The organism is Shewanella vaxholmensis (assembly GCF_031932135.1).
Taxonomy (GTDB): domain Bacteria; phylum Pseudomonadota; class Gammaproteobacteria; order Enterobacterales; family Shewanellaceae; genus Shewanella; species Shewanella hafniensis.
This window is the reverse complement of the sequence record NZ_JAUOEV010000003.1, coordinates 1-57,671: the sequence shown is the minus strand read 5'-3', so window position 1 is coordinate 57,671 and position 57,671 is coordinate 1. Positions and strand designations below refer to the sequence as shown.

The window sequence follows — 57,671 nt, the reverse complement described above, 5'->3', positions numbered from 1 at the left end:
CAGGTGCTGGTGTTACCCGTAATCGCGGTCTTAAAGAAGCTTTGGCTGAGAAAATTGCGTTCCTTGATGCTGACGATATTTGGTTACCTACAAAGTTATCAATACAAATAGCACATATGACCATGAATAATAGTGCAATAATTCATACAAGTTATGCATTTATCGATGAGGCAGGTAATCGTATCGCAGGGAAAATGAACGTAAGCCCTATTGTTGATTTGGGATCTTACATGCGCAACACTGAAATTGGCATGTCTACGTCTTTGATTAACCGAAGACTTGTCGGTAATATTCAGTTTAACTCTATGAGAACGAGACAAGATACTAAGCTTTGGTTGACCCTTTTAGAACGAGGTTTTTTTTCTGAGGGAATTGATGAGATTTTAGTATATTATCGTATAAGAAATGGCCAGATCAGTGGCAATAAATTCAAGATCGCTTGGCGTACTTTCAAGCTGTATTGGAGTGTAGATTCTATCTCTTGGTATAATCGACTTATTAATTTTATGTATTATGCATTTAATGGCGTACTTAAAAGACTAAATAAATAGGAAATAGAGGTTTATGATGGATTTTTTACCTTTTGCTTTGCCGGAAATTGGTGATGAAGAGATCAACGAAGTTGTCGATTCATTACGTTCTGGCTGGGTTACAACAGGGCCTAAAGCTAAGCGTTTTGAAGAAGCTTTTACTTCATTTTTGGGTGGTAATGGAATTGAGTCTATTTCAGTTAATTCTGCTACTTCAGGATTGCATTTAGCACTTGAAGCTGTAGGTGTTGGTCCTGGTGATGAAGTTATTGTTCCGACCTATACATTTACTGCAACCGCTGAGATTGTGCGTTATTTGGGGGCGACTCCTGTAATGGTTGATGTAGATGAACACACTTTCAATATGACTGCAGCACATTTTGAAAGAGCAATAACACATAAAACAAAGGCCGTTGTGCCTGTTCATTTTGCTGGTTTAGCGTGTGATATGGATCCAATTATTCAGGTTGCAAAAAAGCATGGGATTAGAGTAATTGAAGATGCTGCACATGCATTGCCAACTATTTACAAAGGTAAACTTATTGGGACTTTGGATAGTGATGTGGTTGTGTTTAGTTTTTACGCAAATAAAACAATGACAACAGGTGAAGGTGGTATGGTTGTTACCACAAATCAAGAAATTGCCAAACGTTGTAAGGTAATGCGTTTGCACGGTATTAGTCGTGACGCATTTGACCGTTATACTTCAACTAAACCAGCATGGTCTTATGAGGTTATTGCACCAGGTTATAAGTATAATATGCCGGATATTTCAGCGGCAATTGGTATACATCAGCTTTTGAAGCTTCCAGTTTTTCAGGTTAAACGGCAGAGAATGGCTGAGTACTATTATGAAGCGCTTAAAGATTTACCAATAGATTTGCCAGCATTGCCAATACAAGGTTGCTCTCATGCCTGGCATTTGTTCCCTATTAGACTTAAAGATGAAGTCCTAGTATCCAGGGACCACTTTATTGAGAAAATGGCGGAGTTAGGAATTGGCTGTTCTGTGCATTTTATCCCTTTACATCTCCATCCTTATTGGCGCGATACTTATAATTTGACACCCGAGATGTATCCTGTAGCACAGTGTATTTTTGAATCCGAAGTCACTCTGCCTTTATACACAAAGATGACAGATGATGATTTACTACGAGTTGTTGCAGCGGTTAGGCAGGTACTCGTAAATGACTAAGAGATTTTTTGATTTGGTATGTGCATCTTTTGGGCTTTTTTTGCTTCTTCCTTTGTTCTTAATTGTTGCAATATGGATCAAGTTTGATTCAAAGGGGCCTGTGTTTTTTCGCCAGATCAGAGTTGGAAGAAATGAAGTACCATTTCGTATTCATAAATTTAGAACTATGGTGGTGAATTCAGAATCTGTCGGTCGTTTGACGATAGGGAATGATGCGCGAGTGACTCGTTCAGGCATTTTTTTACGAAAGTTTAAAATTGATGAGTTGCCTCAGCTTATCGATGTTATCATTGGGACTATGAGTTTAGTTGGCCCTAGACCTGAGGTCCAAGAGTTTATAGATTGTTATCCTGAAGCAGAAAAAAAAATTATTCTATCTGTAAGACCTGGGATTACAGATAGAGCATCTATTGAAATGGTAGATGAAAATGATATTTTGGCTAGTTATGATGATCCTAAAATTGCATATGTTGAACATATATTGCCTATTAAGCAAAAGTTTTATATTGATTACGTAAATAAAAATGGCATTTTTTCTGATTTCAAAATTATACTTGATACCTTTTTAAAAATTATTAATCGGAAATGAATATGAAAATTGCGGTTGCCGGAACAGGTTATGTCGGTTTATCAAACGCTATGTTATTAGCGCAGTATAATAAAGTTGTAGCTGTTGACATTATTTCTGAAAAAGTTGAGATGCTTAATAACGGGATATCACCAATTGTTGACGTGGAGATTGAGGAGTTCTTAGCTAATAAAAATCTTGATTTTACAGCAACTTTAGATAAAGAATTAGCGTTCAAAGATGCTGATTATGTCGTTATAGCTACACCAACAGACTACGATGTTAAGACCAATTATTTCAATACTTCTTCGGTAGAAGCGGTAATTCGAGAAGTTATGTCGATTAATCCTAATGCTGTAATGGTAATTAAGTCGACTGTTCCAGTTGGTTATACTGACCGTATTAAACGAGAACTAAAAATCGATAATCTAATATTTTCTCCGGAGTTTCTACGTGAAGGTCGAGCGCTGTATGATAATTTGCATCCGTCACGCATTATCGTTGGTGAACGGTCTGAACGTGGTAAAGTATTCGCTAACCTATTAGTTGAAGGTGCAATTAAAAATAACATTGATGTACTATTTACAGATTCAACGGAAGCTGAAGCCGTTAAACTATTTTCTAATACTTATTTAGCTCTGCGAGTATCTTACTTTAATGAGCTAGATTCTTATGCTGAATCTCATGGTTTAGATTCACGTCAAATTATTGAAGGTGTTGGCTTAGACCCCCGTATTGGTAACCACTATAATAACCCTTCATTTGGATATGGTGGTTATTGTTTACCTAAAGATACTAAACAACTGCGAGCTAATTATGCTGATGTACCGAATAATATCATCAATGCGATTGTTGAATCCAATACAACTCGTAAAAATTTTATCGCAGATTCAATTCTTAAGCGCAATCCTAAGTGTGTTGGTGTTTATCGATTAATTATGAAATCGGGTTCAGATAATTTTAGAGCATCGAGTGTTCAAGGTATTATGAAGCGCTTAAAGGCAAAAGGAATTGAGGTAGTTGTATATGAGCCTGTGTTGAAAGAGAATGAGTTTTTTCACTCTAGAGTGATTAGGTCGCTAGATGAGTTTAAATCCAGCTGCGATGTTATTGTGTCCAACAGAATGGTTGATGAAATTCGCGATGTTGCCGATAAAGTTTATACGCGAGATTTGTTTGGGTCAGATTAAAATGAATTCCTTTTACAGATGATTTTATGTGAATAAATTTATCCATTTATCCATTTATCCATTTATCCATTTAAACATCTTACTAGCGCTTTGAGTATTTTATTAGTATTTTGCAGTTCGTTCTCATTAGTTGATTTTCCTGAGAGAATTGTCTTGACGGATTTATCATCATGCTAAGGTTAATGGGTTGATTTTTTACTTATGGAAACGGTCTGTTGGTTACTTGAGTTTGGTTGTTGTTATTGGGATGCTATAATGCTCAAACTTGTGTAATCTTACTTGGGCTAATGAATAGTGATACTGGTAAGTATCCTATTGTGATATTCCGAAAAATCTTTGCACATAGGACGCTTTGGGGTGTTCATTTTTTAGGTTGTCGAAAATTATTTGGGGGAGCGAAAATGGAGTTTTTGCAAGGCTTGTTCCGCTTAAAACGTACTCACAAACGTATGGTAGGTGTTGTTGTTGACTCGGTTTTCTTGTGTTTTGCTTTCTGGGCTGCAATATTGGTCCGAGTAGATGATGTTAGCGTAATTGCTAATGGGTCTTACTGGGCATTGCTAGCAGTCGTTGTTCCTTTGAGTATTATTTGCTTTGTTAAATTAGGTTTATATCGAGCAGTATTACGCTATATGGGGCTGCAAGCCTTAAGTGCAATATTGTTTGGCGTCCTTACCTCTACAATTTGCCTACTGGTAATTGCATATTACTCTGAGGCTAATTTACCCCGTACTGTACCAATTATTTACGCTGCTTTTGCCTTGGTATTTGTTGGTGGAACTCGCGCTATGGTACGCTCGTTAGTGGGGTCTGGCCTAAAGCGCGTTGGTGAACCTGTGATTATTTATGGTGCTGGTGTGAGTGGTCGCCAATTGGTAACTTCACTTGTTCAAAGCCATGAGTATTATCCCTTTGCATTTGTTGATGACGATGCAACCTTGCATGGCACTGTAATTCAAGGAGTGAATGTTCATTCGCCTTCTATTATAAAAAAACTCATCACACAAAAAGCTGCTACAAAGGTATTGCTGGCTATGCCAAGTGCTTCTCGCTCTCGTCGCCAAGAGATTTTAGTCAAGCTTGAACCTTTGGCTGTACAAGTATTAACCTTACCTGCAATGGCTGATCTGGTGAGTGGTAATAAGCTTTATAGCGATATTAAAGAAGTCGAAATCGATGATTTGTTAGGGCGTGATGCAGTTACTCCCCGTTGCGATTTAATGGTTGCCAATATCCGCAATAAAGTAGTGATGGTCACGGGAGCTGGCGGCTCGATTGGCTCTGAGTTATGTCGACAGATATTAAAACAGTCACCTAAAAAATTAGTGCTATTTGAGTTATCTGAGTTTGCCTTGTATACGATTGAGCGCGAACTTTCAGCGACAGCTTTTGAGTTAGGACTTGATGTTAAAATTTTACCGATCATGGGCTCGGTACAACGGGAAAATCGTGTTCAAGCAGTAATGCAATCGTTTAGAGTCCAAACTGTGTATCACGCTGCAGCCTATAAGCATGTGCCATTGGTGGAGCACAATGTCGTTGAAGGTGTGCGTAATAACATCTTTGGTACTTTATATACTGCTCGTGCAGCGATTGCAGCTAAGGTTGAAACTTTTGTATTGATTTCGACGGATAAAGCTGTACGACCAACTAATATCATGGGCACGACTAAGCGTATGGCAGAGTTGGCACTTCAAGCGTTATCTAAAGAAACACATCAAACCCGTTTTTGCATGGTTCGCTTTGGTAATGTATTAGGATCTTCTGGATCTGTGGTGCCCTTATTTCGTAAGCAAATTGCCAATGGGGGACCTGTTACTGTTACTCACCGTGAAATTACCCGTTTCTTTATGACAATTCCGGAAGCTTCACAGTTAGTTATCCAAGCGGGGGCCATGGGTAAAGGTGGTGATGTGTTTGTGCTGGACATGGGGAAATCCGTCAAAATTGTCGATTTAGCGGCAAAAATGATTCGTCTCAGCGGTTTTGAAGTGAAGGATGAACTCAATCCTGATGGTGATATTGCCATTGAGTTTAGTGGATTACGTCCTGGTGAAAAATTATACGAAGAATTACTAATTGGTGATGATGTAACTGGCACTGAGCATGAACGTATTATGACTGCCAATGAAAGCTATCTTTCTTGGAAAGAGCTAGAAGTTATTCTTAATCGCTTAGATAAAGCTTGTCATGAGTTTAACCATGAAGCTATACGAGAAATCTTACTGTCAGCACCAACAGGTTTTAACCCAACAGACGGGATATGTGATTTAGTGTGGCAGCAAAAGAAAAAATTAAGCGCTGCTGATGGGCAAAATAAAGTTGTTCCGCTAGTTTCTTAGTTTTCTTGTGGTATTTGAAAAGCCAAATCAAATTTGATTTGGCTTTTTTCGTTTATAACTGTTTTTAAGGATGCTGTATGTCTAGGAAGTATTTTGGTACTGACGGTGTGCGTGGCAAGGTCGGTGAGTTTCCTATTACGCCTGATTTTGCGATGAAGTTAGGTTGGGCTGCGGGCACTGTGCTGGCGTCTAGTGGCACTAAAGAAGTACTGATTGGTAAAGATACCCGTAGTAGTGGTTATATGCTTGAGTCGGCAATGGAAGCAGGGTTTTCTGCTGCAGGCGTTAATGTTGCGCTTATCGGCCCTATGCCGACCCCCGCGGTGGCGTATTTGGCCTCAACATTTCGTGCTGACGCAGGGGTTGTGATCAGCGCATCGCACAATCCATTTTATGATAATGGCATTAAGTTCTTTTCTAATTCTGGCACTAAGTTAAATGATGCCCAAGAACTTGAAATCGAAGCCTTGTTAGACAAGGCGCTTAACCAGAATGCAATGCAGTGTGTTTCTTCTGAAAAGCTGGGCAAAGTGCGCCGTATTGATGATGCTGCCGGTCGTTATATTGAGTTCTGCAAAGGCACTCTTCCAAATCATTTGTCTTTAGCGGGATTGAAGATTGTCGTCGATAGCGCCCATGGCGCCGCATACCATATCGCGCCCAATGTTTACCGTGAACTTGGTGCTGAAGTGATTAGTATCAATGATAAACCTAACGGCGTGAATATTAATGATCACTGTGGGGCGACGTATTTAGACAGTTTGCAAACTGCGGTTATGGTACATGAAGCTGATTTAGGTATTGCGCTTGATGGTGATGCTGACCGTGTCATATTTGTCGATCACAATGGACATGTGGTTGATGGTGATGAGATTTTATTTATTCTTGCCCAGGCTGCCTACAGCAAAGGTGAAATGACGGGTGGCGTGGTTGGTACCTTAATGTCAAATCTAGGTTTAGAGCTGGCGCTTAAGCAAATGGATATTCCCTTTGTGCGTGCAAAGGTGGGCGACCGTTATGTGGTTGAACAGCTTAAAGCAACTGGTTGGCAACTCGGCGGTGAGGGGTCAGGTCATATATTGAGTTTGCAGCATGCTTCAACGGGTGACGGCATTGTTGCATCCTTACAGGTGCTTAAAGCTGTATTAGAGTCCCAGAAGAGTTTATCTGAGATTAAAGCTGGCATGACTAAATTGCCTCAAGTGTTAATTAATGTACGTTTAGCCACAGCTGATGCTGATAGCATTTTAGCGACAAGTAGCGTTCAGCAAGCTGTGATTAAAGCCGAAGGGATTTTAGGTGACCAAGGGCGTGTGTTGCTGCGCAAATCGGGTACAGAGCCGCTTATTCGGGTAATGGTCGAATCGACTGATACTATAATGACGCAGACTCAAGCAGAATATATTGCAGATGTGGTTCGAGCAGCTTAACTCAGGACTCTGTGAAGCCTAACGGCGCTAAATGTCCTTTCGAATATTATTATGCTGATTTTTTCAAGCCAGAAAGTTGTATACTTTCTGGCTTTTTTATTTTAATGCTTTTTATTTTTGGGGTAGGCGATATGCGAGTGCTCGTTACCGGTGGTGCAGGCTTTATCGGTTCTGCTTTGGTCCGGATGCTGATTGAGCAAACGGCGTGTGTTGTGATCAATTTCGATAAGTTGACCTATGCCAGTGATCTCGAGTCCTTAGCATCTATTGCCAATAGTGAGCGCTATCATTTTATTCAAGCAGATATTGGCGATAGGGCGAAATTAGATCAAGTGTTTCAGGATTATCTGCCTGATGTGGTGATGCATTTGGCGGCCGAAAGCCATGTTGATCGCTCAATTAATGGTCCTGCTGAATTTATCCAAACCAATATAGTGGGTACTTATACATTGCTTGAGGCGTGCCGTAGTTACTTTCAAAGCTTGACTGACGACAAGCAAAAAGTGTTTCGATTCCATCATATTTCTACTGATGAGGTTTATGGTTCACTTGGTGATACTGGGCTCTTTTCTGAGACGACAGCTTATGCTCCCAGCTCTCCTTATTCGGCGAGCAAGGCATCGGCGGACCATCTAGTTCGGGCTTGGTATCGTACCTATGGTTTACCGATAGTCATTACTAACTGCTCCAACAATTATGGACCTTTTCAATATCCTGAGAAATTGATCCCGTTAATGGTGTTGAATGCATTAGCTGGCAAGCCGTTACCTGTATATGGTAATGGCCAACAAGTTCGTGATTGGTTGTATGTTGATGACCATGTACGGGCGTTGTTTCTCGTGGTGACCCAGGGTAAGGTGGGGGAGACTTATAATATTGGTGGTACTAATGAGCGGAGTAATCTTGAAGTCGTACATCAAATATGCGATTTACTTGAGGAGTTAGTACCCACTCATGCACAAGCACTTGCGGCTGATGGTGTTGGTTTTCGTGGCTTGATACAACACGTGACAGACAGACCCGGGCATGATATGCGTTATGCCATTGATGCGAGTAAGATCCTGCGGGAGCTTGGTTGGCAACCACTTGAATCCTTTGATTCAGGCCTGAGAAAAACGATTGAGTGGATAGTGGCTCGCTATTATAAAGCGTAAATTGATTAATATTACTGAATTTAAGCGTCAGTACCGTAACGAGCGTAGGTAAAATTTAGGCTGATTTTTGATTGACGTAGAAGCAAGAACTGCTTTTTATAGTTTACAGGCCGTAATGGTGACGCTAAGTAATTGACTTGGCGCTGTCGTGACTAATTTTATATCTTGGTCTGGTTTAATGATAAGTATGTCGTATGGCATGATCTTGATGCTCTCCCCATTATGCTCCCATGTCATTGTATCTAAAAAGCAGAGTAGTTGAACGATAGGCGCTTCTGTCTTGTTATGGTGTGCATCGATGGCGGTGTTCGATATGACCGCATGTTTTTCGATAAATATGCCATTAACGTTGAGCCTTTGAGTCAGCGCTTTAAATGCTGCGCGTTTGGTCATCACATTAAAATCAATAACATCACTACCTAATAGTTTGCTTGTTATTGAGGTTTCACCTGCAAAGCAGAATGGGTTATCTGCGGGTGTAAGCCTCTTATATTCAGTTGTATCTGCGTCTCCCAGTATTCTTTCTTCTCTCCCAAGGTCATTTAGCTGTTTTGCCTCTTCACGACTATTGATGTTGAGTTCAACACCATCGCCTTCAAGGATAACCAGTTGTCTGTCTATGCCAATAAATGAGGAAAAGGGTCCGTTGCTACTAATGCTGGCTATGCTTATTCGATAATCAAAGTTGGATAAATCCGCATTACTTGGGGAAATAAGTAACTGTTTGGTACTGCCGCCGCCATTTTTCCACGGCGTTGATGGGCAATCTTGGTAGCGGATCAGTTGCGTGTGTTTATCTGAAGTCATTCCTTCGTCTCTGTATTTACCTTGAGGTTGATTAATGATGCTCGCTCATCCTTGAGCGTATATTTGTTCTGCTATTGTTTCTTTTTCAATACATAATTAGCGGCCAGATCACCGGTAATTCTTTTGCCTTCAGTATCTAACATGATCAGTTGATTCTCGCCGACCAGATATTGTGTGCCATCATCCAAGGTGATTTTTTGGCCTTTCTCATCCCACACCGCTTTGCCTATCAATTTAAAAATCTTCTCATCTTTACCCAAATAAACTGTTTCTTGAACAAAGCGATTATCAGATTGTAATGTGATCAGGGTTTGAATACCTTCGCAACTGGCGCAAGGCAACACACCTTCATAGCTGCCTGCCCAATCGAGTGAATTTTGACTAGTATCGCCGACAGGGACGGTTTTAGCGGCTTCTGTTTGAACTTGGGTTGTATCGACTGCTGTTTCTTCTTTTGGGGCTTCAGAGCAAGCCGTGGTAAATAAGGCCAGAAGTGCGATGCAACATAGTGATTTGTTCATAGTGGCTCCAATAGAATTTCGGGGTGTTACGGGTTAAGTGCACTCATCATACCCGTCAAGGCTGGCTTAGCCTAACTTTGGCTATTTCTATTTTATAACAATATCTTAAGTTGTATCTGTGTGAGCGTTCAGTGGCGAGAGTGTTAGTTATTAGCCTAAAGTCTGTGACTAATAAGATGATAATTTATCCTTTGAAACTAGTCACTTTCGAGATTGAATCTATACTAAAGCTTAACTATTCATCGTAGACGGTGGTTCTGTGGCGTTATTTAAGAAAAGTGCTGATGTTATCGAGGATAAATCCCATAAGCCTAAACAAGGCATTTGGAAAGTTGCCATTATTGATGATGAGCCTGGGATCCATGAGGTGACTCGATTTGCTCTAAAAAATCTGACCTTAGATAATCGGGTATTACAGTTCTATTCCTGTTACAGCGCCGCTGAAGGTTTAGCATTACTTCAAACCGAAACGGATATTGCATTGGCTTTTATTGATGTGGTCATGGAAACCGACCATGCCGGATTAGAGCTCGTTCAAAAAATCCGTACTGAATTAAATAATCACAGCACCCGCATCATTTTACGCACAGGCCAGCCGGGACAAGCGCCTGAAGATCAAGTTATTCGTGACTTTGATATTAACGACTACAAGGCCAAAACAGAGCTTACCGCGGCTCGGCTTAAGTCTTGTGTCTACACTTCACTGCGTTCCTATCGCGATATTAAAATCATCGAGCAAAGCCAGAAGGGGATGGAGAAAGTCATTGCCGCCTCCACCTCGGTACTTAAAAGCCATACATTACATAATTTTGGCAGTGCGGTGCTTGAACAGACTTTACAGTTACTTAATCTTGAAAGCTCAGCCCTTTATCTCACCAGCTATCATCAAGACCTTTACCTCGATACCCAAATGAATCTTCTGGCCGCTACGGGTGAGATGATCAGTTACTGCGAAGGTGGCAGCGTTGAGACGCTACCAGGGGATGTACGTGAGTATATTATCGAGGCTATCGCGCTAAAAACCTCGCTCGTTCGTGACAATATTTACGTTGGTTTTTATGAGCTGAGTGGCCATGTCACCAGTATTTTATATTTGCAACACGACACTAAGTTAACGGATTTTCAAGTCAATATTCTTGAGCTATTTGCGGCCAATGTGAGCTTAACTTTCGAGAATTTGTCGGGCCGTGAAAATGTGCAGCAAACTCAAAGGGAGCTGATTTTAATCATAGGTGACGCCATTGAGCAGCGTAGTAAAGAGACCGGAGCCCATGTACGTCGGGTTGCGCGCATGACTGAAATGCTCGCGATTGCCATCGGCATGCACGCGGACTTTATCGAAACGATTCGATATGCTGCGCCGCTGCACGATGTGGGTAAAATAGGTATCCCTGAGAGTATTTTGCATAAGCCGGGCAAGCTTGATGCCGAGGAATGGGCGATCATGCAAACCCATGCGGAGAAAGGCTATAACTTGCTCGCCGGCTCAAATCGTATTATTGCCAAAATGGGCGCCAGAATTGCTTATACCCACCATGAGCGTTGGGATGGGAAAGGGTATCCCCGTGGAATTGCTAAGGAAGAAATCCCCATTGAAGGCCGACTCATGGCGATTGTCGATGTGATTGATGCGTTGCTTTCCAAGCGCAGTTATAAAGAGGCGTGGTCAGTCGATGCGGTACGAGAGTATATTTTGGCGCAATCGGGTAAGCAGTTTGACCCCGTATTGTGTGAAGCGAGTTTAAAATTGTTAGATGCGTTTGCCTCCCTACATATCCATATTCCGGACGAACCGCTATGACCCGAATGCTTGATCGAATCCTATTTGATGTCAGTAAATCTCAGGTTATTGATGAGGGCGATCTCATTCAAGCATCACAACTTATAGTGAGTTCAATCTGTAAGGGATTACAGATCACGCGGGCGGGTATTTGGTTGTTTGGTCAAGATAATCAGACTATTGCTTGTTATTATTTACTCGACCACCAACAGCCGCAAGAAGCGTTAGTGCTCACTCGTGCGCAGTTTCCCCATTACTTCAGCTTACTCGACAATGAGCGCACCATTGTCGCTAATAATGCCCAAACCGATCCCACCACCAAAGAGTTTGTCGACAGCTACCTGAAACCGAATCAGATCACCTCTATGCTGGATAGCCCCATTCGTCACCACGGCAAAATGGTGGGGATTATTTGCTCTGAGCATCAAGGCGAGGCGAGGGAATGGACGCGGGATGAAAAGGCGTTTGCTTCGGCACTGGCCGATCTCTTTGGCCGAGCCATGAGTGCTAAAGAGATCCTCGAATACCAACAACAGCTCAAACTCATCAATACCGATTTGGAGCATCAAGTTGAACTGCGAACAACAGAACTTGAGACGGCACTATCGACCTTAAAATCGACCCAAAAGCACTTAATTGAAAATGAAAAAATGGCCGCATTAGGCAGTTTAGTCGCCGGTGTTGCTCACGAGGTGAATACGCCACTGGGTATCGCGGTAACATCCGTGACCCATTGTTTGGATGAGTTATCGCTACTAAAAGGGTCATTCGAGAAAAACGATCTCGATGAAGATAAGTTTGTCAGTTTTATCAATACAATGCAGGATGGTTTATGTTTAATTGAGCGTAATCTTTCCCGCGCCGCAGAACTTGTTCATAACTTTAAACGCACTGCCGCAGATCAATCGATATTGGAACGTGAGCGCTTTAATTTAAAGAATTATATCTTCCAAATATTTAGTTCGTTAAAGCCCTTAATGCGTAAGAAAAACATCACCTTAAAAGTCGAACTCGATGACAATATTTTCATTGATTCCTATCCCGGCGCCATCGCTCAGATTTTTACCAATTTAGTCGCTAACAGTTTTCGCCACGCTTTCCCTGATGATTTTGTCGGAGATAAACAAATTGATATTGTGGTTGAAAAGGAGGGATCACAGATCAAGATGACGTATCAAGACAATGGCATCGGCATGTCTGATGAAGTGAAAGCCAAAGCATTCGAGCCATTTTTCACCACGGCGCGCCAAAGTGGTGGCACAGGGTTAGGGATGTCGATTATTTATAATCTGGTCACCCAAAAGCTCAATGGTCATGTTTCACTCTTCTCGGCACCAAATCAAGGGTTACGTATTGAGATGCTGATCCCCGAAAGTAGTAAGGGCGTAGATTAGTCAACACTCAGTTCAGCAAAGGCGTTTGTCTTGATTGAATGGCTCATGTCCTGTCATCCGTTCTTCCGGCTCGTCGTCTTTTATATGCTACAATCTTGGCACTTCACATGGCTTATCAATCTTAAATATTTCAATGAGAAAAGGCATTTTACTGGCGGGCGGTACTGGCTCGCGTCTTTATCCTATGACGCAGGTTGTCTGTAAGCAATTACTGCCCATTTACGATAAACCTATGATTTATTATCCACTTGTCACCCTGATGCAGGCTGGTATTCGAGACATCTTGATCATTTGTACTCCCCACGATTTACCGCTATTCAAGGCATTACTCGGTGATGGCTGTTATTGGGGACTTAAGCTGCAATATGCCGTACAAGCCTCTCCGAAGGGATTGGCGCAAGCGCTTATCATCGCCGAGCCATTTTTAGCGGGTGAAGCCTGTGCGCTGATTCTTGGGGATAATCTATTTTATGGTCAGCACTTAACGGCAAATTTGCAACATGCTTGGCAAACCCAAGCTGGGGCGACCGTTTTTGGTTACCATGTGGCGAATCCTAAGGCTTACGGTGTTGTTGAGTTTGATAATGTGGGTAAAGTGCTTTCTATTGAAGAAAAACCTCAACATCCACGCTCACGTTATGCTATGCCTGGGTTGTACTTTTTTGACGGTCGGGCGGCCGCATTTGCAAAAACGGTTTTACCTTCGGCAAGGGGCGAGTTAGAGATTGTCGATGTTATCACTCGTTATTTAGCCTTGGGAGAATTGCGCGTTGATATTCTTGGGCGGGGGACAGCTTGGTTAGATACTGGCACGCCGGATGCGATGGCCGAGGCGACACAATTTGTTGCTGCCATTGAGAAACGACAAGGTCTGAAGATCAATTGCCCAGAAGAGACTGCATTTCGCAGCGGTTGGATCAATGCGCAGCAATTAGTTGAATTAGCTCAGCCTTTACTCAAAAGTGGTTATGGTGAGTATTTGCTCGGCTTACTCGATAAGCAGGTATTTGATGAAATGTAGCGCAACTGAGTTAGCCGAAGTACTGGTGTTTGAACCGCAAGTCTTTGGGGATGAACGCGGTTTCTTTATGGAGACGTTTAGGCAATCCTATTTTGATGCCTGCTTTGCACAGCGGGGATTAGAGTCATGTGTGTTCGTGCAGGAGAATCACAGCCGTTCGCAACGTAATGTCCTGCGAGGCTTGCATTTTCAACGGCGTAAACCGCAGGGTAAGTTAGTGCGTGTCTGTGCAGGGAGCATTTTTGATGTGGCCGTCGATATAAGGCCCGACTCGGCCACCTATGGGAAATGGGTTGGGCGAGTGCTATCGGCAGAGAATCATCTGCAAATGTGGATCCCACCGGGCTTTGCTCACGGTTTTTATGTTCTCAGCGATTATGCTGAAGTTATTTATCAATGTACCCAATATTATGATCCTGAAGATGAAAGTGTTATCGCGTGGAACAGTGCTGAATTTGCTATTGATTGGCCATTAATTGCCGCACCGATTTTATCCGCGCGAGATAGTCTCGCCAGTACAGCATCATAAAGCCAATCACGGTTTGTATTAAAAGGAATGACAGGGCTGTGATATCGCCTAAAATGGCACTCGGTGTGCGGATTTCGGCAACCGATTGGGCCGAGGGTTGGGATTTTATTCATGTGAGTACTGGTGGGTTAAGTTCACTGCAACACATCCCTGTCGCTGAGCACTTTCAAGTGCCTTTTGCCGCAGCCATTACAGCTGAAGTCAACACACCTAAGTCACCGATAGAGTAGAGCGCCGGGTATTACTTAGGGCGACCTAGCATGATTTTAGAATGTTAAGGTACCGAATACCCATTGGGAAGTTCAGTTATGTCCTTAAGATGAGGGATTCTGGTCTAAACCAAAAAAGGCCTTAAGTTCGTCGATTTGCTCCATGGCATCTTTGTAGCCTAGGTCGATTAATGCGCTGGTGTAGGTTTTTTCGAATAGCAGGTAGGACACGATACTCGAGTCGGATTGCCTATCAATGCCGATAAAACCGAGTAAGGTTTTTACTGCCCATGGCATATCATCGTAGAAACGGGCGGCAATTTTGCTGAGGTCTTCGCTGGGCTTGATGACTAAGGTTTTAATTGGATGCAAGGCGAGTTTGTTGCGGCTTGACTCAGGAATCAGGCTTAAGGTGTTATTGATCCTTTCAAGTCGCTCAAGGTCGCTATTTAAAGTGTCGGAAAAGATCGTATCGAGCAGATGGCCCGCTATGGATGCCGTTTTCGGGTGATATTCCAGTTCCATTGGGAAATGCTTGTGAGGACTCTCTAAGTTAATGACTAAGAGTTTTTCAGCGCCTAAATGGATAGGGCTTGAGAGCGGAGCCAGCTGGTGGACCGAGCCATCGCCATAATAGGCTTGGTTGAGTTTAATCGAGGGGAACACCATAGGAATGGCCGAACTAGCGAGAAGGTGTTCAGTGTTGAGCATCATACGTTCGCCACTGCGTCTAGCGCGTGTCCAGTTTTCGATATCCCGTGATGCTTGGAAAAAACTTACTGAGCGTGAGTTGTTGTAGCAAGAGGCATCGACGCTGAGTGCGGTGAGGGCGCCGCTGCGAATATTACGATCGATACGTTTAAAATCGATTAATTCATTGAGCAGTTTTCGAAGAGGATCGTTATCGAGCAGACTGCCTGCATCGGTATTAACCTTATCATCCTGCATGCCTTTGAGTGCCATTTTTCCTAGGTGGCCAAGCACGCCCGTGATGGATGCGCGATACACTTTGCGAGTCTCAAAATGGCGCCACACCCATTCAAGCTTTTTGACGCCAAGATGAAAACAGGAAGCATGGGTGGCTATAGAGGTGCCATTAATGGCGCCTGCCGAGGTGCCACAAATGATTTTAAAGGGAATGCCATGATTACGCGGATAAAGCTGAACCAGTGCTTTTAGCACGCCGACTTGATAGGCGGCTCTTGCGCCGCCGCCGCCTAAGACTAATGCAGTTGATGTAGGCAATCTTCAGACTCAATTTATTGTTTTAATAGTTTTATTAAAGCAACGCCCCCCTATAAAAAGCAAGTCGATAGACTCAATTAGTTGTAAATTTCGATTTATAGTTTATTCGATTGCTGGATCATTCCGTTTTAGACAATTAATCCGCTGTAATCTTGGTTGTTTGGCTGAGGCCAAAACAATGCTCTGCTGTTGGAAACTCAGCAGTTCTTACTTCTCTGGCGTATTCGGCGCAGGCGTGAGTGATTAAGGAGCTTAAGTCGATGTAGCGTTTGGCAAATTTAGGCGTGTAGTCAGAAAATAAGCCTAAAATATCCTCAGTCACGAGCACTTGACCATCGCAGGCGGGTGAGGCGCCAATGCCTATCACGGGGATTGAGACTTCTGCCGTTACTGTGCGCGCTGCGAGTTCGGATGTGCCTTCAATCAGTATGCTAAAAGCGCCTGCTTGCTCAAAGTCTTTTGCTAAACGAACGAGTGCTTCGATTGCTGTTGCATCCCTTGCTTGGGTTTTAAATCCACCCAATTGATTGACGTGTTGCGGCATCAATCCTATGTGTGGCATCACAGGGATCCCTCGCTGGGTTAAAAAACGAGTGGTGTCGAGCATCTCTGCGCCACCCTCAAGTTTTACCGCCTGCGCGCCTGTACGTATCAATACTTGGCTGGCATGTCTAAAGGCTTGCTGAGGCGATTCTTGATAACTCCCAAAGGGCATATCGATAATCACGCAGGCATGTGCTGCGCCGCGAGCGACAGCAAGACCATGGTTAATCATCATTTCTAAGGTAACCCCTAGTGTAGAGTCTTGCCCATAAACCACCATACCGACGGAGTCGCCGACGATAATCATATCAACATGGAGATCGATAAGTTCCGCCATCGGTTTTTCATAGGCGGTGAGGGCAACTATTGGCGTTTTACCTTTCATTTTTTGTAAGGTGACGGGCGTTACGCGGTTTTTATTCATGTGGATGCTCATGTCATCTCCAATTTGTTAAATCTGAGAGGGCATGTTAGCGCTTGCCGCTTTGGCTTTAGCTCGATAGATTGACTTAATGTCTAGATAAAAAGACACTTCTATACATAAAAGTGCTTTTATACAAAGAGGCACTTCTATACGGAAGAGGCTCGATAATACGAAAAGAAGCTTCGATATAAAAATCACCTTGGGCGATAACACCTTGAATCAAGCCAGCGACACGCATTTATCCCAGCAGCATATCACTCTGCATACTCAAGTGGCGCCATCACGTTTAGCCGCCGCAGGGCTAAGCGCGTCCATCATGTTGCTTAAGCGAGCGCTCAAACCGTTTGAACATGTGCAGCGCCATCGTCATTCTTGGGGGCAAGTCATTTATGCCAGCCAAGGCGTGTTGAGTGTGATTACGCCTGCGGGGCGTTACATAGTGCCACCTGAACAAGCGGTGTGGGTGCCGCCCTTTGTCGAACATGAGGTTATCGCGCTAAGTCAGGTGCAATTGAGCAGTCTGTATTTGGATGACACCCAGATAGGCGGGTTTCCACCCGACTGCACTTGTCTGACTGTGAAGCCTGTTTTGCAGTTGCTACTGCAAGAGGCTAATGCCTTGATGAAGAGTGAGGCTGGGGTGATTGATCCCGATTTTAAGAATAGCGTTATGCGCCTCTTGATGGTGATCAGTGACTTTATGGTGCTCGCGCCTAAGGTCGCATTAGATTTACCTTATCCTAAGGATAAAAAATTACTGCGCATTACCGAGGCTTTGCTTGCGGATCCGAGCGAGCAACGTACTTTGGTGGATTGGCAGCGGGAGGTCGGCGCCTCGGCTCGCACGTTAGCGAGATTATTTAAACAGCAAACTGGGCTAAGTTATAGCCAATGGCTGCAAAGGCTTAGATTGCAGGTGGCGATTCAAATGCTCAGTCGAGGTGAATCTGTGCTCACTACAGCGTTATCTTTAGGTTATGCCTCGGGTTCAGCCTTTGGTTATATGTTTAGGCAGTTGATGGGCGTCGCTCCGAGTCAGTACCTTTTAGCGCAAAGTACCTTGCCAAAAGTACAGTGCCAAAAATAAAAAGATAAACAGCCACAGATAAAAAGTATTGTCGCGAGTGATCGACGAAGGTCAATAAAAGTCCAATAAAAAGACAAGAAAAAACGCACTTAAGCTGGGCTTAGGTGCGTTTCGTTTTGATCGTTAAGCTTATCTATATTTCGCGTTGAGGCTTAGCCTTTCACTGCGTTTTTCAGGAAGTCGAGCAATTGATCAAATGGAATATCTTGCTTTTCACCGGTGCGGCGGTTTTTGTATTCAAATACGCCAGCATCGATATTGCGATCACCAATCACCACTGTGTGTGGGATACCAATCAGTTCCATATCGGCGAACATTACGCCTGGACGCTCTTTACGATCGTCCAGTAATACGTCAATACCCGCTTCGTTTAAGTCTTTGTATAACTGCTCGGCGATATCGGTTACGCGGTGCGACTTGTGCATGTTCATTGGCAGAATGCCCACGCTAAATGGTGCAATCGCTTCTGGCCAAATGATGCCACGGTCATCGAAGTTTTGCTCGATGGCTGCGGCCACAATACGGCTCACGCCGACGCCGTAACAACCCATCAATAGCACCTGTGACTTGCCGTTTTCGTCAAGTACAGTCGCGTTCATCGATTTAGAGTAGTTAGTACCCAGTTGGAAAATATGACCCACTTCGATACCGCGTGCCATAGCATAAGTGCCTGAACCATCTGGTGTTGGCTCGCCTTCGACTACGTTACGGATGTCGGCAACTTGTGCTGTCGGCAGATCGCGTTCCCAGTTGATACCAAAATAATGTTTGTCATCCACATTCGCACCAGCAGCAAAATCGTTCATTACGCTAACGCTGTGATCGATAACTATAGGGATGTTAAGACCGATAGGGCCAAGTGAACCAGGACCTGCGCCAATGGCGTCACGGATCAGCGCTTCTGATGCCATTTCTACTGGTGATGCCACTAAGTCTAACTTGTCAGCTTTGACTTCGTTGAGTTCATGGTCACCGCGAACAATCAGTGCCACTAACGGCGTCGCTTCTGATGCGCCCACGACGATCAAGGTTTTGACGGTTTTAGTGATATCCAGATCAAACTGCTCAACCAATTCAGCAATGGTCTTTGCATTTGGGGTATCGACTAAACGCAATTCTTCAGTGGCAGCGCCGCGAGGCTCTGTGGGTACTGGTGATTCAGCTTTCTCGATGTTAGCCGCGTAATCGCTACCCGTTGAGTAAGCAATTAAATCTTCACCGCTTTGCGCTAGCACGTGGAACTCGTGTGACATGCTGCCACCGATAGAACCTGTGTCAGCTAATACTGGACGGAAGGCTAAACCCATGCGCGTTAGAATGTTGCTATAGGCGTTGTACATGGCCTCATAGGTTTCATTCATAGTATCGACGTCAAGGTGGAAAGAGTAGGCGTCTTTCATCAAGAATTCGCGTGAGCGCATCATGCCAAAACGTGGGCGAACTTCGTCACGGAATTTAGTTTGGATTTGGTAAAGGTTCAGCGGTAATTGCTTGTATGAGCTGACTTCTTTACGGATCAGGTCGGTGATTACTTCTTCGTGGGTTGGGCCCAGTACGAAGTCGCGATTGTGACGATCTTTAAAGCGCAGCAGCTCGGGACCAAACTTTTCCCAACGACCTGTTTCTACCCACAAGTCTGCCGGTTGCACCATAGGCATTAGAATTTCAATTGCGCCGGCTTTGTTCATTTCTTCACGAACAATGGCTTCGACTTTACGCAGTACGCGTAAGCCCGTGGGGAGATAGCTATAAAGGCCCGACGCATTACGACGGATCATGCCCGCACGTAACATTAATTGATGACTAATGACTTCTGCGTTGGCAGGAGTTTCTTTCTGTGTTGATAGCAGGTACTTGCTGACGCGCATTACCGATGTCCAAATTTGAGTTGAATGGTCGCCATTTTATCACCTGCTTTGATGATGTCACCTACGTATTTAGGTTAAATTCAACTAGCTGGGAGACAAATAGCATTTTTGAGAAGATTACTGAGGCAAAGGAAAGCGATTTTATCGGCGATTTGTACCAGCCGATTTAGCTTTTATCACGTCTATCGCCAATCACTCTGGCGGGGTTGCCTGCCACTATCGCCCAGTCGGGCACATCTTTAGTTACTATGCTGCCCATACCCACCACAGCGTGATCGCCAATGGTCACACCATCGACTATGCCGGCCTGAGCGCCAATCCACACATCTTTACCTATAACAATGCCTTTGGAGTTGGCAGCTTGTTGATAGATGGGCGTATCTGGCGCCATGCCATGGTTGAAGGCGTAAAGGGTGACATTATTGGCGATGCGAGTCTGGCTGCCAATCTGAATACCGACCCTGCCACCATCGAAGGAGCAACCATGATTAATCGCCACTTCATCCCCTAGCGTGATGGGCCCGTGTAAAAAACAGTCGGCGGCGATCATGCAACGATTACCCATGCGGATATAACGATTGGGTTCGGCAAATAACTGCGCTTCGGGGGCAATAAAACAGTGCTCGCCGATGTTGACTGTTTCGAGGGCACAAAGCTTTGCTTGGATCTCATCCTGCCAAGGTTTTGCCCAGACTAAATGTTTCTCTTTTAAAGAAAAATACAGCCACGGCATCCAAGAGAGACGCTTTTTATGCTGGCTTTGATAATCAGGCAAAGATGCCGGCTCTGATCTAGGCGTTGGCGCAGACATTTAGCCACATTTCCCCGGTTTGAGTTCTAATACTAAGATGTATTCTTGGTCATTCTCATCGGCCGCCATGTGCCAGAACACATCTAAATCATAGAGGGCGACTTGATATAACTTAGGATCGTCTTTGGCTTTTTTATAGGCGGGGCGCGGATCTTGCCCCAAGACTCCGCGGATAAGTACGGCTAAATCTGTGTAGGTTTCCTGCTGGGCGTAACGCTCAATTTGTGCCTCGGCATTATCGGAATACACCACTGAAATCAGTTTAGGGGCGTCTTGAGCAATGCCGCCGACAGCATCGGTAATCGAATCCGAGAAAGGAATGTAAGGCTTAATATCAATAATCGGCGTGCCATCGACCAGATCCATACCGGAAATTTCGAGGCACACTTTGCCCTTGCGTTGCACTACGCCGTGCAGTTTCACCACTGACTGACCTATGCCATTAGGGCGAAAAGTGGAGCGAGTGGCGAATACGCCGAGTTTTTCATTGCCGCCTAATCGCGGCGGCCGCACTGTGGTTTTCCAACCTTGGGCAAGATTCTCATGGAAGCAAAACAGCAACCAGAGATGGGAATATTGCTCTATGCCACGCACCGCATCGATATGATTTACATGGGGTTCAAGTTCGACATAGCCGCGTGCCTCAACGAGTCCGGGTTGTCTGGGAATGCCAAACTTTTGTTTATACGGCGTGCGGCATGTCGCTACTGCGACAATTTGGTTGGTAAATGTCATGCAAAAATTACCTAAAAAGATAAATATAACAACCGTTTAAGCTCATCATTCTAAGCTCATCATAAGGCCCATCTTTGAGCGCTAATTATGCAGCGTTAGCCATTAAGCGGTTGATACGGGCAATCTCAGATCATCGAATCGCGAACTTTACGCTTGCTCGCGTGGGGCTTACTCTGCAGTAGCCGTTTTGACCGCTTGGCCGACGCACAGGGCGCGGCTGATACAACCTTGGGCGGCTTCATCTAACATCACACATTGTTTGATGATAATGCCGTTAGCGCCTTTATCTGCGGCATTACGGCGGGCTTCGGTTCTGGCATCGGCTAATGACGCAGGTACGCTGTTGACATCGGCCTGACAGGATTCCCCTTGGACCAAACCTTTTAATTCATAATGACCTTTTGGCAAGGTATCGCCTTCATAGAGGGTGACATCGGATGCCTTGAAATAGTCATTAATCGCCTCACCGTCCAAATTACTGTTAAAACTGTAGTCGCTTGCACAGGCACTGAGCAGTAGCACTAATGCACTTGAGAGGATTATTTTCATGGTTTGACCTGAGATTGAGGGGAAAACTGCGCAGCCTTGGTAGGCTGCGCCGATGCGATATTATTATCTGAGTAAATTCTACCGCTTAAGGTACTTTTGATAAAGCTGCTGATGGCGATTATTCAGATCTATCTGCCGTCCTTCAATCCAGATAGCCTCTATCTTATTGGTCATAGGGTCGAGAATGTCCCCCTCGGACAGTACAACACTGCCTTGGTATCCCACGGCAATCGCCCCTAAATCCTCGACACCTAACAGTTTTGCTGCATCTAAGGTGATGGACTTAAGCGCTTGCTCAGGCGTTAAACCATAGGCGGCGCTATAACCTGCCGCATAGGGTAAGTTACGGCTATTCCAGTCCGATGAGAATCCAAGGGCGAAGGGAATCCCTGCATTGGTGAGCAAGGAGGGGATTTTAAAGGGCAAATCCACTGGTTCATCTTTACGCTTAGGCAGACTCAAGGTATGAGGATAAATGACCCCCGCCTTAACTTCCCTCAGGCTTGAGGCCAAGCGCCATGCATCGTATCCGCCGACAATCACCAATTTGAATTGGTATTTTTTCGTCAGGGCAATCACTTGCTCAATTTGGCCAACACTGTCGGCATGGGCAAACAGTGTCGCTTTACCTTGGTATAGCGGCAACATGGCCTGCCAGCGAAGGTTGTTGGTTGCGGACTGTGGATCTTCATCCTTGTTGTTATCTTTGCCCTTGGCTTTATCACTTAAGAAATAGCGATAGCCATCCTCAAAGGCGATATTGAGCTGGTCGATCGCCTGCTGATTTTTCTCGATGGCCTTAGTTTTCTCTTTTTCATCTTCTGGCATGCGTTTGATTTGCGGCCAATAGATATGGAATTGCCCTGCACTGGGGGCCAGCGCATCCTCAATCGTCCACGCATCAAGATTCACCAGCACCGATTGCCCAGCAATAGCATCGCCGCTCGGGACGATTTGTGCGTGGGTAATACCGTTGAAACGTATGGTCGGAATGAGCTCAGAATCTGGATTGTAAGCCGTGGCTGTGCTGATCTGCGGATTGATATAACCCACCTCGGCGTTATCAACCGTGGGGCGGCTCATTTCAATTTCGACCAAACCTAAGCTGGTGTCTAGGGCGATTAAGCCCGGATACAAGTGTTTACCGCTGGCATCGACGACTTGAGTGTCACTGGTTTCTGCGGTTGCACTGTTGATTTGGCTGGTGAGTTGAGGTCCAACGGCCGTGATCTTGCCATTTTCAATCAAGACATCAGTGTTGCTGAGCACGCCTTGACTGACTGTGTGCACTGTGGCGTTTTTAATCAGTACGCTGCGGATTTGTTTAGGTGTAGGCACGATATCGCTGGCCATCGCTGGGGCCAGCGTGGTGCAAATCGCGCCCAGTAGCGCCGCAAACAAAACGGGTTTAGATGAATGTTTCATTATTTGGCTCCCTCATGAGTGTGGCCCCATGCCTGATAGTGGGTGTCGCAGTGCCACTGTGGCTCGTTAAGTGGCGTGACTTTTTCACCCGCTTTGGCTTGATCATCACTGCTGAGAATTTTTTGGATCAGTGCGGCGCGCTCGTTGACTACGGCGAGCTGGGCGGCTTGGTCTTGGTCACGGTCAAAGTAGCGTTTTCCTTCAACCCATGCCTGCGTCACTTTGGCATAAATCGACAGTGGCTCTGCGTTCCACAGCACGACATCGGCCATTTTCCCCGGGGTGAGTGAACCCACAAATTCATCGACTCTTAATTGCTTGGCTGGATTGATGGTGACCATGTTCCAAGCATCTTCCTTCGACATATTACAATACATCATAGACTTCGCCGCTTCTTGGTTGAGTCTGCGCTGCATTTCATAGTCGTCTGAGTTTATGCTGGTGGTCACGCCTTTGTTTTGCATCAGGCAAGCGTTTTGCGGAATCGCGTCGTACACCTCAAACTTATAGGCCCACCAATCGGCAAAGGTCGATGCGCCAGCGCCATGGGCGGCTAGTTCACTCGCTACTTTGTAACCTTCGAGCACATGGGTAAAGGTTTGCACTTTAAAGTGATAAGCCTCGGCTAAGCGGATAAACATCAGGATTTCTGACTGCACATAGGAATGAATGTGCACATCACGCTGCTGATTTAATACTTCGGCCACTGCTTGCAGACGGTAACTTGGGCGCGGTGCAACGGTTTTTTTCTTATCGCTGGAGCGCAGGTCATCATAGGCTTTTAACGCATTTTCATAGGCGATGGCGGCATCGAAGGTCTCTTCAAATAACGCTTTGACTCCCATACGCGTTTGCGGGAAGCGTTGTACAAATTTCTCTCCCCAGTTGCTCTGCTTAACGTTTTCACCAAGCGCGAACTTGATACTGGCGGGCGCGTTAGCAAATTTAAGCTGCTCGGCCGTTTCGCCCCATTTCATTTTGATCAGTTGCGATTGGCCGCCAATAGGATTGGCGCTGCCGTGCAGAATTTGTGCGCTGGTGACACCGCCCGCTAAGGCACGATAGATTGAAATATCGTCGGGATTAATCACATCACCAATCCGCACCTCAGAGGTCACAGCATCCGTGCCTTCGTTGGTGCCGCCATTTATGGCGATATGCGAGTGTTCATCAATAATGCCCGCAGTAAGATGTTTACCCGTTGCATCGAGGACTTGATAGCCAGAAGGCGTACTGAGTTGCTGGCCAATTTTTTCGATGCGGCCATTGGCCATCAAGAGATCTGCATGTTCGAGAATGCCTTGCTTATCCGATGTCCACAGGGTGGCATTTTTTATGTGCAGCTTCTCAACCTTAGGCGCTTCGCTCAGTCCATAAGCGACGTTAGGGAAGGTGAGGTGACTCACTAGACTCGTGTTGGCTTCCTCCTTGGGCGCTTGATGGTCATCTTGAGTGGCATTATCAACCGCTGCAGTTTGCGCTATCGCAATACCGGCAACATTTGTGGTGCGACTCTTAGCATCGACTATTCGACCTTGAATACCGTCATCGGCCATCCACAGCGTAAAGCGGCTAAGGCCATTGATGCCTGCGGCGCTCAAATCGGCAGTAAAGCTTAATCGACCGTCATCATCTAACTTAAGTTGGGTGAGCGCGATACTTTTTTCGCCACTGCTTAAGCTGCCTTGGATTTTGGGTTTATCACCTTTGCTCACATCTTGTAGCGATAAATCCAGCGTGAGGTTATTGAGGCTCAATTGATAATCGCCCAGTAATCGTGCTTGTGGGAGTGAGCGAAGACTTTGCTCCTGACCTTGCAACCAAACACTGTAGATCTGGCCATCTTTAAAGATATTGCCCTTAGTGACGACAAAGTCTGCCATGTAACCGGGTGCGAGTTTGCCGGTAAAATCGGCGGTGCCTGTCATCTCGGCGGCTTGGGTGGTCAGTGCGGCTAAGGCTTGCTCTTCACTCAAACCTTGAGTAATGGCTTGGCGCAGGCGCGGCCAAAAAGCATCGGTCTTAATACCAAACTGCGTTAGCGCGAAGGGAATACCCGCTTTGGCAACTTTTGCTGGATTGGTTGGCGCACGTTCCCATTGTCTTAAATCCGCCAGTGACACTTCGCGATCGGCATCATCTGTTCCAACATCAGGCGCTTGCGGATAGTTTAAAGGCAAGATTAACGGGTAGTTCAGCGCCTTTAACTCATTGATGCGCGAGTATTCTTGACCATTACCGAGTAGATTGGCTGGCAGTTTATGTTCTTTGAGCAAATGGGCGGCACGCAATTGATCGTTGAGGTTTTTGGTTTCAAAAATAATTTGTTTATCGGTTAAATTATCTAAGCGTTCAAAGGCGATATTAAATTCGACTTGATTGTTTATTGCACCATTGGCCGATTTGTTTTTATTTTGGTTATACCAATTGGCGTCGGCAAAGGTTTGTCTAATAAGTGCAATACTGCCCATTAATGATGACGGATAATCTTGTTCAGATGAGCCTTTATCAAATGCCATAAAAGGTTGACTGCGGGCACGATAAATCACTTCGTTGGCGGTTTTGTCTGCTAATGACAGGCTAACACCCGTCCCTCGGAAGATTCCGTCGAGTTTGCTACTTTGCACACTCGTAAAGCCATTATTGATCCACTCTTTCGCGCGTTCTTTATTGGGATAAACGTAATTAAACCATTCTTTTTCAGAATGAATTGCGCCATTGTCTGCATTGCCGCCGATACGTTTAATATCATAGACAGGGCGAGTGAGCCCAAGTTTTGGATATTCGAACTCAATCCCATAATCGGTGAAAGGATCGATAAATCCAGGGTAAATAGTATAACCACTCAAATCGATTTTAAATGCGCCAGCGGGAATGTCACCGTGCTCAATAATGGCTTTAATTCGATTATTTTCAACCAATAAAGTGGCATCGCTTAAACGCTTACCCGGCGCAATGATTAATTCAGCATGGGTAAAAGCCGTGAGTTTATTGGAGGTTGTCCCTGTATTGATTTGGGCATATGTGGTCTGTGAGACTAAGCTAGCGATCATGCTGCAGCTTATAATTATCTTATTGTTTATCTGCATTATTTTATTCAATCGAGTGAGGGTGAATAAAGAGTAACTGAAAGCAGATGTAAATACTAAGGTTGAATTGTAACGCAATTTGAGCGGGAATGAGGCGTGGGATTTACGCTTGTCGTTTTAGATTGCAGCCAATAATGGATATAAAAAAGCTCGCAATGAATGCGAGCTTTTATGCAAATGGGTGTTGGTTACTCGAACCGCTACACCGAATTGGATTAGATTAAGAAATCTTCCATAGAACGACCTTTGTTGATCTCGTTCTTAAATACGGTTGGCATACGGCCTTGGCCAGTCCACTGAACCATTTCACCGTCAACTTCGATTTGGTATTTAGCTGGACGAGGAGCGCGTTTTTTCGCGGTTGCTTTAACAGCTACGCCACCTAAGTCATCAATTGATAAACCAACGGCTTCCATTTGTTGACGGATTTCTTCAATCTTAGCATTACGAGCTGCCATGGCCTGTTCTTCTTCCTCAGCCATAGACTCGCGTTCTACTAAAATTTTATCTAATTTGTCGGCTAAATCACGTAACTCTTCAACGCTAAGTTCTTTAACTGCTGCTTTAAAACGACGGCCGTGAGTTAATATCTCTAAAAATTCGCTCATATCTATTTTCGTCCCACTCTAATTTTTAATACAGGATAATGGTGAACAACACCTAAATGATAGAAACTAATATAGCTCGAATCAAATAAAATTATGCGTTTTAAGTAAATTAAATATTATTTATATTTTGAACTTTTCTTATTTACTCAAATAAGTGTCCAAAAAAGTAGCCGTTGCGCGGATTAAAAAATGCAAACAGGCGTTTGACTTTGGTTGACGTTAACGTTAACAGGACGTAAAGTTGCTCTATCCTGCATTGGTATTAACCAATGTTTTGTCCATGTACATGAAAGTGTAGGAAGGAAACCCTATGAAAGTATTGGTGCCCGTTAAGCGCGTTGTTGATGCCAATGTGAAGGTCAGGGTCAAAGCTGACAATACAAGTGTTGACACTGCAAACCTAAAAATGGCGTTGAACCCTTTTTGTGAAATCGCAGTAGAAGAAGCGGTTCGTTTAAAAGAAGCGGGTAGCGCTACTGAAGTGGTTGTTGTCAGTATTGGTAATAAAGCCGTGCAAGAACAATTACGTACCGCGCTCGCATTAGGCGCAGACCGTGCGATTCATATCGATACTGAAGAAGAACTGGTGCCAGTATCTATCGCCAAATTGCTCAAAGCGGTACAAGACAAAGAACAAGCTGAACTGGTGATTTTTGGTAAGCAATCTATCGATGGCGATAACAATCAAACTGGTCAAATGTTCGCGGCGCTGATGGATATGCCACAGGCGACCTTTGCTTCTGAAATCAAATTGGAAGGCCAATCTGTGCAAGTCGCTCGCGAAGTTGACGGTGGTATGCAAACCTTACTTATGCCGTTACCTGCAGTTGTGACTGCCGATCTACGTTTGAACGAACCTCGTTATGCTTCACTGCCTAACATTATGAAAGCCAAGCGTAAGCCATTAGAAGTCTTTACCGTGGCAGACTTAGGCGTGACGTTAAAGAGTCACCAAACGGTTGTGAAGGTCACTCCGCCAGCAGAACGTAAAGCAGGCATTATGGTAGCGTCGGTAGCTGAGCTAGTTGAAAAGTTAAAAAATGAAGCGAAGGTGATCTAAATGGCCATTTTAGTATTAGCTGAACATGATAATGCCGCACTGAAACTCGATACGGCAAAAATCGTCACTGCCGCCCGCGCCATTGGCGATGAAGTGCATGTACTGGTTGCGGGTCACCAATGTGGTGCGGTTGTCCAAGCTGCACAAGCGCTACAAGGCGTTAGCCAAGTGCTTGTTGCCGATGCCAGCGTGTATGAAGCGCATTTAGCGGAAAATTTTGCCAAATTGCTGGTGGACTTAGCGCCAAACTATGGCCACATTCTGGCTTCTGCTTCGAGCTTAGGTAAGGACACGCTTCCGCGTGTGGCAGCATTATTAGATGTTGCGCAAATCTCTGAAGTCATTACCGTCGTCAGTGCGGACACTTTTGTGCGCCCTGTGTATGCGGGTAACGCCTTAGCGACAGTGCAAAGCCATGATGCCATCAAAGTGATGACAGTACGCGCCAGTGCCTTTGATGCTGCACCAGAAGGTAACCGCGCGGCTGTGACGACACTCGATAAAGTGTTTGAAGCGAGAACTCAGTTTGTTTCTCAATCCTTGACGGTATCAGCCCGTCCAGAATTAGGTAATGCTGGCATTATCGTTTCTGGCGGCCGTGGTATGGGCAGTGGTGAAAACTTCGGCATGTTAGAACAACTTGCTGACAAGCTTGGTGCTGCGGTTGGCGCATCACGCGCGGCAGTTGACGCTGGCTTTGTGCCTAACGATTTACAAGTCGGTCAAACCGGTAAAATCGTTGCGCCTAACTTGTATATTGCCGTGGGGATTTCTGGCGCGATTCAACATTTAGCGGGCATGAAAGACGCAAAAGTCATCGTTGCTATTAACAAAGACGCGGAAGCGCCTATTTTCCAAGTTGCAGATTATGGCTTAGTTGCGGACTTATTTGAGGCGGTTCCTGAGCTGATCACAAGTCTCGGTTGATTTAATCTGTGATCTAGGTCACATTAAGTGGCTTTGCGGTAGCATCTGCTAAGCCGCTTATGTTTTTATGTGCCTCACGCCCGCGTACGGGCGTTCTTAGAAGTAGAGGCGCGCCAAATATTAGTAGTGATCAGTAGGGTGATTCCGTTGATCGATTGCGAAAGGATTTGGTGCCGAAGTGGTTTGATTTATCACGATCAACTGCTGGGGTTGTACCTAATAGGTGCAACACTGCCATAGTATTTTCCGATACGGATATTGGAAATAGTTACTATGGAGCGCTACTGATAGGACAGGTGACCTTGGGTATCTATTGCCTTTCCCCACCAGTTCAGTCGCCCTCCATTCGTATTTAACGAAGATAATAATCAATGACTGTTATGAATTATGCCGATTCGGCACTTTCCTTGCTGCCGCCTGCGGTGGCTATTGTGTTGGCGATCTTAACTCGCCGTGTACTGCTTTCTTTGGGGTTAGGTATTTTAATTGGTGCTTTATTGCTCAATCAATTTTCACCTGTAGCGACGGGTGAATTTGTATTTAATGGCGTTAAAGGACTTTTTTGGACGGGCGAAGGCCTTAATTCGTGGAACTTATATATTCTCGGTTTCTTAATTGTACTGGGAATGATCACAGCGTTAATTACTGTCAGTGGCAGCGCGCGGGCTTTTGCCGATTGGGCGCGTTTACATATACGTAATAAACGTGACGCTAAACTATTAACCATGTTTTTAGGTTGTGTGGTTTTTATTGACGACTATTTCAATAGCTTAGTCGTAGGTTCGGTCGCTAGACCTGTTACCGACCGTTATTATATTTCCCGCGCTAAGTTAGCTTATTTATTAGATTCTACTGCGGCACCTGTGTGCGTTATTTCACCAGTATCAAGTTGGGGCGCGTATATTATTGCACTTATTGGTGGAATATTAACGGCCCATGGTTTTGCTGATACGGGCCATTTGAGTATTTTTATTCAAATGATACCAATGAACTTCTACGCAATCTTCTCCTTGTTATTATTACTTTTCGTTGTCTTTATGGGATTAGATGTTGGGCCAATGCGCGAGCATGAACTCAATGCCCAACGTGGTAATTTATACGATGAGTCAAAAGGATTACCGCCTGGGGCGAATGCGGATTTACCTGAAGCCGAAACCGGTAAGATCTTAGGTTTATTCTTGCCTATTACAGTATTGGTATTTGCGACCCTGTATTTTATGATCAACAGTGGCGCTCAAGTACTTGCCGCTGAAGGGATTGAATTTAATATTATTTCAGCGTTTGAGAAAACCGATGTCAGTTCATCCCTTTTCTTTGGTGCATTAATCGGTTTAGCTATTTCGCTGATATTGAATTTAGTCCAAGGTGTTGAGAAATCAATGATAGTCAAAGGCATAGTGCAGGGCGCTCGCTCTATGCTGCCAGCGATTTATATCCTGTTATTTGCTTGGACTATCGCAGGCGTGATTGGCCAGCTCGAAACTGGTAAGTTTATGGCGAGTCTCGCGACGGGTAATATTCCGTTCGCGTTTTTGCCAGCGCTTATGTTTGTGTTAGCGGGTATTACTGCGTTCTCAACCGGTACTAGCTGGGGCACGTTCGGTATCATGTTGCCGATTGCTGCGGATATGGCGATGGGAAGTCACACTGGCATGATGTTACCTATGCTTGCCTCTGTGCTGGCGGGCGCGGTATTTGGCGATCACTGTTCACCGATTTCCGATACCACGATTTTGTCGTCTACGGGCGCGAGTTGTCACCATATCGACCATGTGGTCACTCAGCTACCGTATGCATTGATTGCGGCGTTTATTAGCTTAACGGGTTATGTCGTACTTGGATTTACTGAATCAGTCTCTGCGGGTTTAGTCGCGTGTGCGCTAGTATTTGTGCTCAGTGTTATTGTGCTGAAAATTAAGTCTAAAAGTGTTTAACACGTAAGTTACGACTATTTTTATTTTAAACATGTAGGCGCAATACCAGTATTTTGAATCTAGAGTTTTGTAACATTGCGAATGCATAAGCATTAAGGCACAAGCTAAGGTTTGTGCCTTTTTTCATCTATAATGAAACGGGTTATGAATAGTAAAGGATAAGTGTGCGACCTAAAAATCATGATGACTACCAGCAGGATGCACTTATTGAGTTCAATCGGGATATCACTTGGCGCATGTTTACTGGTGCCCTCATTTATGTTGCCTGCTGGAGCTGTATTGTTATTCCTTACAATGTGCTATTAGGCAATATTATTCCTTGGGAATTGATGTGGGTATGCTTTGCATTCTTGGCGTCATCTGGCGTAATTCGTTTGAGTTTTGTATATGATTTTTATGTGAAATCTAAGAAAGATCCGCATACCAATCGTTTAAGGCTTTATGTGGGATTGTTAGCCAATAGTGCCACTTGGAGTGGAGTGACTGCTTTTATTGTCTACCATCCAGAGTTTGAGTCTATGGGTCATTTCATTATGGTTATTTTTGGCATTTTATATGCCTTTATTAGCCTGAATCTCTGTATCGATAAAGTGCAATTACGCATTTACCTCATTAGCTATATTTTGCCCATTTCGATTGCTTATTTTGCCAAACAGGGGAGTGATAATGTGTATATTGCCTGTTTGCTATGGGCCTCTACAGTACCTGTTTATAGGATCGCTATGATGCACCATAGGGAATATTGGTCTTTGTTTCATCAGGCGTATTTGTTAAAAGACTACTCGGCTAAGCTCGCCGAATTGGCTCGTACCGATGACTTAACGGGTTTAATGAATCAGCGTAGTTTCAATCAGATTTTTGAACAAGAGATCCAGCAGGCAGTAGAGTCTCGTCAAAGCTATGGCTTACTTCTTGTCGATATTGACCATTTTAAAATGATCAATGACTCTTATGGACATTTGACTGGTGATCACTGTTTAAGCCAAATTGGTCTCAGTTTAAATAGATTAATCGAGGATAATATAAAGGTTGCACGCTATGGCGGTGAAGAGTTTGTGATTCTATTGCCTAATGCAACTGAGGAAAAAGCGTTGGCGTTAGCTGAAACGGTTCGCCAAAACTTGTCTGCGAGTGTTTTTCGTTTTACAGAGCGTGAGTTTACGATCACTGTTAGCGTTGGGGTGGCCGTCATTTATCCACAGCAGAGAACGGATGCACAGCGATTATTTCAATTTGCAGATGAGGCTATGTATGCTGCCAAAGCAGCGGGACGTAATCGGGTTGTGTTATATCAATAATGTTGATTATCTATCTGATTATTAAAGGGATAAATCGCTTTTGAACCGCTCTTTATTTGCCTTAAAGGCACACTCTTTACGTGTTGCATTGACTTAAAAGGATATGGCGATTTAAGTCAGTGCGTCTTGGATTCAAATGTCACTGATGCTCTGAATTGGTTAGATATTTAAGGTGATTGGTCTTAAACATAGCGGTGATAAGAATAACTAAAAAAAACAGCCAACAAATTGTTGGCTGAAGATCTATCGCCTAAAGGCATTCAATTGAGTGAAATTAGCTTGTTAGCATCAATTTAAATATTGCCATCTAGCCCGCGGCGTTTAAGTAATCCTTGCGTGGTTGGTTCTTGTCCACGGAAATTTTTGTAGGCTTCCATTGGTGCAATACTGTTGCCCACTTCACGAATGGTTTTGCGGTACTTCATGCCGATTTCACGATTGAGCCCGCCTTGGGTTTGCACATAGGCAAAGGCATCCGCCGCTAAAATCTCACTCCACATATACGCGTAATAACTTGCCGAGTAACCACCGGGGAAGGCGTGGGCAAAGTAGGTCGATTTATAGCGTGGCGGCACGGCGCTGATGTTTAAGCCGTGCTTTTTCAGGGCATTGGCTTCAAAGGTGGCCACATCTTGCAGTGGTGCATCTGGGCTTAATGAATGCCACTCCATATCCACTAATGCGGCGGCCATGTATTCCAGTGTGTCGAATCCTTGGTTAAAGCTGCCAGATTTCAGCAGTTTTTGCAGCAGTTCGTCGGGAATGGGTTTGCCAGTTTCATAGTGTTTCGCGTAGTTGGCTAACACTTTGGGATGGGCCGCCCAATCTTCTTCGAAGGTCGATGGGAATTCGACAAAGTCCCGTGAAACCGAAGTGCCCGCCAGACTTGGGTAAGTCACTTTGGAGAACATGCCGTGGGTACCGTGGCCCATTTCATGGAACATGGTGGTGACTTCGTTATAGCTGACGAATGTGGGTTCACCCTCTGGCGCCTTCTTAATGTTCATCACATTAACCACGACAGGCTTAGTGCCTTCGAGGAAGGATTGACCGACGAACGAACTCATCCAAGCGCCGCCACGTTTACCTTCACGGGCAAAATAGTCGGCGTAGAAAATGGCCATGCTTGAACCATCGGCATCAAACATTTCGTAGGCTTTTACATCTGGATGGTAAACCGGTAAATCAGGACGCGGCTTTAGGGTCACGCCATAGAGTTCTTTGAGTGTGTAGAACACGCCGTCTTCGAGGACGCGGTTAAACTCAAAATATGGTCGAATGCTATTGGCATCGAGGGCGTATTTTTCTTGGCGGACTTTCTCGGCGTAGAATTCCCAGTCCCATGGCGCCAGTTCAAATTTGCCGCCAGTCTTGTCGATCATAGCTTGAATATCGGCCGCTTCTTTCTCTGTATTAGCGACTACGGCTGGCACCATAGAGCCAAACATGCTGTAAACCGCTTCTGGCGTTTTGGCCATTTGCGGCGCTAGGCGATAACTCGCCCAGTTTTCATAACCTAATAGGGTGGCGCGCTCAGCGCGCAGTTGCGCTAAACGAGATACCAGCGACGCCGTTTCGTTTTCACCACTTAAGCCACGGTTAGCCGAGGCTTCCCAAATGCGTTGGCGCAGTTCACGGTTTTCCAGTGACGCCAATACGGGCTGGCGAGTGGTGTTGGTGATGTTGATCAGATACTTGCCATCGTGACCTGCTGCTTTAGCATCGTTTGCGGCCGAAGTGATATCGCTGTCAGTTAATCCTGCAAGCTCATTCTTTGATTCCACGATAACGGCGATTTCTTTAGTTAGGCGCAGTAAACGCTGGGAAAACTCATTGGTCAGTGTCGATTGTTCTTCGTTAAGAGCACGGATCTTCACTTTCTGCTCATCGGTCAGCTTAGCGCCCGCCATGATAAAGCGTTGATGATAGACCTCAACCAAACGCACAGCTTCTGGGGTTAACCCTAGGTTAGCGCGATCGTTATAAATGGCTTCGATGCGGGCAAATAGCGCTGGATTTAAGTTGATATTGTCCGAGTGGGCCGCCATTTTGGGTGCCATTTCACCTTGGATTTTACGCAGTTCTGGATTGCTGTTAGAACCCGCTAAATTATAAAACACACTCGATGCGCGGCTGAGCAGGGCGCCACTTTTTTCCATCGCGACAATAGTATTATCGAAACTGGCCGCGGCGGGATTATTCGCAATCGCGAGGATTTCTTGATAGTGCTCGGCCATGCCTTGCTCTAGTGCAGGTGTAAAGTGCTCATTCTTGATGATACTAAAGTCGGGCGCTTGATATTGTAGGCGACTGACTTGAAAGAAGGGGTTTTGGGCTTGTATCGACATGGCGTTAGGGGCTTTGCTTTCTGTGTTGCTACAACCTGCCATAAATCCGGCGGTGAGTGTGGCGCCGATGGCGATGGCAATAAAACGTTTACGCATAATTGAGTGACTTCCTTTGAATTGTTGTTTTTTTAGGACTGTAACGTTAGTAACTTAAATGGGACTGAAAATGGCTTGTTATCGGGCTGTGGCTAAATAAAAAGGAGTCCCGTTTTGATGAGACTCCTTTGACTATTTCCTTGCAGGGAAAATCGGTACCGCTTTTTACTGACTATTTAATCACGCGATGATGAGATGATTAATTAGCGAGTAAACTTGTGGTATTTATCAATACCAGAGCTTCTACCTGAGTTATGACATACTGCACAGGATTCAGTCGTTGGTTGTTTAAACCAATCTGCCACGCTAGGAACGCTGATCTCACCACCGTTGCTCACCATATGCGCTTTCGCAGAATCAATCGTATGGCAGGCATAGCAGTTTGCAGATACAGGGCTGGTCATCTTGCTGCCGGGTTCCAAAATGTATTGATTTGGAATTTTATCTAAATCAATCGCTTTATCATGGCAGGCTACGCAACTGGTGACAGGATTGATCGCCCCTGCACCGTTAGCCGCATTCGCTTGAGTTCCATCCGCTTTCATCTCACCGACTTTAGCGCCATTACCCCAGTGCCAGCTGTGAACCATAGGGCCAAAACCTGCGCCTAAGGCGGCTGATGTCCGCGCCATGCCGTTGTCATGGCAAGCAATACAGCCATTACCGCCGTCATCGAAGGCCCCATTTTTGTGGAACGCGGTGGCATCGTTATGACAAGTGGTACAGCTGTTAGCGCTCACTATCTCACGACGTTCGAAGCCAGAGACTTTTTGAGTCGTGACTGGGTTAACGACGTCTGAGTAGGCGGTAAAGGATACGCCCATAGAGCCGTCATAACCTGTCGCTCTTAGGCTGCCATTACTTTGATAACGTTGATTGCCATCATATTCCATCCAACCTGCGGTACTGAATGTCACGCGGGCAGAGTAAACATAGTTAGCATTCACTGCGCTGATATCCGTCAGTAAGTGACAGATATTTTTAGTGCCATCGGTGTTGTAACCATAGTAATAGTTAGTACGGTTACCTGGGCGGCCCACTAAACTGCCATTGTCATAGGCGTGCAGATAGGCACTGGCATAGACCAGCGGTTTCTTGGCATCAAACACCAGCGGATCTGAGTAGTTGAAGTTATCTTTGATACTAAAGATATTGCCATCGACATCCTTTACAGTAAGTGTTGTACACCAGCCTGGGGCGGCGACTGCGGCGGCAGCACCTGTTGGCGCATAGTGATCTGTTTTCGTTGATATATCATCGACTTTAACTGGGGCCGCTAATGTGACCTTGTACTTAGCGTGTATAGCTTGGCGTTCAGTAATGCCAGACTTGCCTTCATGCATAGTACGGACATCGGCACCATTACTTGGGATAATAACGCCTGGTACACCACCACTATCATGGCAATCGATACAACCGGGTCCTGCTAGGTTAATGTTAGTTGGGGCTTCAACGTGACAGGATGAACAGTTTTGTACTGAAAAGTCTTTAGTAAAATCTTGGTGATTGATATGACCAATTTTAGATAAGGTGTTTGTCGTATAGCCACCCGTAGAGAAACCTTCCGCATTGACCACTGCGCGACTCACTGAGCCGTGACACACTAAGCAGCCTTCTACGAAGGTGACTTCACCGTCCATACCGGTTGCAACATAGCTTGCATGGCGACGAGGACTTGTGGCGTAATCGACGTGACAGGAATAGCAACTATCGGTTGTGGTGGAATGAGTGCCTTCGGGTTTATTGACCACTAAGGGGGCCGAACGTGCGATACCTGTTGCGCTATTGCCGCCAACGCGTAACCACACAATGCCTTCAGTACTAGGATTGACGCCTAACATTGGGGCCACAAAAGTGTAGTGACCGTCGCCTAAAGAGGTCAGTGTCGCACCTTCAGTCGCTTGAGTTGCCGCGCCACCAATATGCACATTATCTGCAATGCCATTGAGATCATTTTCGGTACGGTTATTAATGAAACCCTTATCGGTTAACGCCGCGACTTTAGCCTCTGCGTTTTGCAGGCCGTTGATTAAATTATTATTCTCATCGGTAATTTCAAATTCGTAACTGATACTGCCTTCGCCAAAGCTGTAGCTGATCACTTTGACTTTCGTCAGCGTTGAGCTGGTGACTGGCGGTGGTGTTCCAGGTTCTCCAGGGGTGCCTGGCGTGCCAGGTGTTCCCGGAATACCTGGCGTGCCTGGTGCGCCATCGACACCATCTTTGCCATCATCGCCACAACCAACAAGAGCACCAGTTAGTGCTAGAGCCACTAAGTATGCCAGTTTTCTAGAGGTGAAAATTCTCATCATTATCTCCATTTGATCCAATATGCGCATAAAGGACGGAGTGGAGCACTAAAGTTTGCAGGGTAGATTAGTGCTTTGACCGTTAGCTTTAATTTGCAAGCTATCGAATACTTTCTTTTTTTAAATTGAGCACGTTTTGTCTCGAATGAAATATTACTGTTAACAAGATGTTTGTTTTTTTGAGCGCAAGCCCATTAACACTTAATACTTTGGAGGTAGATCTCACTTTTGAAATTTAGCTTTATTTACTATTTCCTTATAAAACAGTATTTAAGGTTAAATTAAGCTTGTGTTAACAAAATTTAATCATTTGGTGGCTGGTGATGGCTTTTATCGTGCTAAGGATTAAATAAAGTGAGCTGGAGTTGGTTAAGTCGACGATGGGAGAGTAAAACGCTGGATAAGTCAGCGCAGTTGCAGTAATTCATGATAAAAGCTTAGTCGCTGCTAGTGTTCTGATGTGAAGCGCAATGTTAGACTAGCGGCCAATTTGGCTCCGATGGTAGACGCGTAAGCGCTAACGTTTTTTAAAGGGTATAAGTCTTGGCTCAATTGTATTTTTATTATTCGGCGATGAACGCTGGTAAATCCACTTCCTTATTACAGTCATCCTATAACTATCGCGAACGCGGTATGAATACCTTAGTGATGACAGCCTCCATAGATGACAGATATGGCAAAGGTAAAGTGGCCTCGCGCATCGGCATTGAAACGGATGCACAGGTTTTTAGCAGCCAAGATGATCTGACTCAGATGATTAGCGATGTGCATCAAGCCACACCATTAAGCTGTGTGCTGGTGGATGAGTGCCAGTTTTTGAGTAAAGAACAGGTTAAGCAGCTGACGCATGTGGTCGATAATATTGATATTCCTGTACTCTGTTATGGTTTAAGAACGGATTTCCAGGGCGAACTCTTTAGCGGCAGTCATTATTTATTAGCTTGGGCCGATAAGTTGGTTGAGCTGAAAACCATTTGCCATTGTGGCCGTAAAGCTAACATGGTGGTTCGCCTCGACGGCGAGGGCAAAGTGATGCGCGAGGGTGAGCAAGTGGCGATTGGTGGAAATGAAAGCTATGAGTCCGTTTGCCGTAAACATTTTCGTGAGTTCATCTGGGATTAGTCTTTGCTAGCTGGGCGTTGCTGGCGGTGAGTTTTTTGTGTGGCTTAATGGATTAATGTCTTGTTTTACTGAGTGGCAACGGATTTGCTGAGTTGCATGAAAGATATTTATTTTAGTGTTTTTTTGGAGCTGTTTTGCCTAATTCCCCGTCAGAGATGAAGTTCGAAAATTATCGTCCTCGTCCACCACAACCTGAACCTAAGGTAAAGGTTAAGACTCCGCGTAAAGCCAGATCAAAGGGCAGAGTCTGGTTCTTATTTTTTATTTTGATTTGCTGTATCGCATTATTGATTGGCCTTGAAGTGAAAACCTCGTTTTATCAAGCTAAATACATCAATCAATATGCTAAGACGCTCACCTATGAATTAGAAAACTCACCGAGCACAGCGGTGATTTATCCAAGTTATGGCCCCTTTGATGAGCGCCATGGTTATAGTAAGTTACCCCAGTATATCGACCGATTAATGCAACGGAATTTTCAGGTGACGCAGCAAGTGGCGTTTTCGCCTGCCTTGCAGGAATACGCGCAGCTGGGATTTTTCCCGCCTTATCACGAAAAGGCGCAATCTGGCTTAACGCTGCTCGATTGTCGCAATACCGATTTATACGAGTTCGCCTATCCCAAACGGGTTTATCAGGACGACGATAAGATCCCCAATGAAATCGTTAATACCTTATTATTTATTGAAAACCGCGAGTTATGGACCACGGAAGATAAACTCAATCCCGTGATCGACTGGCCACGCTTTGTGGTGGCGGGGATGAGCCAAATTGCAGAGATGGTCGGCATGAATGTGTCCACCGCCGGTGGCAGTACGCTGGCGACTCAGATTGAAAAATTCCGCCATTCTTCCCAAGGCTTAACCTTAAGCATCAAGGATAAGTTACTGCAAATTGGCTCTGCCAGTGTGCGCGTGTACCAGCAAGGTGAGAATACCGAACCCGCTCGTAAGCGCATCGTCCAAGATTATTTAAACACAGTGCCATTATCCTCGGCGCCCAATCATGGTGAAGTGCATGGTATAGGTGACGGGCTGTGGGCCTGGTTTGGCACCGATTTCGATACTGCAAACAAGCTGTTAGCATCGCCACAAATCAAGGGTAATGCCGCCAAGCGCGGACAAGTATTCCGCCAAGTGGTCGCCTTGATGATTGCCCAGCGTCGCCCTTCATACTATTTATTGCAAGGTCATGAAGATCTTGAAAACTTAGTCGATAGTCATATCCGCTTACTCGGCCAATATTATTTGATTGACCGTGGTCTGCGCGATGCAGCACTCGCGCAGAAATTGCAGTTTAGGGTCACTAAGCCGCAACGAAATACGCAATCGGGCGCAGATAAGGGCGTGAATACAGTGCGTATTCGTACCGCGGGCATGTTAAATGTGGGGCTGTACGATTTAGACAGGCTCGACTTAACGGTCAACAGTAGCTTGCACAGTGATTTACAGCAGCAAGTGAGTCACTACTTGCGCAGCCTGGCGCAAGCGTCGACCGCAGAGCAAGTGGGTTTGCTTGGCGAACGGTTACTCGACCCAAGCCAACTGCAAAACGTACTGTATAGCTTTACGCTTTATGAGCGCACTGATACCGCAAACCGAGTTAGAGTGCAGACGGATAGTACCGATCAGCCTTTTGATATTAACGAAGGCAGTAAGTTGGAACTGGGTTCTACCGCTAAATTGCGGGTGATGGCGACCTATTTAGAAATCATCGCCGAGATCCACGAAAAATATTCGAAAAAACATGGTATTGAACTTGAATCTATCATTATCGAGCCTAGGGATCACTTAACCCGTTGGGCGATTGATTACTTGATTGTAAATCCTGACAGACGTTTAGATCGCATGTTAGATGCGGCGTTACAGCGGGAATATTCTGCCTCAACCAGTGAGCAGTTTTTTACCGGTGGTGGTTTGCATGTGTTTAATAACTTTAAAAAATCGGAAGATGTTAAGACACCGACACTTTATCAAGCTTTGCAGGATTCGATTAATTTGCCGTTTGTGCGCCTCATGCGCGACATAGTCAATTACAGTAGCAGTATGCAAAACGAGGGCAATATGGCCCAATTGCTGCGTAATGATAAAGATCCGCGCCGCGACGAATACTTGCGAGTATTTGCCGATAGAGAGGGTAATACCTTCGTCACTAAGTTTTATCGCAAGTATAAAAAAGTGGCTGCGAATGAGCGTTTTGGGATGTTCTTCGACGGTTTATCCCAGTCGGAGCAACAATTAACGTCGGCGTATCGCTACCTCTTGCCCGATGAACCTCTGTCGGCATTTAAGGCTTTTCTGCAGCAAAGATTGCCGCTGGTGAGCTATACCGATGGTCGTATTAAGAGCTTATATAACAAGTACGGTCCTGATAAATATAACTTGCCAGATCAAGGCTATATCGCACGGGTGCATCCGTTGGAATTGTGGGTGCTGGATTATCTTAATCACAATCCCGATGCCAATTTGAACGATGTGAAACAGGCGAGTGAAGCACAACGCCAAGAGGTTTATCGTTGGTTATTTAGGACGCGACATAAAAACGCCCGTGACGTTCGAGTGCAAGTGATGCTTGAAGTGGAAGCCTTCCTCGACATACATCAGCGTTGGGCCCGTTTAGGTTACCCCTTTGATGCTATGGTGCCATCCTTAGGTTCGGCGCTCGGCAGCTCGGGAGATAGACCTGCGGCCTTGGCCGAACTCATGGGCATTATTCAGAATGATGGTTATCGTTTGCCTACCGTGCGTATCAATCAGCTGCATTTCGCCGCCGATACGCCCTATGAAGTGACGCTGGAGAATCAGAACACCCAAGGTGAGCGAGTGATGCGCCATGAAGTGGCACAAGCCTTAAAAGCGGCGCTGGCGAACGTAGTGCAAAACGGTACTGCCCGTCGTTTGAAGGGCATTTTTACCGATGAAAAAGGCGAGATGTTAGCCATAGGCGGGAAAACCGGCACCGGTGATAACCGTATCGTGACTCAGATGCAGCAAGGTAAAAAAGTGGCGACTACGGCGATGAACCGCACCGCGACCTTCGTGTTTTATCTTGGGGATAAATACTTCGGCACTTTAACGGCCTTCGTGCCCGGCAGTAAATCCGATGATTTTAGTTTTACTTCGGCGCTGCCATTACAAGTGATGAAAGGCATGATGCCTATTCTGTCTCCCTATGTGAAAACCGAGCAGGGTATGTGCGTGGTAAACGAATAAAGACAGGAGTTTAGAGCCGTGCTAGCAATTGCAATCTAGCAACTGCCCACTAACGACAAAGAGTGTTCCTGATGAACACTCTTTGTCGTTAGTGGGCTTAAATTCTCTATCGATTCGTGTAGGAGAGTTATAACGTCTCATACCAAACGATAAAGATTTATTATGAATAATTAAATTGTCCGCCTAAATAGGAGTGATTTTGGACGATTAATTGCATTCACTGACTCGAAAATACCCCAAAGCAAGACAATTGAGTTACGCAGCATTAATTGTCATTGTTTCCCCAGTGACACGCCATAAACTCGTCCCTGAGGGCTCTACTAAAACATCCATGTTTTAGAAGGTCACTGGTGCAACAATGCCAATTTTACTAACCCTCTTGCTGCTCGTTTAGCTAAAAAGCTATTGCCCCAAAGCAATTCAGCGCTTCATTTTTAGACTCCGCTTTAATTTTATTTATGCATGAGATTTTATAATCCATATTTGTTCAGTTAAGAGCGCTATTTCCTATACTTCAAGTGTCTATTCATTACAACCTGAGGAGGTTTGTATGGACGCTTGGAATAAAGGTCATCCAATGGGACAAAAACGACCTTTTAAATTGGAAGAGATTTGGCGCATTCGTACTCGTTTGGAGTTAGAACATAATATTGCTGAGTTAGCGTTACTTAATCTGGCGATTGATTCAAAATTGCGAGCCTGTGACTTATTACACTTGAAGGTCCAAGACATTACCTCATCTGGCATAATCAATCCGCGAGTGCGATTAACACAGCGTAAAACCCATCGTGACGTTCAGTTTGAAATTACTCCAAAAACTCAGCACAGCCTGACATCTTGGTTGCTCGAAAAGGGATTAACCGCTGAGGATTATCTATTTCCTAGCCCAAGGTGTATTCATCAGCCGATGAGTTATAGCTATTACCGCTCGAGGGTAAAAAACTGGGCGAGTCAATTAGGGCAGAATAGTGAATTGTATGGCACGCACTCGTTGCGTAGAACCAAGGTGACATTGATTTATCGTCGAACCAAGGATATTCGGGCGATTCAAATCTTGCTTGGACATGTCAAGTTAGATAACACCGTACGCTATTTAGGTGTCGAGATTGAAGATGCACTGCGGATTTCAGAAGCTATTGAAGTATAAATTTATCAAGTGTGATTATGATTAAACCATCATAGCTGCACTGTTTTGAAAGGAAAATGAAATTAAACAAAGTGCTTTCACTTTGTTGCTAAGGTGTGTTTATTTTTATCCAGAAATGAGTTAGTGAATCAGACTTACCTCGTCTGATTCACACGCTAACATCTTTAATGTTATGTATTTTTGGGTTTATAAAGCCGTAGCCGAATTCAGTCGAACACTATGAATGTTAAATTTCAGTTTTTATAATTTCAAAAATCAAAATTTACAATTTGTACTCAATAATGCTGTTTACCGTAACAGGCTAACCCCGCTGACTTGATTACGGCCATGTTCTTTCGCAAGGTACAATTGCTTATCTGCTGATTCAATAAGTGTTTGCCATTTTAGATGCCGATGGGGCTGCATGCTCGCAACGCCAGCACTAATCGTGACCTCTTGGAAACTGGAGCCTAAATGCTCGATGTGCAAGGCTTGCACTGCGTTAACGATGAGTTGTGCGATGTGCATCGCGCCTAAATGCTGAGTGTCTGGTAATAGGCAAATAAACTCCTCACCACCATAGCGCGCCACTAAATCGTTCGGGCGGTGTATCGCTGTGCGTAGTGCTTTTGCAACGAGACGTAGACATTGATCTCCTTCCTGATGACCATAGCGATCATTGAAAAGTTTAAATGAATCGACATCTAACATCACCACTGACAATGGTGCACTATTTCTGCAGCAGTACTTCCATATTTCGGGAAGTCGTTGCTCAAACAGGTGCCGATTTGCAACCCCTGTTAGCCCGTCCAGTAAAGCAATCGATTGGAGTAAATCGGCTTGTTGTTTGAGGATAAACTGATTATTCACCCTCGCGTTCGTGATAATCGGATTGATGGGTTTATGAATAAAATCAGCGGCGCCAAGCTGAAAGCCTTTAACCTCTTCTTGTTCATCAAAATGCGCGGTAACAAAGATAATGCAGATATTGGCTGTCGCGGGATCGGCTTTGAGCCGTTGACACACTTCATAGCCCGTCATACCGGGCATTTCTATATCCAAAAGTACTAAATCAGGCAGTTCATTCTGACAGACGTTGATGGCTTGCTCTCCGTTTGTGGCCATAAACATTTCATAATCTTCATGAAAAAGCTGATGCAATATTTTTATATTGAGGGGTTGGTCGTCAACGACAAGAATTTTTCCCTTCATGCGATTGGCTTGCGGGATGATTTCCGTAAGATGCATGATTTATTCTCCAACATGATGATGCGTAAAGTGTCTGATGCCTTATCGAATTCGAGTGCTTGCACTTGTCCCTGTAGTGTTATCCACTGTGGATGGTGTGGTAATTTTTTGATTAATCGGTCAACGAAAGTCATGGCTTCTAAATTGTTCGCTTTTAAGAGGAGCATGAGGGCGTTCAGTTCAGTCCAAGCACTCGGCATTAACGCTTGAGAATCGATGGCCTGTGTCATTTTATCTTGAGCTAACACAGTCGATTCAGGTTGAGGGATGTAGGTAGATAGTTGCTGAGTACTTTCATTGATTAATAATTCTAATTGTTCGGTCCACACTTTTATCTCAATAAACTCAAGGTCATTTTGTTTGAGTTGTTTCTCTAAAAAAGCAGCATAAGCGGCTAAACGCAGTGCACCAAAATTACTGGCAAGACCTTTGATGCCATGTCCCACGGCCGCCGCAGTGGCATACTCAAATACTTTAGTAGACTGCTTGAATAGATTTAGTTGTTTCAACATTTCAGGTGCAAAACCTTTCGCCATTTTCTGGAAAAAAGCCTGATTACCGCCAAAACGACGCAGTATTAGCTTGATGTCATCCAGTAATGGCATATCGTCGAGTGGGACTTGTAACTCCGCTGGTTGATGCTGTTGTGCTAATGAAGGGGCTTCTTCCTGTCCTACTAAACGTAAAATGCTGGGGAGTAATATTTGCATGTCGATTGGCTTACCCACATGATCATTCATACCTGCATCGAAGCAATCCTGTTTATCGCTTTGGGATGCATTGGCAGTCATCGCTAAAATGGGTAGCTCCGCAAATCGGCTATCAGCGCGGATAAGCCGTGTTGCGGCTAGGCCGTCCATATCGGGCATTTGTATGTCCATGATCACGATATCGAATACGTTTCCACTTTCTAACACTTGAAACACTCCTTCAACGCCACCGTTGGCAAGTTGCACGTTTGCTCCTTCATAACTCAGCAGCTCATCAATCACTTGTCGGTTGAGTTGGTTATCTTCAACCACTAAAATGGCGAGTGTAGATAACCGTCGTTGCGAGTGTGGCGTAGGATTCACTGTCATCGTTTTGCCTTCGATAGCATTGATTATCGCCTCGGCTAAAATCTGTGATGTGACCGGTTTAGTTAAAAAATTCACGAAGGGGACATTTTTTATATGCTGACTTTCGCTAATCACCTCATGGCCGTAGGCGGTGAGCATAACGATGAGCGGAATAGGGCTATCTGAGTGAGAGTTACATATCAAATCAGCCGTTTGTAGCCCATCAAGATCTGGCATACGCCAATCCATTAGTACGACATCGAATGGTCTTGCGTTTATATTGGCTTGTTTTACTTTTTCAAGCGCTTGATATCCCCCCGAGGCGGTTTCTGCACTGCAGCCAAAGTCAGTCAAAATCTTATGCAAAATTTCGACAGTAAGTTCGTTATCATCGACAATTAAAATATGATACCCACTGAGGTCAATGGCCTGAGTGGCTTCAACTTCCATGACGCAGAACGTTACATCAAACCAGAAGCGGCTACCCACACCTACACGGCTGGTGACGTTTAACTGGCCTCCCATGAGTTCGACTAACTTTTTGCTTATCGCTAATCCTAGCCCTGTACCGCCAAATCGCCTTGATGTTGACGATTCGGCTTGTTCAAAGCCCGTAAAAATGCGCTCTATTTGCTCTTCGCTAATACCAATACCGGTATCTGAAATTGAAATCTGCACCGTAACGGTATTGGCCTCATGACGTAAGCATTCCATGGTGACGGTGACTTGACCGTGGCGTGTAAATTTAAGGGCATTACCCGCTAAATTAACCAAAATCTGTTGTAGCCTCAGTTGGTCGGCTAAGAGCCAGGCGGGTAAAGCCGGATCAAGGTCAAACATGACCTCGACATTTTTGTTGCCATGGTTGCCCGACAGCACTATTGCAAGATCTCGCATAAGCAGTTCGATTGAACAAGGGTGTAGGTCGAGTGTTAATTTACCTGCATCGATTTTTGAAAAATCGAGAATATCATTCAGTAATCCTAGCAATGACTTCGCCGCGGTTTGGGTTTTGGTCACATAATCCTGTTGTTGCACAGACATTGAGGTATGTTGCATTAATTGCAGCATCCCTAAGACAGCATTCATTGGGGTGCGGATTTCATGGCTCATATTGGCTAAAAATGCAGACTTTGCCGCATTAGCTGCATCAGCCTCATGTTTAGCCTCTCTCAAGGTTTCTTCCAATTGCCGCTGTTCGGTAATATCTAAATTGATACCGATGACTTTTGTAACCTGCCCCGTGACATCGCGTTCGATTTGGGCGCCAGCTTGCACATAACGAATGGTGCCATCGGTTCTGACGACTCTAAAAATGGGGTCATATTGGTCTTTTTCTTTTACTGCCGCTTTTAGCTTCGCCTCGGCGAAGTCAATATCATCTGAATGGATCCGCATACGCCAATGTTCATAGGTTAATCCGATATCCTGTAAACTTAGGGGTTGATCGTAAATAGCAAACATCCGCTCATTCCATTCGAGGGAGTTATCGCGTAAATCCCAGCTCCAAATCCCAAGCTTGGCGACTTCCGCAGCCTTACTTAAGTGATTACTCGCAGTGATAAGTGCTTTTTGTTGTTGTAGTACTTGGGAAATATCAATCGCAATGCCTAAATAACCAATAATCTCGCCGACATTATCCAGCATGGCCGTGACAGAGAGAGAGACTTGGCATTGACTGGTGTCTTTTCGCACATATGTCCAAGTGCGCGTTTCAGAACCGAGGGTTCTCGCTTTATAGACGAACACATCAAAGCCTTGAATATCTTCACCATACTCACTGGACAATTCAGCTGATCTTGCCGCGACTTCCTCGGGCAAATGTAGCGGTGCCGGTGTTGATAGCCCGATCATATCCACGGCGGCGTAACCGAGTAATTGCTCAGCCCCACGATTGAAAATCGTGATCACGCCCTTTTTGTCCGTTGCAATGATGGACATTTCGGAGGCGGCATCGAGTACGTTCGTTAATAACGAACCTAACTTATTTTTTTCAATTTGCGCCAATTTACGCTCTGTGATGTCGGTTCTTAATGCGACAAAACGTTCTATATTGCCGTTTTCATTAAAGACAGGACCAATCACAGTATCAAACCATTTCAGCATTTGGTGTCGGTCACGATTACAAATCTCACCATGCCAAGATAGGCCCGATTTTATTTGGGTCCACATGGTGCGCCAGAATGCAGCATCATGCTCACCAGAGTTCAAAATGGCATGGGTTTCACCTAACAATTGTTTGCGTGAATAACCACTTACGTGACAAAAATTATCATTCACCTCTAAAATGACGCCATTCGGGTCGGTGGCAGAGTAGAGCAGCTGTTGATTGATGGTGCCGAGCAACGTCTGGTTTTCGAGTAATGCTTGCTGGAGCGCATTGGTACGCTTGGTGACTTCTTGTTCTAAACGTGCATTCAAGCTTAATATATATCGTTCTGCTTCTTGCTGCGCCGTAATATCGCGGATCGTTTGGCTAAGTCCCACAATGGCACTATCCTCATCATATATAGGCAGCGACGTTGTCGAAGTCGATACATGGCTGCCATTCTGTCGTTGATGGGTTGATATTTGATTTAATACCGTTTTTCCTGAAAACACCTCAGCAAACAACACCTGCTCTTCTAAAACAATGCTTGGTGGGATAATCAAATCGCAACTTGAATGACCAATAACGTCTGTCTGTGTATAGCCAAATATCTCCTCAGCACCTTGGTTCCAACTAGTAATATTGCCCGTTAAGTCATAGCTGATAATGGCATCGAGGGAGTGCTCCAGCATGCTAGCGCGCCTTGCCTGTTCAAGTTGCACTTGCTGCTTACGCTGTAGACTGATAGACCATATAGCGATAAAGGCCGCAAGCAATAAGCTTAATAAACTGCCGCTCAGTAATACTAAGCTTGGTTGATTAAGGTGTAATGACTGAATAAAGGCCGGGTAGGCAATGACTTCGACCTGCCATTTGCGGCCAAAAATTTCTTTCGTCAGTGTGTGGCTATATGCCGATAATGGAGACGCATCATCAGGGTGTGTTTCAAAAAAACTGATGGGACGCTCAGTTTGGGTGATATCGCTAAGCAGTAGCTTCGTCATCTTTTGATTTAATGCTAACCCTGTGAGCACTTCATTTGTCACTAAGGGCGCATAACTCCAACCATACCCTGCTGCAAGTCGTTCTTGTGGTGTTTTAGGCACAGAAATTGTTCGATAAATAGGTTGTAGTATCAAAAATGATTGTAGGGGTTTCCCCGTAGCCTGCACTAAAGTAATTGGCGCAGACAAACGTACTTCACCGGATAACATAGCTGCATCTGCCGCTGCTTTACGATGTGCCTCTGATGCAACATCTAACCCAATGGCAGCACGGTTTCTGTCTATCGGCTCAATGTATTCAATCACATACTTTTCGCCGCTATGGGGGGTCAGTTGCCGAATATTGAAGTCCGGCCAATCGTCATTTTTGGCTCTTGTTAAAAATGCGGCTTCATCTGAATTGGGCACTCGGCGAATAAAGCCAAATCCACGGGCTCCGGGGAACTCTTGATCCACATCCCTCGATAAACTATAGCGATGGAAGCTAGCACGACTAATACCATACTCGCCTGCGGTTAGAATCGAACCTCGGGCACCGCGTAAACCATATTGATATAAGGTTATACGATTAAGCACGTTCTCACTGATTTGCTCCGTGTTTTCGCGCAATGCTTGGCCAATCGTTTGGGCGTTCATGCGTCCTGTCAACCATGTGAATAGTGCGCTTAGCAGTAATCCAATCAACAGGACTAATAAGCTCCATTTCGAAGCATTTTTATAATTCATAGAAAGGAGCATAAATGCCTAATAATTTATAATCAGAGAGTTATGATTTTGGACTAAGAAGATTTTTTTTTCCACTTGTAGTAACACACTAATTTGGGGCACCTAAATAGAGGTGATATTTAGATGACTTTAGATGAACAGATGAGATCGACAACCCCAAAAACATTTAGTGCTGAATTTAAACTTAAAGCAGCCTAATTAGTCTCGATAAAACCATACTACCGGCGCCGCGAAGGCGATAAACGTGGGTAAATCAACTATGGATAAATGGGTTAGGTAATTAAAACTAAAGCATCAAGGTAGCCCTCTAAAAGCCTCGCCCATTATCCCTGAATAAATTGAAATTCGTGAGATGACGAAGCAAATTAACCGTCTAGAGGAACATAATCTCATCTTAAAAAAGGCTACACCTCTTGATGTCAGACTCTATGAACAATTTACGCTAATCATCTAACTCAAGCTGAGCCATTTTATTTCCGCTATTTGTTATGCATTCAATATACATAGAAGTGGCTATAAATATTGCCTAAACAGAAAAGGTTATATTGATGCTTATTTTACTATTTTATGCTGTGAAGGCTGCAAATGGTATTAGTCATCGCTCTGATAGCTCAATTAGTAACGAATAAAGGGATTAATCAGTTGCCAGCAGCCAAAACAGGATTATATGAAAGTAACACAAGAGCATTTAGCGATCCCCAACACGGTCAACCGAGAGTTTGCTGTTCATAGCCCGGACAATCATGATGTGGCGATGTGACGTATACTGGGGGGAATCGTTGGGAATATCTAACCGTTGTTCTGGACTTATTTCCCCGTAAACCTATTAGTTGGGTGTTGTCATTATCGCCTGATAGCGAATTGACATGTAAAGCATTGAATAAGGCGTTTGAGTTAAGAGGGGAACCAGAAAATGTGATGTTTCACAGTGACTAAGGCTTGAATTACACAAACGTAAATTTCAGACAAATTATTATGGCGTCTTCTGATTAAGCAAAGTATTAGTCGTCGCAGGAATCGTTGGGATAATTCACCCATGGAGCATTTCTTTAAAAGTTTGAAATCTGAGTGGGTACCTGTAAAGGGTTGTTGGAATTTTACAGAAGCAGATTAAGCGACAACAAACTACATAACAGAATATTACAGTGAATCAAAGCCCCATAAAAATAATGGAGGGTTAACGCCAAATGAGTCATAACGATTATATTGGGATTACTCAATTTTACTTTACAACTACAATGGTAAATATAAAAATTCTACACTACTAAATTTCATCTAGAATTACCTAAAAAAACTTACAACTCAATGTAATGCTCTGCCACTAATTGTAAAACATATAATAGTATAGAACATAAAATCATGTCTAATTGCTACCAGAAAGACAGCCTATATACTACTTATTTATTGTTGAGTCTCTAGCTCCTCCCAACTCATTCGTTTCCTGTAAATTGTTGATGGGCTAATATCCAATAATGCGGCAGCTTTGGGAATGTTTCCATCACACATAGCAATTGCACCTTCAATAGTTTGTTTTTCAACTAGCCATAGAGGTTTAATGGAATGACTGCTGGATTCATTTAGTAATAAAGTTGATTCACGTCGAGTGTCATTCTGTTCATATATCAAACTATCATTATCGCATTTATATTGTTTTTCTGCTGAACTAGATTGAATCTGTATCAATGGATGAGGAAACATTAAATGCTCTACTGTAGTCCCTTCGTTGAGTACGACAATTTGACGAATGACATTTTGCAGTTGGCGCACATTACCTGGCCAAGTATAGGCTAAAAGTGTATTCGTGGCAGCAGGACTAAATTCAGTAAAATTTTTACCTTCTTCCTTACTGTAGGTTTTTAATATTTTTTTAGCCAGCAGTAAAACATCATTTCCCCTTGCTCGTAATGGTGGCAATTCTATTGGAATCACATGTAAACGATAGAATAAATCCTCACGAAAATGTCCAAGTTTTACCTCCTCCCACGGCTTGCGGTTAGTCGCACTAATCAAGCGAATATCCACATGCTCCTCCTTAGTGCCGCCTACTCGTTGAAAGGTACCCGTTTGAATAAAACGTAATAGTTTGCTTTGTAAGTCTAAATCCATTTCACAAATTTCATCGAGGAATAAAGTACCGTTATCGGCCCTTGTTGCAGCGCCATCACGGTTACTGTGTGCCCCCGTAAATGCACCTTTGCAATGACCAAAGATCTCACTTTCAATTAATTCCTTGGGAATAGAAGCACAATTAAGAGCGATAAACGGCTTATCTGCACGATTTCCCGTTTGATGTATTGCTTGCGCACAAACTTCTTTACCTGTACCACTTTCGCCCGTAATAAATACAGAAGCTTTACTTTTTGCGACACAATCTATTGTTTTATAAACACTTTGCATTACTAATGAATCACCAATAAAACCTTGATAGCGCCCTTTAGGTAGACTCTTTTCGTATTGTGTTACTAGCTCAAGCAGATGTTTCTGCTTGAGCGCATTTCGCACTGTAATTGACAAACGCTTGCTATCAAAAGGTTTGACCAGAAAATCAAATGCACCTGATCGCATAGCATCAATGGCAATATCAATGCTGCCATGAGCGGTGATCATGATAGTGCTAATATTTGGATATTTCCCGTACACTTGTTTTAAAATATCAAGCCCTGATATGTCAGGCAGTTTAATATCAAGGATCAGTAGATCTGGTTGCCACTTTACCAACTCTCGTAAGGCATCTTCACCGTAATGCACATGAGTCACATTGATACCTTCAGCGCGTAAATACTCAGTGTATAAAGCCCCTAATGACATGCTGTCTTCAACTAATAGCGCTGAATATTCCATATATATCCCTATTGAATAAAACGTTCCATGAAGGCGTCATGTGTCTCTTTACCTATAATTGCCACTTGTTTAATTAATGTATAAATTATTTCAGTCTGTTTGTTACGCGCACTAGATTCAAGTTGTTGTGCTAATAAAAATAAGGCAGCAGCACCAAAACTACCAGAACTACTTTTTAAAGTATGGGCTTGGTCTTCAATCAACTCAAATTGTGTAGGGTCCAATACTGTAAGAGTTGCTACCCTTTCTAATAATTCTTCACAGAAAACCGCCATCATATTCGACAGACTGTCTTTTCCAAGTGCAGTTGATAATTCTGACAATATTATTTCGTCCAATAAATTTTGAGAAAAACTCTTAACCTGCGAAGAAATGATAGGCAGTGTTATGCTGGCATTAGGTAGCCACTTTTGGATAATGCTTAATAGCATTTTTTGATTAACAGGCTTAGAAATAAAATCTTTCATACCAACGAGATAACATTGCTCAACTTCCTCTTTCATCACATTCGCGGTCATAGCAAGAATTATTTGATTAGGATTAGTAGACAGAATAATATGGCTAGCCTCGAGCCCATCCATTTCAGGCATACGAATATCCATCAGAACCAAATCAAAGGCTCTTTCATTCATTAATTTAACAGCTTCAACACCGTTACAGGCATAAGTGACATCAAAGCCAGCTTTTGTCAGCATTGTTCCCGCAATTATTTGATTCGCAGGACTATCTTCAGCTAGCAGAATATGACCTTGAAATAAACTTTCTGCCAAATACACTTCTTCAAATTCATTACTAGGTGCATCTTGACTGAGCAACGCAAACTGCATTGAGCGACTTAAAGGCTTATTAACAACTTGGTCTAATCCTATATTCGATAAAGATTGTGAAATTTCAGAGCTCATCGCCGAGACTAAAGCAACTAAGGTCCCCTCATCACTAAGGTTGGTTTGCTTAAGCCAATTAATTTCATTTTTATCCACTTCAAATAAAAAAGTTTCATCAAGAAGAACAAGATCAAACCTTCCAAGTAGAAGACTTTCTTCTTTTATCTCACCCCAGCTATTAACTACAACAGTTTCAATGCCATACTGTGAATATTGTTTAGAAACTATGCTTAACCATAATAAATCTGTGTGGGCTAACATCACCCGTGACTTGGTGGGAGGGCAATAGCTATGGCAATAGTTAGCTTCATGTGGTTGCAACGAAACATAGAAAGTAAAACAGCAACCTTTGTCAAGTTCACTCTCTAATTCAATTTCACCGCCCATCATAGTGATAAGTTCACGGCAGATAGCTAACCCTAAACCAGTACCTTTATAGTTTGTGTTATGGGTATCATGCACTTGACTAAACTCTTTAAACAATTTGCTCTGCGCTTCCTCAGAAATGCCAATACCAGAATCCGTGACTCGACAAAAAAGCTGCATCAACGACTGCTGGTTATCGGCTATCCACATTTCGACGGTGATTGTTCCTGATACTGAAAATTTAATCGCATTATCCACTAAATTATGGATGACTTGATTTAATCGCTGCCGATCACCCAGCAATGTCTGCGGAACATTACGATCTACAAAGCTAACGAGCTGCAGTCCCTTATCATAGGCTTTTGGCTCTAAAATTTGCAGAACTTGAGCAACAAGTTTATCTGGCTCAAATTCATTAGACTCCAACACCATTTGTCCAGCTTCAATCTTAGAGAAGTCTAAAATATCATTGATTGTATTGAGTAAAGCACTACCAGCCTCTCTAGTAATGTTGGCATGGATCCGCTGTTCTTTATTTAGTTTAGAATGGAGCAGTAATTCAACACCGCCTAAAATAGCATTGAGTGGAGAACGAATTTCATGACTCATTGTTGCCAGAAACCGTGATTTAACTTTATTGCCCAGCTCTGCTTGCTCTTTAGCTAACTGGAGCTTTAATTCGCTGGCTTTACGTTCGGAAATATCTCGTAAAAAAGCGGTAAAAAGGATTTCATTACCTAACTTGATTGGCACAACCTCCAGCTCTATTGGGATTTCATTACCAGCTTTACAAGTGGCCAATAACTCGATACGTTTATTGATTATGTTGCCAGAACCAGTCTGACGATAACGCTCCATTCCTCCTCTATGGCTTGAATGTTGGCTTTTGGGAATAATTAGTTCTTCAAGGTACCGTCCAATTGCTTCATGTCGTGAATAACCAAATAATCGCGTTGCCGCAAGGTTAAACTCAACAACACGGCCATCTATATCAATGGTTATCAAGCTATCTAGGCTTGCAGCTAAAGTCGCAAGTAGCACTGATTCGGTTTTAGCTGCTGCAACTTCTTTACGTTTTACATCAGATAAGTCTTTGACTAAACCTATAAACATTACCTTATTATCGATTTTCATTAGCGAAACCGATAGTGCAATTGGAAATAATTGTCCATCTTTACGTTGTGCCATCAATTCTCGGCTTGTGCCAATAATCTGAGTGACACCCGTTTCTAAATATTGATGAATAAAACTATCATGTGAAGAACGCATTTCGAAAGGTAAGAAAATAGCAACATTCTGGCCAATCAATTCATTGTGAGCATAACCAAATAATCGACTAATTGCGGGATTAATGTCCGTAATAGTACCTTTATCATTAATGATGACGAAACCATCAACGGCAGAGTCTAGAATGGTGTTTAACCGAATATTAGCTGCTTCTAGCGCTTTAGTTCTAGCGTCCACTTTATCAATCATATTGTTAAATGCTTTGCCCATTTGAGCGATTTCATCTTTCCCTTTAACAGGAATTCGCACCCCAAGCTCACCAGCCAATATTCGTTTAGACGCATTGGTAAGAATGGTTAAGTTTCGGGTCAAGTAATGGCCAAGGAGTAATGAAAATAACGCCACCAATAAAATTTCAATCCCAGCAATTGAGAGGATTTTTGTGGTTACCAACTGAATAAAATCATCAAGACTGCGAGTCTCAAAACCCATATTAATTGTGCCAAAACGATAACCATTATCTTCTATCTTATATTCTAAGTCGAAAATACCATCTTGTACTTGAGCTAATTCGGTATCGGGTTGATGTGAAACTTGAACATACTTGTCTGCCCCACCATAGGCTAAAATATGACTAGGGTCAGACACCGTGACATACAGTACCTCACTTTTAGTTAACAACTCTTCCACTAAAGCTTGCAATGTTGCTATATCATTACTTATAACAGCATCCTTTGCTGCAATCGAAAACAAAGTCAACGTGGTCTGAGCCCGCTTCTCAATTTGAGACTGATTAGATAGTTTCAGGTAATTAATACTTGTGTATACCAACAAAAATAGCAGCAAAGCTTCAATCAGTGCTATTCCAACAATCGTCTTCAGCCTAAAGGACACTTTATTTCTCTCCGAGCGGTTTAGATAGCGACCCGAGAGATAGTGACCGAATATCATCCCAATCTTTATCCTCACCCGCAGTAAAAGCTGAAAAATCCACTGAACTAAGTAATACTTGGCCTGCTGGGGTTGTAGATAGTTTTAGAAATTGTTCAAGTAATGCTTGTCGATGTACTTCAGATACCCGCGGGTGAGTTGCAATAGCATGTGGAGTATATTCAGGCGTTTTCCAAAGTATGTTAAGTTGCTGCTTCTGTGTATCGGTCAAATTATTAAAGGTACGCTGTACTCCTCCGCCAGCGTCTACAAGCCCTTGTATAACCGATAAATATACAGAATCGTGTGACCCCACGTATTTTACGTCGACATTAATTTTCGCATTTTTTAGATACGCCCTTGGCAAAACACTTGCTGCAAATGATGCTGGCGCAGGAAATGCCAACGTTTTACCTTCAAGTTGTTCTAATGACTTAATAGGCGAGTCCTTCCGAACAACAACGATGCCTTTGAGCTTCTTATTTTTCTCTCGCGCTAGAGCTTGGTAGCCAGGGAATTCATGAAATACTATGTAGTGATAAGGATTTAGGTAAGCGACATCATAAACCCCTGCCTTTAATCTAGCCTCAAAGGTTGGAATGTCGGGGGCTGTTGAAAATTGCAACTCATAATTAGCGCCTTGAGACAAGGCGGCCAAAATTGGCGGCCATAGCTTTGCGAGTTGAGCAGTTGATTGCTGAGGAACAACGCCAAAAATGAGTACCTGTTTAATATTATTGCTTGCTGGTGATTCTGACGCCATTACTCTTGGTGTATTGGTTACGCCTATCATTATCAAAGCGATAACGGAGAAAGATGTTAAGCGAGTTAGCCAAGCATGTGGGAATAAAGCAAGAAAGCTATTCATTCTAAATATCCTTTTATCAATGAAGTGCATAAAATTGTATGGTTGATGTATTTCACCAACTCAATACTGCATTAGCAACTCACATGCCATTAGTTAAAAAACATTAAAAACAATGGCCTAAATATTATTATATCGCATTAATTATTTACTATGGATGACAGTTTTGCATTTTGCAACTGAGTCATTTCAACCTGAACTTTTGACTCGCCATAATTGAGAATCTAACGAATTACTCAGCCTATCATCTTAAATTTATAGTCATTTATTATACAGGCATAGATTTTGCTCATCTTGAGCATCCCTTATGAAAGGAGGCGTACTATGCCATTATCCTCAATAACTACGCAGCAGCCTGAAATCTTATCTGTGTTGGTAGTGGAAGATACTGAGAGCGAGCGATTATTTATTTGTAACTTACTGAGACAATTTGGTTGGCTGGTCGAGAGCTGTAACAGCGCATACGCAGCACTAGCATATTTAAAGCATAGTTCTGTTCATGTAGTGATTAGCGATTGGCGTATGCCAGGTATGACAGGGATAGAACTGTGTCAAATATTGAAGAATGTAAACCTCCCACCTTTTGTCATTTTGCTAACCGCTAATAATCAAACAGCAGATATCGTACTAGGAATTGAAGCTGGTGCAGATGACTTTATTTGTAAACCATTCAATCCCGCATTGCTAAAAGTAAGAATGCTAGCTGCTATGCGGATCATGCAGTTACAACAAAACTTAGCAAAAAAAAATCAACTGTTACATCAAGGGCTTGAAAAAGAAACCGCGTTACTGAACACAATACAAAAAGATTTAATATCCGCAGCAAAGGTTCAACGCGAGCTATTACCCCGAGTGCAAGAGCTCCCAAATAATTGGCAGTTACATCATCGATTTCAACCTGCTAATTACCTTGCTGGGGATACTTTTCAATGTTTTGACTTAGGTGAAAATCAACTAGGTTTTTATCTCATCGATGCAGCCGGACACGGTATTACAGCTGCACTGCAAAGCGTGAGTTTAGCGCAGCGTTTATCGATGGAAAGAACAAATTGGCACCAACAATCCCCAAATGAAATCGTAAATGCATTGAACCAAGAACTAAGCGATCCAGATAATACTGGGCGATTTGTCACTTTGCTTCTAGGCAAGATTAATACTTCAAACGGCGAAGTGCAGATTTGTAGTGCCGGACATCCTTCGCCTCTCCTGTTAACTAACTCCGATTGTGAATCTCTCGTTCTCGAAACTGAGTTGCCCATAGGAATACACAGTGCAATACAGTATAAAAATCAAAATTTTAAGATGAAACCAGGTACACGATTAATACTATTTTCCGATGGCGCCTACGAATGCAAACATGAAAAATTTGGCATATTTGGTCTAGACCGTTTACAACAATTATGTGAAAAAGCAAAAAATCTGAGCAGTGAGCAATTACTACACCATCTAAGTCATGCATTAAAACTGTGGCAATGCAACAACATACAAGACGATATATCAATGATGTTAATTACTTATCCATCACAACTTATGCCAAGACTACACTGGAGGTATTATGAATAGTTTACAGCTCAAACTTACCCAAGAACAATGGCGTATTCAGCAGTTTTGCCCTGAGTTAGAACAGTTTATGCTTTTGCAGAATGTACATGAACGCCAAAGATTTAAAGTAATTATTTGTGTACTTGAGGCTATTAATAACATACTCGACCATACTGAAGCGGGCTTAGAGCAAATAGTGCTAATTATGCATTGCAATGATGATCGCATTATTGTTGACCTGCTTGACCACTCGACCGTTTTGCCTAAGATTGAGCCTCATCATTGCCCAGAACAAATGAATGAACATGGCCGTGGTCTATGGATTATGTATAACTGGATGGATGAAGTTCGATTTCAGCCCACTGTGCTTGGTACTCATTTAAGGTTAATTTTACTCCGCCGACA

The 57,671-nt window shown here is 43.9% G+C and carries 39 protein-coding genes, 2 pseudogenes and 1 riboswitch (1 of these 42 running past the window's edge); of the genes and pseudogenes, 23 read left to right on the top strand and 18 right to left on the bottom strand.

Annotation, left to right across the window (positions count from 1 at the left end; genetic code table 11):
* The 7 genes from Q4Q46_RS03845 to rfbB all read left to right on the top strand — a co-directional run.
* Positions 1–551 carry the 3' portion of a glycosyltransferase gene (locus Q4Q46_RS03845; protein ID WP_498300216.1) on the top strand. 295 nt of this gene lie to the left of the window's left edge, so the window shows 551 of its 846 coding nt (coding positions 296–846); its start codon lies off the left edge, out of view; it ends in the stop codon at positions 549–551.
* Positions 552–564: 13 nt separating this feature from the next.
* Positions 565–1,725, top strand: a complete 1,161-nt coding sequence (locus Q4Q46_RS03840) for a DegT/DnrJ/EryC1/StrS family aminotransferase (RefSeq protein ID WP_311905277.1) — start codon at positions 565–567, stop codon at positions 1,723–1,725.
* On the top strand, positions 1,718–2,314 hold the full coding sequence (locus Q4Q46_RS03835) for a sugar transferase (protein ID WP_113940962.1): 597 nt from the start codon (positions 1,718–1,720) through the stop codon (positions 2,312–2,314). The genes Q4Q46_RS03840 and Q4Q46_RS03835 overlap by 8 nt, the downstream gene beginning before the upstream one ends.
* Positions 2,315–2,316: 2 nt before the next feature.
* The gene (locus Q4Q46_RS03830; RefSeq protein ID WP_311905276.1) at positions 2,317–3,483 is read left to right on the top strand and encodes a nucleotide sugar dehydrogenase; all 1,167 of its coding nucleotides are present in this window, start codon (positions 2,317–2,319) and stop codon (positions 3,481–3,483) included.
* Positions 3,484–3,884: 401 nt separating this feature from the next.
* On the top strand, positions 3,885–5,825 hold the full coding sequence (locus Q4Q46_RS03825; protein ID WP_311905275.1) for a polysaccharide biosynthesis protein: 1,941 nt from the start codon (positions 3,885–3,887) through the stop codon (positions 5,823–5,825).
* Positions 5,826–5,902: 77 nt separating this feature from the next.
* Positions 5,903–7,255 (top strand): phosphoglucosamine mutase, encoded by a 1,353-nt coding sequence (glmM, locus tag Q4Q46_RS03820; protein ID WP_261271431.1) that lies wholly within the window; start codon positions 5,903–5,905, stop codon positions 7,253–7,255.
* Between the two features lie 131 nt (positions 7,256–7,386).
* A complete protein-coding gene (rfbB, locus tag Q4Q46_RS03815) occupies positions 7,387–8,409 on the top strand; it encodes a dTDP-glucose 4,6-dehydratase (RefSeq protein WP_311905274.1) in 1,023 nt (340 codons plus the stop codon).
* Positions 8,410–8,505: 96 nt separating this feature from the next.
* Here rfbB and Q4Q46_RS03810 read toward each other — a convergent pair whose 3' ends face one another.
* Together Q4Q46_RS03810 and Q4Q46_RS03805 are read right to left on the bottom strand one after the other, a co-directional pair.
* A complete protein-coding gene (locus tag Q4Q46_RS03810) occupies positions 8,506–9,216 on the bottom strand; it encodes a HutD/Ves family protein (protein ID WP_311905273.1) in 711 nt (236 codons plus the stop codon).
* A 71-nt stretch (positions 9,217–9,287) separates the two neighbouring features.
* Positions 9,288–9,737, bottom strand: coding sequence for a copper resistance protein NlpE (locus tag Q4Q46_RS03805; protein ID WP_311905272.1), 450 nt, complete (start codon positions 9,735–9,737; stop codon positions 9,288–9,290).
* 259 nt (positions 9,738–9,996) lie between these two features.
* On the opposite strand from Q4Q46_RS03805, the gene Q4Q46_RS03800 reads away from it, so the two are divergent.
* From Q4Q46_RS03800 to Q4Q46_RS03780, 5 genes and pseudogenes are all read left to right on the top strand, one after another.
* Positions 9,997–11,538, top strand: coding sequence for a DUF3369 domain-containing protein (locus Q4Q46_RS03800; protein ID WP_311905271.1), 1,542 nt, complete (start codon positions 9,997–9,999; stop codon positions 11,536–11,538).
* Complete coding sequence (locus Q4Q46_RS03795; RefSeq protein WP_311905270.1) at positions 11,535–12,911, top strand: sensor histidine kinase; 1,377 nt, start codon at positions 11,535–11,537, stop codon at positions 12,909–12,911. Before Q4Q46_RS03800 ends, Q4Q46_RS03795 begins: the two co-directional genes overlap by 4 nt.
* 133 nt (positions 12,912–13,044) lie before the next feature.
* Positions 13,045–13,932 carry a glucose-1-phosphate thymidylyltransferase RfbA gene (gene rfbA, locus Q4Q46_RS03790; RefSeq protein ID WP_311905269.1) on the top strand — a complete coding sequence of 296 codons (888 nt, stop codon included), beginning with the start codon at positions 13,045–13,047 and terminating at the stop codon, positions 13,930–13,932.
* The gene (gene rfbC, locus Q4Q46_RS03785) at positions 13,922–14,461 is read left to right on the top strand and encodes a dTDP-4-dehydrorhamnose 3,5-epimerase (protein WP_311905268.1); all 540 of its coding nucleotides are present in this window, start codon (positions 13,922–13,924) and stop codon (positions 14,459–14,461) included. The genes rfbA and rfbC overlap by 11 nt, the downstream gene beginning before the upstream one ends.
* A gap of 32 nt (positions 14,462–14,493) precedes the next feature.
* A pseudogene (locus tag Q4Q46_RS03780) lies at positions 14,494–14,673 on the top strand (oxidoreductase); the annotation flags it as partial.
* Positions 14,674–14,775: 102 nt separating this feature from the next.
* On the opposite strand, the gene Q4Q46_RS03775 reads toward Q4Q46_RS03780, so the two are convergent.
* Both Q4Q46_RS03775 and panB read right to left on the bottom strand, forming a co-directional pair.
* Positions 14,776–15,915 (bottom strand): patatin-like phospholipase family protein, encoded by a 1,140-nt coding sequence (locus tag Q4Q46_RS03775; protein WP_226058904.1) that lies wholly within the window; start codon positions 15,913–15,915, stop codon positions 14,776–14,778.
* Positions 15,916–16,051: 136 nt separating this feature from the next.
* A complete protein-coding gene (panB, locus tag Q4Q46_RS03770) occupies positions 16,052–16,894 on the bottom strand; it encodes a 3-methyl-2-oxobutanoate hydroxymethyltransferase (protein WP_311905267.1) in 843 nt (280 codons plus the stop codon).
* A gap of 187 nt (positions 16,895–17,081) precedes the next feature.
* Here panB and Q4Q46_RS03765 point away from each other — a divergent pair, with 187 nt between their 5' ends.
* Entirely contained in the window at positions 17,082–17,969 is an 888-nt protein-coding gene (locus Q4Q46_RS03765; protein ID WP_311905266.1) for an AraC family transcriptional regulator, read from the top strand.
* Positions 17,970–18,121: 152 nt separating this feature from the next.
* Here Q4Q46_RS03765 and Q4Q46_RS03760 read toward each other — a convergent pair whose 3' ends face one another.
* From Q4Q46_RS03760 to Q4Q46_RS03730, 7 genes are all read right to left on the bottom strand, one after another.
* Complete coding sequence (locus tag Q4Q46_RS03760; RefSeq protein ID WP_311898061.1) at positions 18,122–19,837, bottom strand: proline--tRNA ligase; 1,716 nt, start codon at positions 19,835–19,837, stop codon at positions 18,122–18,124.
* 166 nt (positions 19,838–20,003) lie between these two features.
* Positions 20,004–20,648 (bottom strand): acyltransferase, encoded by a 645-nt coding sequence (locus Q4Q46_RS03755; protein WP_311905265.1) that lies wholly within the window; start codon positions 20,646–20,648, stop codon positions 20,004–20,006.
* The gene (gene tsaA / locus Q4Q46_RS03750; RefSeq protein ID WP_300477834.1) at positions 20,649–21,383 is read right to left on the bottom strand and encodes a tRNA (N6-threonylcarbamoyladenosine(37)-N6)-methyltransferase TrmO; all 735 of its coding nucleotides are present in this window, start codon (positions 21,381–21,383) and stop codon (positions 20,649–20,651) included. It abuts the gene before it with no gap.
* Positions 21,384–21,551: 168 nt separating this feature from the next.
* Positions 21,552–21,932 (bottom strand): Rcs stress response system protein RcsF, encoded by a 381-nt coding sequence (gene rcsF / locus Q4Q46_RS03745; protein ID WP_006082342.1) that lies wholly within the window; start codon positions 21,930–21,932, stop codon positions 21,552–21,554.
* Between the two features lie 78 nt (positions 21,933–22,010).
* Positions 22,011–23,357 carry an amidohydrolase family protein gene (locus Q4Q46_RS03740; RefSeq protein ID WP_311905264.1) on the bottom strand — a complete coding sequence of 449 codons (1,347 nt, stop codon included), beginning with the start codon at positions 23,355–23,357 and terminating at the stop codon, positions 22,011–22,013.
* Entirely contained in the window at positions 23,357–26,446 is a 3,090-nt protein-coding gene (locus Q4Q46_RS03735) for an amidohydrolase family protein (RefSeq protein WP_311905263.1), read from the bottom strand. The genes Q4Q46_RS03740 and Q4Q46_RS03735 overlap by 1 nt, the downstream gene beginning before the upstream one ends.
* 215 nt (positions 26,447–26,661) lie before the next feature.
* The gene (locus Q4Q46_RS03730; RefSeq protein ID WP_006082339.1) at positions 26,662–27,054 is read right to left on the bottom strand and encodes an H-NS histone family protein; all 393 of its coding nucleotides are present in this window, start codon (positions 27,052–27,054) and stop codon (positions 26,662–26,664) included.
* A gap of 310 nt (positions 27,055–27,364) precedes the next feature.
* On the opposite strand from Q4Q46_RS03730, the gene Q4Q46_RS03725 reads away from it, so the two are divergent.
* From Q4Q46_RS03725 to Q4Q46_RS03710, 4 genes are all read left to right on the top strand, one after another.
* The gene (locus Q4Q46_RS03725; RefSeq protein WP_006082338.1) at positions 27,365–28,114 is read left to right on the top strand and encodes an electron transfer flavoprotein subunit beta/FixA family protein; all 750 of its coding nucleotides are present in this window, start codon (positions 27,365–27,367) and stop codon (positions 28,112–28,114) included.
* Positions 28,115–29,041 (top strand): electron transfer flavoprotein subunit alpha/FixB family protein, encoded by a 927-nt coding sequence (locus Q4Q46_RS03720; protein WP_311905262.1) that lies wholly within the window; start codon positions 28,115–28,117, stop codon positions 29,039–29,041. It begins immediately after the preceding gene.
* A gap of 95 nt (positions 29,042–29,136) precedes the next feature.
* A riboswitch (Lysine riboswitch) is annotated at positions 29,137–29,333 on the top strand.
* Between the two features lie 79 nt (positions 29,334–29,412).
* Positions 29,413–30,975, top strand: a complete 1,563-nt coding sequence (locus Q4Q46_RS03715; protein WP_261271418.1) for a Na+/H+ antiporter NhaC family protein — start codon at positions 29,413–29,415, stop codon at positions 30,973–30,975.
* A 164-nt stretch (positions 30,976–31,139) separates the two neighbouring features.
* Positions 31,140–32,273, top strand: coding sequence for a GGDEF domain-containing protein (locus Q4Q46_RS03710; protein ID WP_311905261.1), 1,134 nt, complete (start codon positions 31,140–31,142; stop codon positions 32,271–32,273).
* Between the two features lie 293 nt (positions 32,274–32,566).
* Here Q4Q46_RS03710 and Q4Q46_RS03705 read toward each other — a convergent pair whose 3' ends face one another.
* Both Q4Q46_RS03705 and Q4Q46_RS03700 read right to left on the bottom strand, forming a co-directional pair.
* Positions 32,567–34,717, bottom strand: a complete 2,151-nt coding sequence (locus Q4Q46_RS03705; protein ID WP_311905260.1) for a M3 family metallopeptidase — start codon at positions 34,715–34,717, stop codon at positions 32,567–32,569.
* Positions 34,718–34,920: 203 nt separating this feature from the next.
* Positions 34,921–37,026, bottom strand: a complete 2,106-nt coding sequence (locus Q4Q46_RS03700) for a multiheme c-type cytochrome (protein WP_311905383.1) — start codon at positions 37,024–37,026, stop codon at positions 34,921–34,923.
* 543 nt (positions 37,027–37,569) lie between these two features.
* Here Q4Q46_RS03700 and Q4Q46_RS03695 point away from each other — a divergent pair.
* The 3 genes from Q4Q46_RS03695 (at position 37,570) to Q4Q46_RS03685 (ending at position 42,507) form a co-directional block, all read left to right on the top strand.
* On the top strand, positions 37,570–38,148 hold the full coding sequence (locus tag Q4Q46_RS03695; protein ID WP_012089650.1) for a thymidine kinase: 579 nt from the start codon (positions 37,570–37,572) through the stop codon (positions 38,146–38,148).
* Positions 38,149–38,282: 134 nt separating this feature from the next.
* Positions 38,283–41,360, top strand: coding sequence for a transglycosylase domain-containing protein (locus tag Q4Q46_RS03690; RefSeq protein ID WP_311905259.1), 3,078 nt, complete (start codon positions 38,283–38,285; stop codon positions 41,358–41,360).
* Positions 41,361–41,910: 550 nt separating this feature from the next.
* Positions 41,911–42,507, top strand: a complete 597-nt coding sequence (locus tag Q4Q46_RS03685; RefSeq protein WP_006083692.1) for a tyrosine-type recombinase/integrase — start codon at positions 41,911–41,913, stop codon at positions 42,505–42,507.
* Positions 42,508–42,795: 288 nt separating this feature from the next.
* Here Q4Q46_RS03685 and Q4Q46_RS03680 read toward each other — a convergent pair whose 3' ends face one another.
* Together Q4Q46_RS03680 and Q4Q46_RS03675 are read right to left on the bottom strand one after the other, a co-directional pair.
* The gene (locus tag Q4Q46_RS03680; protein ID WP_311905258.1) at positions 42,796–43,734 is read right to left on the bottom strand and encodes a diguanylate cyclase; all 939 of its coding nucleotides are present in this window, start codon (positions 43,732–43,734) and stop codon (positions 42,796–42,798) included.
* Complete coding sequence (locus tag Q4Q46_RS03675) at positions 43,695–48,623, bottom strand: PAS domain S-box protein (protein WP_311905257.1); 4,929 nt, start codon at positions 48,621–48,623, stop codon at positions 43,695–43,697. Before Q4Q46_RS03675 ends, Q4Q46_RS03680 begins: the two co-directional genes overlap by 40 nt.
* A 111-nt stretch (positions 48,624–48,734) precedes the next feature.
* On the opposite strand from Q4Q46_RS03675, the pseudogene Q4Q46_RS03670 reads away from it, so the two are divergent.
* Positions 48,735–49,809 (top strand): annotated as a pseudogene (locus Q4Q46_RS03670) (IS3 family transposase).
* Positions 49,810–50,012: 203 nt separating this feature from the next.
* Here Q4Q46_RS03670 and Q4Q46_RS03665 read toward each other — a convergent pair.
* Genes Q4Q46_RS03665 through Q4Q46_RS03655 form a run of 3 tightly spaced genes read right to left on the bottom strand, consistent with a single transcriptional unit; the run spans position 50,013 to position 55,727 of the window.
* Positions 50,013–51,452, bottom strand: a complete 1,440-nt coding sequence (locus tag Q4Q46_RS03665; protein WP_006083689.1) for a sigma-54-dependent transcriptional regulator — start codon at positions 51,450–51,452, stop codon at positions 50,013–50,015.
* Positions 51,453–51,460: 8 nt separating this feature from the next.
* The gene (locus Q4Q46_RS03660; protein WP_311905256.1) at positions 51,461–54,880 is read right to left on the bottom strand and encodes a PAS domain S-box protein; all 3,420 of its coding nucleotides are present in this window, start codon (positions 54,878–54,880) and stop codon (positions 51,461–51,463) included.
* Complete coding sequence (locus Q4Q46_RS03655) at positions 54,825–55,727, bottom strand: phosphate/phosphite/phosphonate ABC transporter substrate-binding protein (RefSeq protein ID WP_311905255.1); 903 nt, start codon at positions 55,725–55,727, stop codon at positions 54,825–54,827. The genes Q4Q46_RS03660 and Q4Q46_RS03655 overlap by 56 nt, the downstream gene beginning before the upstream one ends.
* Before the next feature lie 321 nt (positions 55,728–56,048).
* Between Q4Q46_RS03655 and Q4Q46_RS03650 the strand changes: the two genes are divergently transcribed.
* On the top strand, positions 56,049–57,287 hold the full coding sequence (locus Q4Q46_RS03650; protein ID WP_006083685.1) for a SpoIIE family protein phosphatase: 1,239 nt from the start codon (positions 56,049–56,051) through the stop codon (positions 57,285–57,287).
* The coding region (locus tag Q4Q46_RS03645) for an ATP-binding protein (RefSeq protein ID WP_311890766.1) at positions 57,280–57,671 on the top strand (392 nt) is incomplete at its 3' end. The genes Q4Q46_RS03650 and Q4Q46_RS03645, both read left to right, overlap by 8 nt.

Coding starts and splice junctions, on each gene's coding strand:
- rcsF (WP_006082342.1), bottom strand. CDS start 21,932: ATGAAAATAATCCTCTCAAGTGCATTAGTGCTACTGCTCAGTGCCTGT.
- tsaA (WP_300477834.1), bottom strand. CDS start 21,383: ATGACATTTACCAACCAAATTGTCGCAGTAGCGACATGCCGCACGCCG.
- Q4Q46_RS03825 (WP_311905275.1), top strand. CDS start 3,885: ATGGAGTTTTTGCAAGGCTTGTTCCGCTTAAAACGTACTCACAAACGT.
- Q4Q46_RS03805 (WP_311905272.1), bottom strand. CDS start 9,737: ATGAACAAATCACTATGTTGCATCGCACTTCTGGCCTTATTTACCACG.
- Q4Q46_RS03755 (WP_311905265.1), bottom strand. CDS start 20,648: ATGTCTGCGCCAACGCCTAGATCAGAGCCGGCATCTTTGCCTGATTAT.
- Q4Q46_RS03795 (WP_311905270.1), top strand. CDS start 11,535: ATGACCCGAATGCTTGATCGAATCCTATTTGATGTCAGTAAATCTCAG.
- Q4Q46_RS03720 (WP_311905262.1), top strand. CDS start 28,115: ATGGCCATTTTAGTATTAGCTGAACATGATAATGCCGCACTGAAACTC.
- Q4Q46_RS03730 (WP_006082339.1), bottom strand. CDS start 27,054: ATGAGCGAATTTTTAGAGATATTAACTCACGGCCGTCGTTTTAAAGCA.
- Q4Q46_RS03660 (WP_311905256.1), bottom strand. CDS start 54,880: ATGATATTCGGTCACTATCTCTCGGGTCGCTATCTAAACCGCTCGGAG.
- Q4Q46_RS03700 (WP_311905383.1), bottom strand. CDS start 37,026: ATGAGAATTTTCACCTCTAGAAAACTGGCATACTTAGTGGCTCTAGCA.
- Q4Q46_RS03810 (WP_311905273.1), bottom strand. CDS start 9,216: ATGACTTCAGATAAACACACGCAACTGATCCGCTACCAAGATTGCCCA.
- rfbA (WP_311905269.1), top strand. CDS start 13,045: ATGAGAAAAGGCATTTTACTGGCGGGCGGTACTGGCTCGCGTCTTTAT.
- Q4Q46_RS03840 (WP_311905277.1), top strand. CDS start 565: ATGATGGATTTTTTACCTTTTGCTTTGCCGGAAATTGGTGATGAAGAG.
- Q4Q46_RS03735 (WP_311905263.1), bottom strand. CDS start 26,446: ATGCAGATAAACAATAAGATAATTATAAGCTGCAGCATGATCGCTAGC.
- Q4Q46_RS03680 (WP_311905258.1), bottom strand. CDS start 43,734: ATGCATCTTACGGAAATCATCCCGCAAGCCAATCGCATGAAGGGAAAA.
- Q4Q46_RS03650 (WP_006083685.1), top strand. CDS start 56,049: ATGCCATTATCCTCAATAACTACGCAGCAGCCTGAAATCTTATCTGTG.
- Q4Q46_RS03835 (WP_113940962.1), top strand. CDS start 1,718: ATGACTAAGAGATTTTTTGATTTGGTATGTGCATCTTTTGGGCTTTTT.
- Q4Q46_RS03760 (WP_311898061.1), bottom strand. CDS start 19,837: ATGCGCGTCAGCAAGTACCTGCTATCAACACAGAAAGAAACTCCTGCC.
- Q4Q46_RS03725 (WP_006082338.1), top strand. CDS start 27,365: ATGAAAGTATTGGTGCCCGTTAAGCGCGTTGTTGATGCCAATGTGAAG.
- Q4Q46_RS03715 (WP_261271418.1), top strand. CDS start 29,413: ATGACTGTTATGAATTATGCCGATTCGGCACTTTCCTTGCTGCCGCCT.
- Q4Q46_RS03705 (WP_311905260.1), bottom strand. CDS start 34,717: ATGCGTAAACGTTTTATTGCCATCGCCATCGGCGCCACACTCACCGCC.
- Q4Q46_RS03740 (WP_311905264.1), bottom strand. CDS start 23,357: ATGAAACATTCATCTAAACCCGTTTTGTTTGCGGCGCTACTGGGCGCG.
- rfbB (WP_311905274.1), top strand. CDS start 7,387: ATGCGAGTGCTCGTTACCGGTGGTGCAGGCTTTATCGGTTCTGCTTTG.
- Q4Q46_RS03665 (WP_006083689.1), bottom strand. CDS start 51,452: ATGGAATATTCAGCGCTATTAGTTGAAGACAGCATGTCATTAGGGGCT.
- Q4Q46_RS03655 (WP_311905255.1), bottom strand. CDS start 55,727: ATGAATAGCTTTCTTGCTTTATTCCCACATGCTTGGCTAACTCGCTTA.
- panB (WP_311905267.1), bottom strand. CDS start 16,894: ATGAGCATCCACATGAATAAAAACCGCGTAACGCCCGTCACCTTACAA.
- glmM (WP_261271431.1), top strand. CDS start 5,903: ATGTCTAGGAAGTATTTTGGTACTGACGGTGTGCGTGGCAAGGTCGGT.
- rfbC (WP_311905268.1), top strand. CDS start 13,922: ATGAAATGTAGCGCAACTGAGTTAGCCGAAGTACTGGTGTTTGAACCG.
- Q4Q46_RS03675 (WP_311905257.1), bottom strand. CDS start 48,623: ATGCTCCTTTCTATGAATTATAAAAATGCTTCGAAATGGAGCTTATTA.
- Q4Q46_RS03830 (WP_311905276.1), top strand. CDS start 2,317: ATGAAAATTGCGGTTGCCGGAACAGGTTATGTCGGTTTATCAAACGCT.
- Q4Q46_RS03685 (WP_006083692.1), top strand. CDS start 41,911: ATGGACGCTTGGAATAAAGGTCATCCAATGGGACAAAAACGACCTTTT.